This window comes from Blastococcus sp. SYSU DS0510 (genome assembly GCF_054050835.1).
In genome coordinates this window covers 1-55138 of record NZ_JBJHAC010000002.1, presented here as the reverse complement: position 1 = coordinate 55138, position 55138 = coordinate 1, and the positions used below count along the sequence as shown (strand labels likewise).

Genomic DNA, 55138 nt, shown 5'->3' with positions numbered 1-55138 from the left:
CGGCGACCTCCTCGACGGCGGCCTCCTCGACGGCGGCCTCCTCCACGGCGGTTGCCTCCACGGCGGTTGCCTCGGCCGGCACCTCGTCGGGCACGGGCTCCTCGGCGACGGTCTCCTCGAGCACGGTCTCCTCGAGCACGGTCTCCTCGAGCACGGTCTCCTCGAGCACGGTCTCCTCGAGCACGGCCTCCTCGGCCACGGGCTCCTGCACCGGCGCGGGAGCCGGGCTGAGCACGTCGGCCCAGATGGGGGCGTCGTCGGCGATCGGGGGAGCGGGCACCGGCTCGCCCCACAGCGGGATGCCGGCGGGGGAGCCGCCCCAGCCGAGGCCGGCGGAGACCGGCGCGGGGGCAGCGGGGACGTCGAAGAGCGGGAACGACGGGGCGGGGACGACCGGCTCCGGCGCGGCGGCCAGCGTGGTGGCCGGCGCGAAGAGCAGGTCGGCGACCACCGGCTCCGTCGGGCGGACCGCATCGAGGACGGGGACGTCGACGACCGGAGCGGTCGGCTCCGCCGGGAGGGCCGGCTCGTCGGCCACCGCGAGGGGGAGCCCCGGCTCGGCCAGCGCCTCGCGAGGGGAGTCGCCGGCGAGCATCTTGCGCAGGATCCCGGCGAGCGCGTCGTCGGAGTGGCCCTGGGCCAGGGCGTCGCGGAGCGCCTCCGCGATCTCCTCCTGGCGCGCGGACGCGGCCGGCGCAGCCGGCTGGTGCGGCTCGGCCGCCCAGGTGGGCAGCTCCTCGGCGCCGGACGTGGACGCGGAGGGCGGCGCGGTGGCCTGATCTCTCACCGTGGACTCCTCCTGGTGCACGGCCTGGGACCGCATCGACGGATCTGCTGAACGGATGGCCGCCGCGGCCAACGACGGCCGGGCCGCCGCCGCACCGGCCGGCGCGGCCGGGACGGGGGCGGAGGTCGGCGCGGGCTCGGTCGGCCGGGCAAGCGCCTGGTCGACGGCCTGGCGCACGTCGCGGTCCCCGGAGACCATGCGGGCCAGCGCCGCCGTGAACGGGGACGGGGCGACGGCCGCCTCGTCGCGGGCCGCGGGCGGCTGCTCCACCGGAGCGGACGGGGCCGCGGCGTGCTGCGGGCGCGAGGCAGGCGCACGCTCGCGGGTCGCCTTCGGGAAGGTGGCGCGGGTCGGGGAGGGCCGTCCGTGGGCAGGCCCGGCCGGGGCGGGAGCGCCTCCCGGGGCGCCCCCCAGCAGGCCGGCCAGCTCGTCGATCCGCTCGTCGTCCTCCGCGGGGCGGGTCGCGGGCGACCGGGAAGGGGCGGTCGGCTCGGCCGTGCCCGGGCGGGCGGCCTCGGCGGCCCAGGCGGCGGCGCCGTTGCGGGCCGGCGCCGTGCTGCGCGCACGGGCCGGAGCAGCCGCGGCCAGCGGGGAGTCGTACGCGGCGGCGGGCGTCGCCTGGGCGGGGCCCGTCGACGGCGCGGGGACGCCCGGGCGGGCGAACTGGTCCGGTGCCACCTCGGCGACGTAGCGCTCGGTGGCGAAGAAGCCGAGCACGCCGCCGGACCGGACGCGGCGCACGCCGACGACCCGGGCGTGCGGCCCGAACTGCTCGCGCGCGGCCGCGATCGCGTCGTCGCGCGTGGCGGCCTCAACGGATCGCAACGGCACCGCTCACCACTCCCAGCGACTCGATCTGGGCCGTCCGGGACACCTCCGAGTAGGAGATGACCGGCAGCCGGGGCAGGATCTGGCGCATCAGCCGCGCGAGTGCCGCGCGAACCTGAGGCGAGCAGACGAGGACGGGGGACAGGCCCTGCCGCTCGGCGTCCTCGAGCATGCCGCTGCATCCGTGGACGAGGGCGTCCACCGCGCCGGCGTCGAGGGCCAGGACGGCGCCCACCTCGGTCTGGCGGACCGACTCGAGCAGGCGCTGCTCGAACCCCGGCTCCAGCGTGAACACGTGCAGGCGCTCGTCCGGCGTGACGTAGGGCTGGCTGATCGCCGAGCCCAGGGCCGACCGGGCCGCCTCGACGAGACCGTCGAGTTCGGTCGAGTGCTTGGCACGCACAGAGAGTGCCTCGAAGATGCGGACCAGGTCCCGGATCGACACGCCCTCGGCGAGCAACGCGTGCAACACGCGCTGCACCTCTCCCAGGGTGAGCAGAGCGGGGGTCAGCTCCTCGACGACGACCGGGTGCGACCGGCGAACCATCTCCACGAGCAGGCGCACGTCCTCGCGCCCGAGCAGGTCCGCGGCGTTCTGCCGGACGACCTCGGCCAGGTGCGTGGTGATGACCGACGAGCGGTCGACGACGGTGGCCCCGGCCATCTCGGCGGCGCGCTGCAGCTCCGCGGGCACCCACTTGGCGGCGAGGCCGAACACCGGCTCGCGGGTGGGCTTGCCGGGCAGCCCGTCCAGGGCGTCGCCGATGGCGAGCACCGTGCCGGCGGGGGAGCTGCCCTTGGCGACCGGGACGCCGTTGAGCCAGATGACGTACTGCGAGGAGGGCAGGTCGAGGTTGTCGCGGGTGCGCACCAGCGGGATCACCAGGCCGGTCTCCATGGCGACCTTCCGCCGCAGCGCCTTGACCCGGTCCAGCAGGTCCCCGCCGCGGGAGGCGTCGACGAGGTCGACCAGGTCGAAGGCGACCTCCAGCTCGAGCGGGTCGACCCGCATCTTCTCCGCGATCGCCTCGGGCGAGTCCGGAGCCGGCTCCAGCTCGGCGGCGGCCGCGGCGGCCTCGGCCTCCTCGTCGACCTCCTCCGGCTCGGTCATCCGGCTGGCCATGACGAGGAAGACCACGCCGACGAGCAGGAAGGGCAGCTTGGGCAGGCCCGGGATGAGGCAGAGGGCGAGGGCGGCGCCGCCGGCGATGCGGACCGGCTGGCGGAAGCGGCCGAGCTGGGCGATCAGGTCGGTGCCCATGTCGCCCTCGGTGGCCGACCGGGTCACGATGATGCCGGTCGCGGTGGACATGAGCAGCGCCGGGATCATCGAGACGAGCCCGTCGCCGACCGTTAGCAGGGAGTAGGTGCTGACCGCCTCGGCGGGCGCCATGCCGCGCTGCATCATGCCGATCGCGAACCCGCCGATGAGGTTCACCAGGGTGACGACGATGCCCGCGATGGCGTCGCCCTTGACGAACTTCGAGGCACCGTCCATCGAGCCGTAGAAGTCGGCCTCGGCGGTGACCTCGTGCCGCCGCTTGCGGGCCTGCGCCTCGTTGATGAGGCCGGCGTTGAGGTCGGCGTCGATCGCCATCTGCTTGCCGGGCATGGCGTCGAGCGTGAAGCGGGCGCCGACCTCGGCCACGCGCCCCGCACCGTTCGTGATGACCACGAACTGCACGATCGTGAGGATCAGGAAGATGACCAGGCCGACGATGAGCGAGCCGCCGATGACGATGTGGCCGAAGGCCTCGATCACCTTGCCGGCGTAGCCGTCGGTGAGCACGAGCCGCGTCGAGGAGACGTTGAGCGCGAGGCGGAAGAGCGTCGCGATGAGCAGCAGCGACGGGAAGATCGCGAAGTCCAGCGGCCGCCTGATCTGCATCGCGACCAGCAGCACCAGGAGCGAGATGGTCAGGTTGAGCCCGATCAGCATGTCCATCAGCCCCGCGGGCAGCGGTACCACCAGCATGAGCACGATGGCGACGACGCCGATCGGGACGGCGGCCTTGCCCAGGCCTCTCACTCGCCCGCTCCGGGCTCGCACGAGGGACGCTGGCTCACCCCTCCCTCATCGGCAGGCCGGCCCGCACCCGGTACCGCGCCACCGACGCCGTCCTCCCTCGCCGAACCGCGTCCTCCCTCACCGCCCACCGTGAGGGAGGACGCGCCACGATCAGGGAACCTGATCATGGCCCACCCGGGGTCCTTCCTCAGGCGGCGACGGGGGGACGGCGGCGACCGGCCTTGGGCAGGTCCGTCACGTCGGGCGCCTCGAAGCCCGGACGGTGGAAGCCGCCGCGCACGCCCCGCGCGCCCAGGTGCATGACGAAGGCGAGCACCCGCGCGACGGCGGTGAACAGCTGCGCCGGCACCTCCTGGCCGAGCTCGCAGGAGGCGTGCAGCGCCCGGGCCAGCGGGATGTCCTGGACCATCGGCACCCGGGCCTCGGCGGCCTTCTCGCGCAGCTTCGCCGCGACCTCGCCGGCGCCCTTGGCCACCACCCGCGGTGCGCCCCTGGCGGCGTCGTACTTCAGCGCGACGGCGACGTGGGTCGGGTTGACCAGCAGGACGTCGGCCTCGGCGACCTCGCTCATCATCCGGTTGCGCGACATCGCCATCTGCACCCCGCGGCGGTGGGCCTTCATGTACGGGTCGCCCTCGGCCTGCTTGTGCTCCTGCTGGATCTCGTACTTGCTCATCTTCAGCTCCTTCATCATCTTCTTCCGCACGACGACGTAGTCGGCGACGGCGATGACGAGGCCGGTGACCGCGACGACGCGGAACATCAGCACGGCCGAGTCGGTGAAGGCGGCGGCGACGGCCGACAGGGGCAGGGCGCCTGCCGAGGAGACCAGCAGCTGGGCCCGCTCGCTGGTGATGATCACGACGGTGCCCAGGGCCGCCGTCTTGATCAGCGCCTTCGACATCTCCCACAGCCCCTGGGTGCCGAACATGCGCTTGAGCCCCGGGAGCGGGTTGAACTTCTTCAGCTTGGGCTGCATGGGCTTGCTCGTCACGTGCACCCCGCCCTGCGCCGCCGACGAGGCCACGCCCACGAGCATGAGCGCGATCGCGGTCGGCAGCAGCGTCGTCAGGAAGGCGATCAACGCCGTGCCCAGCAGCGCGGTGACCGTGCTGACCTCAGGGTTCTTCACCACCGTCCCGACGTGCAGGAACAGCTGACGCACCGCGTCGTACGCGTCTCCCACGAGCATCGGCAGCAGGAAGCTCGCCGCCGCCACCCCCAGCCAGGTCCCCAGCTCCTGGGTCCTCGGGATCTGCCCGTCCTTGCGCGCCTTCTTGAGGCGCTGGGGAGTCGGCGCCTCGGTCTTCTCACCACCCGGTCCGTCCTTGGCCATGTCCCACCCCCTCAGCCGCCGCGCAGCGAGGTCATGGCGCGGGCGCCGTGCTCGAGCAGCTGGTCGAGGGCCGGCGGCAGCAGGGGGAAGGTCAGCCCCAGCATCGCCAGGGTGAGCATGATCTTCACCGGGAAGCCCAGGGAGAAGACGTTGAGCGCGGGGGCGGCGCGGCTGAGGAGGGCCAGCGCCACGTCGGCGAGCAGGAGCACGGCGACCATCGGGCCGGCGATCTGCAGCGCGGCCAGGAACATCATGGAGAACGCGGTGATCAGCACCGCCGCGATCTGGTCGGTGGGCACGTCCCCGCCCACGGGGAGCCCCTCGTAGGAGGTGGCGAACCCCTTGACCATCAGCAGGTGCCCGCCGCTGGTGAACAGCAGGGTCGTGGCCAGCAGGTAGTGCAGCTTGCCCAGGGAGCTGTTCTGCGTCATCGCCATGGGGTCGTAACCGGGCTGCAGCGAGAAGCCGCCCGCGAGGTCGAGCACGTCGCCGGCCATCTGCACCGCGGTGAACAGCACCTGGACGACGAAGCCCAGCGCCGCGCCGATGACGACCTCGGTGACGGCGGTGACGAGCAGGAACCCCGCCGTCGGCTCGGGCAGCGTGGGCGCGATCTGGGTGGACAGCAGCACCGCCAGGGCGAGGGCGAGGGCGCCCTTGACCGGGCCGGGGATCACCCGGGAGTTGAACGGCGGCGCGAGCAGGATGAAGCCGGCGGCCCGCGCCGTGCCGAGGAGCAGGGCCGCGAGCGTGACCGCCGGGACCGAGAGGTCCATGCCGGCTACGTCCGGTCGAGCAGTGCCGGCAGCTGGTCGAAGAGCGTGTGGGTGAAGGTGACCAGCTCGGAGAGCACCCAGTTCCCGGTGACCAGCATGGCGATCGCGACCGCGATCATCTTCGGGACGAAGGAGAGCGTGGCCTCCTGGATCTGGGTCGCCGCCTGGAACAGCGAGATCAGGAAGCCGACCAGCAGGGCGGTCAGCAGGATCGGGGCGGCGACCTTGGCGGCCACCATCATGGTCTGGGCGGCGATCTCGGTGACGTCGGCGTCGCTCATCGCTACCCCGCCCCTGCGTAGGAGCCCACGAGGGCTGTGGTGATCAGCGCCCAGCCGTCGACGACGACGAAGAGCAGCAGCTTGAAGGGCAGCGACACGATGGTCGGCGGGACCATCATCATGCCGAGCGCCATGAGCGCGGCGCTGACGAGCATGTCGAGCACCAGGAACGGGATGAAGATGACCAGCCCGATGATGAAGGCGCTCTTCAGCTCCGACAGGACGAACGCCGGGATCAGCGTCGTCATGCTGACCTGCGTCGGGTCCGCCGGGGCCTCCTCGCCGGAGAGCCCGATCATCAGCTTCAGCTCGTCCTCGCGGGTGTTCGCGAGCAGGAACTCGCGCAGCGGCACGACGCCGGCGTCGTAGGCCTGGGACACCGACATCGCGCCGTCCATGTACGGCTGGACGGCGATCTCGTTGATGTCGGAGAACACCGGGCCCATGACGAAGAGCGTCAGGAACAGTGCGATGCCGGTGAGCACCTGGTTCGGCGGCGAGGTCGCCATGCCGAGCGCGTTCCGGGTCAGCCCCAGCACCACGATGATCTTGGTGAACGAGGTGGCCAGCAGCAGCACCGACGGCGCGACCGACAGCACCGTGATCGCCAGGATCAGGGTGATCGAGCTGCTGGGGGAGCCGTTGCCGATGGAGATGTCCACGGCCCCGCCGACCTCGGGCGCCGTGGGTGCCGTCGGGGCGGTGGGCGTGGTCGGTGCGGCCGTGGCCGGGCCGGCGAGGACGACCGCCCCCACCGCGGCGACCAGCAGCACCAGCAGGACGACGAGCGCGCGGCCCCGCGTCCGGTGGCCCGGCACGCGCACGGCGGCCGTCATGACCGGCGGACCGTGCGCTCGCGGAGCTCGTCGACCAGCGTGCCCCAGCCGTTCCGGTCGAGGACCGAGCCGGCGAGCACGCCGTCGGAGGAGCGTGCCGCCTGGGCCGGGATGGCCGGGGTCCCGGCGTCCGGCGCCGCTGCTGCCTTCGGCCGGGCGGGCGCACCGCGCTCGGCCAGGACGGCGTCGACGGCCTCGCCGTCGACCTCCGCGAGCAGGGTGACCTGCTCCTCGGTGGCCCCGATGACCAGGACGACGTCGGCGATGCGGACCACGTTCACCGAGCTGGCGCGGCCCAGCCGCTGGCGGGCGACGACCTGGATGAGGCCGTTCCCCTGGCCCAGGCCCTTCTTCTTCGCCAGCCGGGCGGCGAACCAGAGGACGCCGCCGATGAGGGCGAGGGAGAGGATGAGCCGGATGATCATCCAGGTCATGAGGCCGCGGCCCCCAGCTCGGCGGCGTCGGTGACGATCTCGCTGATCCGCAGCCCGAAGTCCTCGTCGACGACGACGACCTCACCGCGCGCGATGAGGGTGCCGTTGACGAGCAGGTCGGCGGGGGCGCTGGCGGCGCGGTCGAGCTCGACGACCTCGCCCGGGTGCAGGGACAGCAGCTCCTGCACCGTCATGCGGGTCCGCCCGATCTCGACGGTGACCTCCATGGCGACGTGCCGCAGGAGCTCCAGGCTGCCGCGCTGCTCGCGGGCCGCGGGCAGGGTCACCTGCAGGGCGAGCGTGGCCTGGTGCTCGCCGTCGCCCATGAGGGGGACGGCGACGAACATGCCCTTGTCGCGCAGCCCGTCCAGAGCGGCGACCGGCTCCTCGGTGCGCTCCGAGGCGACCCGCACCCGGCCGAGCGTGGCCGCGGCTGCCTCGAGGGCCGGGCGGAGCGCCGCGGAGACGTCCATCTGGCCGACCGGGGAGTTCTGCAGCGCGTCGACGACGTCGCCGGAGACGACGAGCACGACGTCGCCGGAGACCTCACCGGACAGGCCGGCGGTGACGGCGAGGGCGGCCGCCGGCGGCAGCGGCACGGTGTCCGGGTCGCTGACGGGGGCGCCCGCGGTCAGCGCCGAGGTCGAGGGGACCAGGGCGGCGGCCGCGCGGGCGGCCGCGGTGACGACCGCCGTGACGGTCTGGGAGTCCTGCGAGTCGGTGCGGGGCGCGGTCATGCGGAGTCCTTCGCGGCGTGCGGGGCGTGCGGGGTGGGGACGATCGAGGCGGCGAGTCGGCGCCGGTGGTTGCTGGCGATCGCGTAGGCGAACGTCACGTCGTTGGTCGTGACCTCCAGCGGGCTGTCCCGCGGGTGGCGGAGCAGCAGCACGTCGTCGACGGCGAGGGAGAGCAGGTCGGAGGAGGAGACGGTGAGCGGCGCGAACCGGACGCTGACGTCCACCGGCACGAGGTTCAGCCGGTCGATCAGCGCCTCGCGGGCCCGTTGCCGCTTGCGCAGCGCGGACTCCGAGAGCTGCGGGGATGCGGCGTTGTTGAGGGCCTGGGCGAAGGAGGAGAACGGCAGGACGACGGTCGCCTCGCCCTCGCGGCTGCCGACGGACATCGCGAAGCTCGCCACCATGACGGTGTCGGAGCCGGCGGCGGCCTGGGCGAGCTGCGGGTTGTACTCGCGGCCGGCGAGCACCGGCTGGATCTGGGTGACCGGCGCCAGCGAGACCGCGAACTCGTCGAGCAGCCGCTCCAGCAGGTGGTTGGTGATGGTGGTCTCCATCGCCGTCATCGGCCGGTTCGGCTGCGCGGCGGCGCCGGAGCCGCCGAGCATGTGGTCGACCATCGCCATGGCCATGTCGAGGGGGAAGGCCAGCAGGCCCTTCCCGGCGAGCGGCTCGAGGGTGAAGGTGGACATGAAGGTCGGGTTGGGCAGCGTCCCGACGTAGTCGTCGTAGGAGAACTGCTCGATCCCCCCGAGCTCCAGGCGCGCACCGGCGCGCAGGAACGTCGTCAGGATCGTCGTCGCCTGCCGGGCGAAGCCCTCCTGCGCGATCTGCATGACCCGCACGTGCTCGCGGGAGAGCTTGGTCGGGCGGCGGAAGTCGTAGGTGCGTGGCTCACCGCGGCGGCTGCGGGTGCTCGCGACGGCCGGGGCCGGCGCGGGGGCGGGGGCCGGGGCCGGCGCGGCGGCCGGGGCCGGTCCGGTCTCGGGGGTGGTCACGCATGACCTCATCGGCGGGGACCGGGAGCACCCTGACCGGGTCCCGAGGGGGCTCCGTGCCGGCCGGGGAGCGTGGGACCGCTGGTGCGGGTGGTGCGCGGCAGGGGTGCCCCCCGGACTCGGAGGACACCCCTGCGTGGTCGCGTGTGCGCTGGTCGGGCGGGCGTTACTGCGTGACGTACTCCGTGTAGTAGATGCCCATGACCATCGGGACGCCGTCCTCGGTGTAGGCCTCGATGATCTTCTTCTCCAGGGACGCCTTCAGCGCGTCCCGGGCACCGGTCACGTCGGTCGGGTTGGCCTGCGAGAAGGTGGAGATGATCGCGTCGTAGGCCTTGGCGCCGTCGACCCCGCCACCGCCGTGGCCGCCGGCGGCGGCCTCGGCCGTGTAGTCCAGCGTGATGCCGATCTTCAGGTACCCGCCGCCGGCGAGGTTGACCGCGATCGGCTCGAGCGCGGTGTAGCCACCGTGCTCCGGAGCCGCGGCCTCCGCCTCGCCCGATCCGGCGAAGAGGAAGAAGTAGGCGGCACCGGCCCCGGCGAGCAGCACGACGGCCAGCATCAGGACGAGCTTCTTCTTCCCGCCCGCGCCCGGGGTCTCCTCGCCGTCGGCGGGGGCGTTCTTGTCCTTCTTGCTCATTCGGTCACTCCCTGGTGGGCGGCGTCGAGGCCGGGCAGGAGGGCGTTGGCCTCCGCCGAGGCGGTCGACAGGACGACGACGTCGACCCGTCGGTTGACGGTGAGGGCGGTGGGGTCGGACTCGGGCACCAGCGGCCGGGTCGAGGAGTAGCCGGTGGCCGACAGGCGCGGCTGCGGGACACCGTCGGCGGCCAGGTACCGGACGACCGTGGTCGCGCGGGTGGCCGAGAGCTCCCAGTTCGACGGCCAGCGGCCGCCGGCGGTGACGGGGAGGTGGTTGGCGTGGCCCTCGACCCCGAGCTGGTGGGGCAGGCCGGAGAGGGTGGGGGCGACCGCGCTCAGGATGGCGCGGCCCTCCGGCCGGAGGACGGCCTCCTCGGCGTCGAAGAGCACCTGGTCGGCCACGATGTGCACCACCAGGCCCCGCTCGTCGATCTCGTAGCGGGCGGCCCCGGCGTAGCCGGCCGCGGCGAGCGCGGCCTCGATCCGGTCGCGCGCGGCGGCGAGCTCGCCGTAGGCGGCCTTCGCCTCGGCGGCGATGCGCTCGGCCCGGTCGATCGCGGCCTGCGCGGCCGCCTTGTCGACCTCGGCCTGCTGCACGGTCGGGTCCGACGGGATCGCCGAGGCGATGTCCACCGCCCCGGGGAGCCCGTCGAGGACCGAGCCGTCCGGTGTGGAGGCGGGCTGCACGCTGATCGGGGTGCCGAGGGTCTGCGAGAGCCCCTTGGCCAGGGCCGCGAACTTCGCCTGGTCGACCTGGCTCATGGCGAAGAGCACCACGAAGAGCACGAACAGCAGGGTCATCATGTCCGCGTAGGACACCATCCACCGCTCGTGGTTCTCGTGCTCCTCCTCCTCGTGCTTCTTGGCCCGCCGGCGACCGCCGTGGGAGGCGCTCATGCGGCCTCCTTGGTGACCTCACTGGGCGGGATGAGCGAGTTCAGCTTCAGCCGGACCGCGCGGGGGCTGGTGCCCGCCTGGATCTCGGCGATGCCCTCGACCAGCAGCTCCATCTGCGCGGCCTGCAGCTCGCTGACCCGGAGGATCTTGGCGCCCATCGGGAGGAACCAGAAGTTGGCGGCCATGACGCCCCACAGGGTGGCGATGAACGCCGCGGCGATCATCGGGCCGAGCGACTCGGGGTTGTTGAGGTTCCCCATCACGTTCATCAGGCCGACGATGCAGCCGACGATGCCGATGGTCGGGGCGTAGCCGCCCATCGTGTTCATGAACTTGGCGGCGGTCTTGTCCTCGGCCTTCTTCGCCGAGATCTCGCTCTCCAGGACGGCGCGCAGCTCCTCGGGGTCGGTGCCGTCGATGCCCATCTGCAGGCCCCGCTTGAGGAAGGGGTCCTCGATCGCCTTGACCTGCGCCTCGAGGGCCAGCAGGCCCTCCTTGCGGGCCTTCTCGGCGAGGCTGACCAGCGTCTGGATCTGCTGGGTCGGCGGCGGCACCTTGGCCGGCATCAGCGCCATCTTGAACCAGGCGGGCAGCTTCTTGAGGTCGTCCATCGTCTGCCCGGACATCGCCGCGCCGAAGGTCGCGACAATGACCAGGATGATCGCGGGGAGGAAGATCAGCGACGTCGGGTCGGCGCCCTCCATGATCATGAAGACCAGCAGGGCGACGAGCGAGACGACGAACCCGATCAGGGTGGCCGGATCCACGGGTCAGCGTTCCTCTCGGGTCGGGAAGGGCACGACCGACGAGTCGCCGACCTGCTGCTCGGGGACGTGCGGGCGGTAGACGCCCCGGTCCATCGCGTAGGAGAGGGCGAGGATCCCGGCGCGGTACTCCCGGATCTCCTCCAGCACCTCGGCCACGCTCTCGCGGACCACGTACTTCGTGCCGTCCACCAGGAAGGCGACCGTGTCGGGGTGGCCCTCGACCTTCTCGATCAGGTCGGGGTTCAGCGCGAACTCGTCGCCGTTCAGGCGCGTCACTCGGATCACGGGTCGGTCCTCTTGCTCGGTGGGGTCGGTGGGGCGTGAACACGGTCCGGGCGGGAACGGCACTCCAGTCTTCGGCCCCGGACGGGGGCTCCTTGAGCCGAAGGTGCTGGCGCGGGACCAGTGCCGGACGGCCCGGTCACCCTTTCGGGGTGACCGGGCCGCCGGGGTGAGGTGCTGCAAGGGCCTCCCTCCAGGGGCCCGCCACGAGTGCGCCAGGACATGTCCGGCCGCTCCGGGCAGGCTCGAGCCGCGTGCGCGCGCGGCTCGACCCTGCCCCGCCCGGCTCGAGCCGGGTGTCACCGACGTGTGGCGGGCCGCAGCACGGCGGCGGCCCGTGGCGATCGGGACGTCACGCCCCGGCAGTCACCACGCCGCACACCTCATCAGCGCTTCAGGTTCACCAGGTCCTGGAGGATCTCGTCGGACGCGGTGATCACGCGGCTGTTGGCCTGGAAGCCGCGCTGGGCGACGATCAGGCTGGTGAACTCCTCGGAGAGGTCGACGTTGGACATCTCCAGAGCGCCGGACACCAGTTGGCCACGCCCTCCGGCGCCGGCGACACCGATCATCGCCACACCGGAGTTGTCGCCGACGCGGAACGAGGAGTTGCCGGCCTTCTCCAGCCCGCTGGGGTTGTTGAAGGCGGCCATGGCCAGCTGCCCCAGCGGCTGGCGCAGGCCGTTGGAGTAGACGCCGGTGATCGTGCCGTCGTTGGAGAGCGCGAACGACTGCAGGGAGCCGAGGGCGTAGCCGTTCTGCTCGGGGGCGGTGACCTCGCTGGAGCCGGCGAACTGGCTGATCGCGCCGCCGCCCAGGGCCACCGACACCGGGCCCGTCCAGCTGTCGCCGCCGGGCAGGAAGGACACGTCCCCGGCCGGCGCCACCATCACGCCGTTCAGGTCGAACTCGACCGTCATCGCCTCCAGCGGTGCGCCGTCACCGTCGACCAGGGGGGTGCCGTCCGCGGCGCTGAACTGCTTCGCGTCACCCGCGGCGTCCCGCACGACGAGGCTCCACGTGTTGTCGGCCGTCTTGGCGAAGGTGTAGGTGATCGGCTGCTCGACGCCCTGGGCGTCGTACATGGTCGTGGGGGTCTGCACGAACGCGCCGAGAGGGGCGGCGGCGTTGAGGTTGCCCTCGAGCTGACCGGTGGTGGTGGCGCGCGGGTTGACGATCTGACCGTAGGGCACGGTCAGGGGCCGGATCGGGCCGTTGGGGTTGATCGTGCCGTCGGCCTCGGCCACCCAGCCCTGCAGGACGCTCCCGTCCGGGGTCACCAGCCGGCCGCTGGCGTCGAAGTCGAACGAGCCCGCCCGCGTGAACAACTGCTCACCGCCGGGCCCGGTGGTCACGAAGAAGCCGTCACCTTCGATCATGAAGTCGGTCGAGCGGCCGGTCGACTGCGCGGCGCCGTTGGTCCAGTTGGTGGTGACGGCCGCGAGCTTGACGCCGAGGCCGATCTGCGCGGGGTTCGTGCCGCCGCGGTCCTCGGCGGGCGCGCCGCCGGCCCGCACGATCTGCGAGAGCGTGTCCTGGAAGACGGTGGAGCTGCTCTTGAAGCCGACGGTGTTGACGTTCGCGATGTTGTTGCCGGTGACGTCCATCTTGGTCTGGTGGGCGCGGAGACCGGAGATGGCGGAGAACATGGAGCGGAGCATCGGGGGATTCCCTCCGGGTGGGGGCTCGGGTGGGGGAGCGCGGTTCGGCGCGGGGTCTGGGTGGGCGTCAGCGCGTGCCGACGTCGGTGATCCGGCCCACCGGCACGGCGACGCCGCCGATGGTGGCCTCGGCCTCGGACTTGTCGGTGGCGAGGCGGACCGAGCTGACGACGCCGGTCTTCGAGGCGCCGGTCGAGTCGGTGTACGTGACCGTCTGGCCGACCATCGCCCCGGCGCTGCTCGAGCGCTGCAGCGCCAGCATGGAGGCGTTCTGCTTGGCGATCTCCTCGAGCTTCTCCACTTGGCTGAACGTGGCCGTCTGGGCCATCAGCTGGTTGGTGTCGGCCGGGTTGCCCGGGTCCTGGTACTTCATCTGGGCGACCAGCAGCTTCAGGAAGGTGTCCTTCCCCATCTGGTCACCGCGGTCGACGGAGGTCGTGGCGGAGTACGTCGCCGTCGCCCCGGTGGTGGCGCTCACTGCGTCCGGCATGGTCGGCTCCTCGCTCTCAGACGCGCACGTCCACGCCGGACGACGTGGATCGGTTCTGGGGGGCGGCGCGCCCCTCTCCGCTATCGGCAGGGCGACCACCCGGTCGTGACCACTCGCCGGCCGGGTGCTGCGGCCCGCCCCGGCTCCCGGTGTCCTGCCGGGCCTGCTGCTCGGCGGCGTGCCGGGACAGCCAGGAGCCGCCCGCGTCGGCGTCCACCTCGACCCGCGACGGGTTGAGCCCGGCGGCCTCCAGGTCGCGGCGGAGCTCGGGGAGGGCGTCCAGCAGGGCCGCGCGGCCGAGCTCGTGCGCGCCGCGCAGGGTCAGGTCGAGCACGCCCTCGGCCACGGTGACCTGCAGCTGCACCGGCCCGAGGGTCTCGGGGGTGAGCACCAGCGTCATCGTGTGGGACCCGGTCCCGGCGCTGCTGAGGACGGCCACCTGCTGGGAGACCTGTCCGGAGACCGGGAGTGCCGCGCTGGCGCCGGTGGCCGGGGCGCCGGAGACCGCCGGCGCGGCCGGTGCGGTGCCGGGGGAGGCCGGGGCAGTGGTGGGCTGCACGGGGAGCGGTGCGGTGGTGTCGCCGGTTCCCCCCGGTGCCGGCTCGGAGGTGGCGGCCTGGTGGGCGCGGGAGGCGGTCCCGGGCGAGGGCTCGCTGCTGGTGCTGCTCGCGGACGGGACGGCGGTCGCCGGCGCCCCGCCAGGCACGTCACCCGCGGTGGGTGAGCCCGGACCTGCTGGCGCCGGCGAGGTCACGGTGCCGGGCAGGTCGGCGCCTGCCGCGGCGGCCGCGACCACCGGACCGGCGCCGGCCGCGGCGCTGGGCACCGCCCCGGGTGCCGGGACACCCGTCCCGGTACCGGACACGGGCGCACCGGTCGGTGCGGGCTGGGGGACGCCGGCCACCGGTGCGACACCGGCCGCAGGATCGGCACCGGGCACCGTCGCGGCCGGCTCGACGGCGGCCGCGGTACCGACGGCGGTCGCCGTGCCGACCGGGCCGCCGACGTCCCCGACCGGAGGCGTGGCCGCCCCGCCCCGGAGCAGCGCCCACAGGGCGGCCGTGACGGTCGGCGCGGTGGTGTCCACGGCCGGCGCGGCAGCCGGCACGTCCGAGCCGCCGGTCTGGTCAGCGGGCGTCTCGCCGGAGGGCTGCCCCCCGCCCTCGGCGCCGGCATCGCGCACACCGTCGGCCAGCGCGCCGTCGAGGGCGGAGGCGAACGGTGCCGCGCTCTCGCCGGCCCCACCGGTGGGGGACGCGGACGCGGCACGCGCAGCCGGAGCGGCAGTGGTCACGGGCGCGGTCATCGGTAGGCCTCCGCCTTGCTCATCACGGACCGGACGTAGTTCTGGGTCTCCGGGTAGGGCGGGATGCCGCCGTAGCGGCTCACCGTCCCCGGCCCGGCGTTGTAGGCCGCCAGCGCGAGCTCGGTGGTGCCGAACTGCCGGGTCAGCGAGCTCAGGTAGCGGGCCGCGCCGTCGATGGCCGAGGACGGGTCCAGCGCGTCGACGCCGAGCCCCTTCGCCGTCGCCGGCATGAACTGCATGAGGCCCTGGGCGCCGGCCGGGGAGACGGCCGAGGTGTCGAAGCCGGACTCCTGCTTGGCGACCGCGGCCAGCAGCGAGGCGTCGACGCCGTGCCTGCTGGCCGCCCGCTGGAACAGGTCCGCGTAGGGGACGCCGGCCAGCGCCCCTGCGGCCGCCGGGGCGGAGGAGGGGACGGCGGCCTCCGGCAGCACCCGGCGGATCACCGTCGGGTTGCCGACCGCCTGGACCTTCACCGTCTCCCCGGCCTGGGGCGCGGCGACCATCTGGCCGTTGCCGAGGTAGATGCCCACGTGGTCGATGCCCGCGCGGGAGGAGGAGTGGTCGAAGAAGACCAGGTCGCCGGGGCGCGCGGAGGCGAGCGAGGCGACGGCCTTGCCGGCGGTCGCCTGCTGGGAGGAGGTGCGCGGCAGGTCGATCCCCAGGTTGCCGAACACGAGCTTGGTGAAGCCGGAGCAGTCCAGGCCCGTGCGGGGGTCGGTGCCGCCCCAGAGGTAGGGGACGCCGAGGTACTTCTGGGCCTCGGCGACCACCGCGCTCTCCGAGGCGGTGGCGGTGGCGGAGGTCGCGGTGCCGGCCGCGGTGCTACCGGTGAGGCCGGCGGCGCCGGCGGCCGACGCCCACGCCGCGGACGACGACGTCCGCGGGACCGCCGGCTGGAAGCGGGCCTGGATCTCGGCGATCCGGGACTGCACCGCGCTCACCCCGTCCATGCCGTCCCCCTCTGCGTGTCCGTGTCGTCGGCTGCGTCCGAGACGGTGCCCGTGGCCGCGGCCCGGCCGGCGCGGCCGGTGACCAGGTCGTCCACGGCCCGCACCTCGGCGGCGTCCGCGGCCTGCTGCTCGGCCAGCCGGTGCCGCTCGGCCAGCCGCTCGAGCGCCTTCGTCCGACGCGCGGCGGCGGTCCACTCCGCGCGCACGGCCTCGGCCTGCTCGGCCTGCGCCGTGGCGAGCGAGCGGGCGTCGGCGGCGTCGGTCGCCGCCGTCCGCAGCAGGACCATGGCCGCCACGAAGGACCCGGCCGGCAGCGAGGGCGGGAGCGCGGCACCGGCCAGCGCCGTCTCCTGCTCGGTGGCCCGCCGGGCGGCCTCGCCGGCGGCGTCCGCCGCTGCCGCAGCGGCGGCCGCCGCGGCCCGCTCCTCGGTCCGGCGCAGCTCGAGGACCGGCTGCAGCCGGAACGCCGCGCGCTTCACGCGCCCCTCACGATGCGCTGCAGCCAGGCCCACGCCTCGGGCGCCGGCGTCGACTCACCGAGCGGCTGCTGCAGGAAGGCGTCGATCTGGGGCGCGAGCTGGCGGGCCCGGTCCACCATCGGGTCGCTGCCGGCCTGGTAGGCGCCGATCTCGATCAGCTCGCGCACGTCCCGCAGGGCACCCATGAGCCGGCGGACCTCGCGGGCGTCCGCCATCTGCGCGGGAGGCACCACGGCGCCGGCGACGCGGGAGATCGACTCCAGGACGTCGATGGCGGGGAAGTGCCCGGCCGTGGCCAGCGTGCGGGTGAGCACGACGTGCCCGTCGAGGATGGAGCGCGCCGTGTCGGCGATCGGCTCGTTGTGGTCGTCACCCTCGACGAGCACCGTGTACAGCCCGGTGATCGACCCGACCGCGCCGGTGCCGGCCTTCTCCAGGAGCTGCGGCATCATCGCGAAGACGCTGGGGGGGTAGCCCCGCGTGGCCGGCGGCTCGCCCGCGGAGAGGCCGACCTCGCGCTGCGCCATGGCGGTGCGGGTGATCGAGTCCATGAGCAGCAGGACGTCGCGGCCCTGGTCGCGGAAGGCCTCCGCGATGCGGGTGGCGACGAAGGCGGCCTTGAGGCGCACGAGCGGCGGCTCGTCGGAGGTGGCCACCACGACGACCGTGCGGGCCAGGCCCTCGGGGCCGAGGTTCTCCTCGATGAACTCGCGCACCTCGCGGCCGCGCTCGCCGATCAGGCCGATGACGCGCACGTCGGCGTCGGTGCCGCGGGTGATCTGGGCGAGCAGGCTGGACTTGCCGACGCCGGAGCCGGCGAAGATGCCCAGGCGCTGGCCCTTGCCGCAGGGGACGAGGGTGTCCAGCGCGCGGACGCCGAAGGTGAGCGGCTCCGCGACGCGGGCGCGGGAGAGGGCGTGCGGCGTCTCGGTCTCCAGGTCCACCCACGACACGCGGCCGTCCAGGGCGGGGCCGCCGTCCACGGGGCGGCCGAGACCGTCGAGGACGCGGCCGAGCAGGGCCTCGCCCACCGGCACCTGCAGGGGGCGGCCGGTGGCGCGCACCGCCGCGCCGGCGTGCACGCCGGACAGCCCGCCGAGCGGCATGCAGGTGAGCCGGTCGCGGCCCACCGCCACCACCTCGGCCAGCAGCGGTCGGCCGGTGGGGTCGACCTCGACCAGGTCGCCCACGGCGGCGGTGACGCCGTCGACGCTCAGGGTCAGCCCCATCGCGCCGGTCACCACCCCGGTCACCTGGGGGCGGGCCGCCGCGCGGGCGCGTTCCAGGACGCTCGACGGGACGGTCATGTCCCGAGCACCGCCTGCACCCGCTGCAGCGCCGTGCCCAGCTGCGCGTCGATCCGCCGGGGGCCGGACTCGGCGATCGCGCCGGCCCGCTCCACCGACGGGTCGGCGACCACCCGGACGCTGCCGGGCAGCCCGGCCAGCGCCTCGGCGGGCACCTCGGCGAGGTCGTCGGGGTGCAGCCGCACGACCGCCGGGGCGTCGGCGGGGCAGAAGGTCAGGGCCCGGCGCACCGCGTCCATGACCGGGTCGGTGGCCAGGGCGAGCTCCCGGCCGAGGAGGTCCTCGACGAGGGTGAGCGCGGTGCCGACGATCGAGTCGCGGATGTCGTCGGCCACCGGCTGGGCGGTCTCCTCCAGCTGCCGGACGGCGGCGTCGAGGGCGGCGGTCGCCGAGACCAGCCGGCGCTCCCAGCGGGCCCGCACCTCGGCCAGGCGCGCCTGGGCGTCCCGCTCCACCTCGGCGACGACGGCCTCCGCGGCCAGCAGGCCCTCGGCGTGACCGGCGGCGTAACCCTCGGTGCGCGCCTGCGCCCGCAGCCGCGTCAGCTCCTCGGCGTAGACGTCGCCGAGGCGGAAGGAGGGCCGGCTCCCGGCGACCTGCTGGTCCTCGGCCCGGCGCACGGTGCTCCGCCGCTCGACGCGCGAGGTCTGGACCGGGACGGCGGGGGAGGGGGCCGCCGGGGCGGCCGCGCCCGGTGCCGTGGGGAGGGGGGCGCCGCCCGTCCGCGCAGCCGGGACGGTGGTCACGCCGGCACGGTGCTCGGCCATGACCTCCCGGTAGGGGCGGGCCAGCGCGGCGGAGCCGCCGCGCAGGACCGCGCCCTCCCGGGGCGGCCGGTGACCGGCCTCGGGCGCTGCCCATCGGCGCGACCCCGCGCCGTCGTCACGCGACGAACTCATCGTCCCCGCCGCGGTTGATGGTCAGCACGCCCTGCTCCTCGAGAGTGCGGATGACCGCGACGACCTTGGCCTGGGCCTCCTCGACCGTGCGGGTGCGCACCGGCCCGAGCAGCTCGATCTCCTCGGTGAGGTTCTCGGCGGCGCGCTCGGAGAGGTTCCGCTTGATCTTGTCCTGCACGTCGGGCCGCACACCCTTGAGCGCGGTGGCCAGGTCGTTGGCCTCCACCTCGCGCAGCACGAGCTGCAGGGAGCGGTCGTCGATGGTGACGATGTCCTCGAAGACGAACATCTGCGAGCGGACCTGGTCGGCGAGCTCCGGGTCGGTGTTGTCCAGCCACTCGAGGATCGAGCGCTCGGTCGGCCGCGGGGAGCGGTTGATGATCTCCACGAGGGTCTCGACACCGCCGACGGTGGTCATGTCCTGGTGCGCCAGGATCGAGCCCATCCGGCGGCCGAGCTCCTCCTCGACCAGCCGCACCATCTCCGGCGAGGTGCGGTCCATGGTGGCGATGCGGTGGGCGACCTCGGCCTGCTGCTCCGGGGCGAACCCGGAGAGGACCTCGGCCGACTGCGCGGCCGTGAGGTGGGCCAGGACCAGGGCGATGATCTGCGCGTGCTCGTCCTTGAGGAACGTGACCAACTGCCTGACGTCGGCGTTGCGCAGCGAGGCGAAGGGCACCTCGGTGTAGACGACGTTGAGCCGCGACAGGATGCCCTCGGCCTTGTCCTGCCCGAGACCCGCGGCGAGGATCTCGCGGGCGAAGTCGACGCCGCCGCGGCCGACGAACTGCTGCGCGGTCATCAGGCCGTGGAACTCGCGCATGACGCCGTCGACGTCCTCGAGCTCCACCGAGCCGAGCTTCATGAGCTCGCGGGTGAGCGCCTCGACCTCGCGGGGGCGCAGCTGGGCGAGCAGGACGCCGGCCTCCTCCTTGCTCATCTGGGCGAGGAAGACGGCCGCCTTGCGCAGCCCGGGCAGCTCCGGCCTCGGGGGTGCGACGACGGTGCCCGGCTGGATGCTCGCGAGCGTCATGACTTGGTCTCGCTGAGCCAGCCGCGGAGCATCGCCGCGACCTCGTCGGGACGTTCGCTGACCATCGCCGAGATCTCCCCCCGCACCTTCGCCCGTTCGACCGCCTCGAGCTCCAGGGCCGCGTTGTCGAGCGTGACCTCCTCGCGGGTGCTGGCCACCCGCAGGCGGTCCAGCTCGGCGAGCATCTCCTCGTCGAGCTCCAGCGGCTCGTAGTCCTCCTCCTCGTCGGCAGCGCGGCGCGAGCGGAGCCAGACGATGAGGACGACGAGCGCGATCCCGGCCGCGATGCCGCCGGTGCGGATCATCGACCACATCTGCTCGTTCGCCTCGGCCTCGCGCGCGGCCTCCATCGCCGCGGCGGCGTTCTCGGCGGCGGTGGCGTCGAAGGGCAGCGAGGCGACGGTGATGTCGTCGCCGCGGGCCTCGTCGAGGCCGACGGCGGTGACCATCAGGTCGGTCATCTGCTGCTGGTTGAGGTTGCCGGCGACGGCCTGGTCCATCACGACGGAGACGGTGAGCCGGTTCAGCTCTCCGGGGGCGCCCTGCACGACCTCGGTGGTCTCCCCGACGGCGTTGTTCGCCGTGGTGGACTCCTTGTTGTACGTGGACTCGCCCCCGGCGTCCTCCGCGGCGTCGGGCATGTTCTCCGGGCCCAGGACGCCACCGACCGGGGCGCCGGTGCCGACGTACTCCTCGGTGGTGGTCTGCTCCGAGATCGGCGGGACGTCCTCGTCGAAGGTGTAGGTCTTCGAGGTGGTGCTGCGCTCGGAGAGGTCGACGTCGGCACGCACGGAGACCACGGAGCGGCCCGGGCCCACGACCGAGTCGAGGATCTTCTGGGCGCTCGCCGACAGGCGGTTCTCGTACTCCTCCTCCACCTGCGACCGCGCGTCGCCGGCGGCTGCCGTCACGCCGGTGCCGGCCGCGGAGAGCACCTGGCCGGTGGAGTCGGCGACGGTGACCTGGTCGGGGTTCATGCCCTGGATGCTCGAGGAGACCAGGTTGGTGACCGCCTGGATCTGCTCACCGGCGAGCGCCGTGCCGGGAGCCAGGTCGAGCAGCACCGACGCCGTCGGCGCCGCCTTGTCGGTCACGAAGACCTCGTCCTCGGGCAGCGCCACGTGCACGACGGCGGAGTTGACGCCGGCCAGCGACTCCAGCGTCTTCGCCAGCTCGCCCTCGAGGGCCCGCTGGTAGGTCACCTGCTGCTGGAACTCGCTGGTGGTGATGCCCTGCTCGTCCAGCAGCGCGTAGCCGGTGTCGTTGCCCGCCGGCAGGCCCTGCCCGCTCATGGCCAGCCGCAGGTCGTAGACGGAGTCCTTGGCGACCATGATCGTGCTGCCGCCGTCGGCCAGCTCGTAGGCCACCCCCTGGGCGTTGAGCTCCTCGACGATGGCCGAGGCGTCGCTCGCGGCGAGGTTGGAGAACAGCGGGGCTTGGGTCGGCGTGGTGATCCAGCTGTAGAAGAAGAACCCGCCGAGGGTCAACCCGGCGAGCAGCAGGCCGATGACGACCTTCTGCCCGAGGCTGATCGTGTCGAACGTGGAGCGGCCGCGCTCCAGCGTCCCGGCGAGTGCCGACTTCATCAGACCTGCATCCTCATGATCTCGTTGAAGGCCGCGACGGCCTGGTTCTTGATCGTCACGACCATCTCGGTCGCCACGCCGGATTCAGCGCTGGCGATCATGTAGTCGTGCACGTCCTTGAGGTCGCCGGTGGCGGCCTGGACGGCGAGCTCGCTGGAGGCCGACTGCTTGGCGCGCAGCTCGTCGAACGTCGCGGCCAGGACGGCGGCGAAGCCGTCGGTGCCTTCGGCCGCGGGGGTGCCGCGCGTGCTGCCGGCGACACCGGTGACGGCACCGATCCCGACCGGGGTGATGCCGCCGAGCGGGATCGTCATCAGCGCTTCCCGAGCTGCAGCGCCGCCTGGTAGGCGGTGGTGGCCCGCTCGACGACGGCCAGGTTCGCCTGGTAGCCGCGCTGGGCCATCATCATGTGGGTCATCTGGTCACCCAGGTCGATGTCGGGGTACCGCACGTAGCCCTCGGCGTCGGCCAGCGCGTGGTCCGGCTCGTACACCAGCCGGCCCTCCGGGTCGCCGAACTCGGCGCGGGCCACGCGGACCCCGCCCTCGCCACTGCCGTAGTCCACCGCCTGGGCGACGACGAGCCGCGCCTGGAAGGCGTCCTCGTCGGTGCGCCGCACCGTGTTGATGTTGGCGATGTTGTCGGCGGCGGCGTCGAGCCACTTCCGGTGGGTCATCAGCCCGGACTGGGAGATGCTCAGGGCCTGGAACATGCTCATCGTCAGGAGGTCCTCAGGGCGGTGCGGAGCGAGTTGTACCGGCCGTCCAGCGCGTTGAGCGCCAGCTGGTAGCGCAGCCCGGTCTCGGTGGCGATGACGGTCTCCGCATCCAGGTTGACGTTGTTGCCGTTGGTGTTGGTCGGCTCGAGCGAGCGGGCGGTCGTGCCGCCGGAGGTCACCGGCGTGGAACCGCTCCGGACGGCCCCGCGCAGCGACGTCTCGAAGTCGGTCCGCCCGGCGAGGAAGCCGGGCGTGTTGACGTTCGCGATGTTGTCGGCGGTGACGCGCTGCCGCTGTGCCAGCCCGGCGAGGGCCGCCTTCAGGACCGTCGAGGTGGCGTCGGGGATCATCGAGCGGATCCCCGGCGGGTGGAGCAGGACACGATCGACCTCCGGGTACGCGGAAGACACTCGCGAGCGAGTGCAGGGCCGCCGATCCGTGGCGATGGTGGTGCTCTCCGTGCACACCTCTCATCGGCACGCCCCGGTACCCGCGTGACCGCACGCCCGGCACGGGAGGGGCGGCAGGAGCCGGGTGGGGCGACGGTGACGACTGTGACCACCGCCCGGACCCGGACGCTGCCGGAGCGTGCCCGCCCGGGACGCGGCGGAGCCCCGCTCCCCGGGGCGGGGGAGCGGGGCTCCGGACGTGCGGTGCGGCGGGTCAGAGGGCGCGGTCGACGAACGAGGCGACGGGCCGGCTGGGGGCGTAGGACATGCGGGCAGCGAGATCGCGTTGTTGCTGCGACTGCGTGATGCGCTCGACCAGAGCTTCGGCGACGGCGAGCTGGTGCTGCAGGAGGCGGGCGGCGCGCTCGCGGAGGTCGGGGGGGAGCGGTCCCAGGCTGGAGGGTGGTACCCAGTCCTCCGCACGCCGGCCCCAGGCGGCGATCTCGTCGGCGCGGCCGGCGGCCATGGTCTGCTCGGCCGCCAGCACCTCGCCCTCGAGGTGGGTGAGCACGGTGGCCCAGTCGATCGAAGGCGGTGCGCCGTCCGCGGGCGCGGCCGGACTCTGGCTCACGAGACCGCGCCCGCCAGCGAGGCGGCAGCCTGGCGCCATGCGTCGCGCAGGGGCTCCACCACCTGGCGGCAGGAGGCGATGCGGTTGGTGTCCAGCTTGATGTTCGCCTGTACCAGCTCGCTGAGGAGCCAGTTGTAGAGGGAGGCCAGCCGGGGGCCGCCATCCCATGCATCGACCCTCAGGCTGGCCAGCAGCTCGTAGACGATGGCTTGTGCGTGCTGCAGTTGCTCGCCGGCGTCCTGTCGGTCGCCCGCGGCCACGGCGCGCTGAGCCCGCTCGAGGTCGAGGGCCAGCCGGTCGTAGAGCATGACCAGCACCTGCTGCGGCGACGCGGTTGCGACAGCGTCGCCGAGGTAGCGGGCGCGGAGGGATGCGGCACTCATCGAGCGGTCTCCTGGAACTGAGAAGGGTGGAGGTCGAGCGGCGGTCAGGAGTAGGAGGGCAGCGAGGCGATCTGGCCTGCCAACCACGAGGACTGCTGCTGTAGCGAGCTAAGCGCGGTCTCCATGGCGGTGAACTGGCGCGTGAGGATCTCCCTGCGCTTGACCAGGCGCAGATCCCAGGCCTCAATCTTGTCCTGGATGTCCTCGGCCTGGCTGTCGCGCCCCTTCGCGAGCAGGACGAGCGAGCCCGTGGTGGTGTCGGCAGCCGTGGTGGCGATCTCGAGGAGCCGCTGGGCGATACCCGGGACGAGATCGTCGGCGTTGCCGCCGAGGCCCTCGGCCCCAGGGCCCGCGGCGCCACCGGCACCCAACCGCTGGGCCAGCGCCGGCTGGTCGGCCAGTGCGGCGGTGAACTTCGCTGAATCGAAGGCGATGGTCCCGTCCTTGTTCAGTTGGAGCCCGATCGTGGCCGGCGAGCCGTCGGCGCCCACGGCGAAGGACACCGCGTCGAGGATCTGGCCGCTCAGGCCTCGCAGTGCGCTGTCGCCCTTGAGCGTGGAGGTGGACCCTCCCTTGGGGTCGGTGTTCGCCTTGATGCCACTGAGCGCGCGGTTCGCGGCGTCGACGAGCGACTGCATCGCCTTCGCAGCCGCTCCGGGATCGGCGGCGACGTCCACGGTCACGGCGGCCTCCGGCTTGCTCACAGTGATGGTCACGCCGCTCATCACCCCGGCGAAGGTGTTGGTTGCGGAGGTCACTTCGTAGGCGCCGGTGCCGCTGCCGATCGTGATCGTGGCGTCGACCCCCTGGGTGGCGACGCCGAAAGTCGTGGCAGTACCGAGATCGAAGGCCGCCGCCGCACCGGTTTTCTCGGCGGTGACCTGCAGCCGATACTGGCCGTCGGCCACCTTGACGGCGGTGGCGCTGAGGCCGAACTCGCTGTCGTTGATCGCGGTGACCGCGTCGGCTAGGGTGCCGGCTCCCCCAACGGTGATCGTGCCCTTCATGGTGCCATCGGCGGCTCGGACCTCGATGGGAGAGGTCATCCCGTACGGATCGCTCGTCGCGGTCCAGTTGATTTCGCTGACCCGGGAGTGGGCGGTGGCGGTGTTCTTGACGCCGAAGGTCAGGGAGCCCGTCGGGGCACCGGCGGTAGCAGTGGCGGCGACGCTCGTGGCGGTGCTGACCGCCTTCACCGCGGTCCAGGTCTCTGGCTTGAGCACGCCCTCCGCAGCGGTGCGGAGGGCGTCGAAGCGGGAGTTGACCGAGCGATAGGCGGACGCGGCGGCTTCGGTGAGGGACAGCCGGGTCTTCAGCGCCGCCTGCGGGGCGGCTTCCGCCTGGATCAGCTGGCTGATGAGGGAGGCGGTGTCCATCCCGGAGACCAGACCGCCGATGCTCATCGTCATGTTCCGTGCCTCCGGGGTCTGGATCTGGGTGGGGTGGTCGGTGTGCCAGCGAGGGGGGAGGCCTGGTGGCCTCCCCCCTCACCGGTTTCGTGCCGAGGTGCTACCTCCTCAGCTGCTCGCCGGAGATCAGCGGAGCAGGGAGAGGACGCCCTGCGAGGCCTGGTTGGCCTGCGCGAGCATCGCGGTGCCGGCCTGGGACAGGATCTGGTTGCGGGTGAACTGCACCATCTCCTGAGCCATGTCGGCGTCGCGGATGCGGCTCTCGGACGCCGACAGGTTCTCCACGGCCACCGACAGGTTGTTGATGGTGTGGTCGAACCGGTTCTGGATGGCACCCAGGTCGGCGCGCGTGGTCGAGACCGACTTGATCGCCTTGTCCAGGTCGATGACGGACTTCTCCGCACCGGTCTGGGCGGTGAAGGAGGTCTCGACGCGGCCGACCGCGGCCGCCGTGACCGTCAGCGTGGCCTCGGTACCCGTGCCGGTGGCGCCCGCGGTGAAGGTCACCTGGCCAGCGGCCAGCCCGAGGGCGTCGGCCACGTACTGCTCGACCTTCGCGTCGTCGGTCTCGGTCTGGCTGATCGAGGTCAGGTCGACGGTCTTGCCCGCCCAGGTGATCTTGCCGTTGAGCGTTCCCTGCTTGGTGATGTCGCCACCAGTGATGGTCAGCGACTCGGTGGCATCCGCCGCGTCGCCCTCGGCGATGGACGTACCCTGCGTGATGGCGGTCTGGCTGGAGCCACCGTCAGCGGCGCCGACGACCTTGGTCGTCACGTCGACGGTGTTGACGCCCAGGCCGCGGGCGCTCGTGCTGGTGCCCACGTGCACCGAGATCGACTCACCGGCGTTCGCACCGACCTGGAACGTGCCCTTGTAGGAGCCGTCCAGCAGCTTGGTGCCGTTGAACGTGGTGGTGTCGGCGATGCGGGTCAGTTCGGACTTGAGCTGGCCGATCTCCGACTGGATCTTGGCCTTGGCGTCGTCGTTAAGGCTGCCACCGCTGGAGGCCTGGACCGACAGGTCGCGCATGCGCTGGAGGATGCTGTGCGTCTCGGTGAGCGCACCCTCAGCGGTCTGCACGACCGAGATGCCGTCCTGGGTGTTGCGGACGGCGACCTTCAGGCCACCGATCTGCGAGCGCAGGCCCTCCGAGATGGCGAGCCCGGCCGCGTCGTCGGCGGCGCGGTTGATGCGGAAGCCGGAGGAGAGCTTCTCCAGCGACTTGCTCATCTGACCGTCCGTGACGGACAGGTTGCGGTGAGCGTTGAGCGCCGCGATGTTCTGGTTGATGCGCAGACCCATGGTGATCCTCCTTGGACGGGGTCGTACTGGGGTTCCCGCTGCATCCGTGCTGCGGGCCGTGCTGGTGTCGCAGAGTGGGTTTCGGCCTGGGGCGGATGGGACTTGAGGCGAACGAAACTTTTTCTCCGCCGCATCTCGCTCAGGCGGGTCGGGCCGCGGCGGGCGCTGGGGTGATCCACGTGCCTGCGCGGCCACGGGGTGCCGGCGGTGCCGGTGCCTGGGGCGGGAGTGAGCTGCCGGTACGGCCGGTGAGCCGTTCGAGGTAATTGCGCTGCTGGTTGCGGGCGCGCACCCCGCCGTCCGCGGAGACCGCCCTCCCCTCCCAGATCTCGCTCATGGCGGCGTGCAGCAGGGTCAGCGCCCGCGCACGCATCTGGGAGACGCGGGAGAGCGTCACACCCAGGTCTTCCGCGATGTCGGTCAGCGATTCATCACCGAAGAAATTGCGCTCGATGACCTCATCGAGCCGGTCGGGGAGTGCGCGGATCGCCTCGTGCAGGTGTCGTGCCCGCTCGCTGCGCACGACCGCGCGCTCGGGGGATTCCCCGGTGTCGGGCAGGTCCAGAGAACTGCCGTCGGAGCCGGACTCCGCGTCGATGCTCACCATGACCGCGCGGTGGACGTCGACCTGGAGGTGATCGAGCTCGCTGCGGGCGATCCCGAGGCTCGTGGCCAGCTCCTCGCGCGTGGGGGGCCGGCCCAGGCTGATGGTCAGCGCGTCGGCGGCGGCGTCGGTGCGCCGGGCCGCGGCCCGCACCGACCGGCTCGCCCAGTCGCCGGAGCGCAGCTCGTCGAGGACCGCGCCCTGCAACCGGGCCAGCGCGTAGGTGGCGAAGGACGCGCCGGCCGACGGGTCGAACCGGCGGGCCACCTCGACGAGGGCCACGTGGGCGCAGGAGAGCAGATCCTCCCGGCTGACGTGGCTCGGCAGCGAGATGCGCGAGGCGACGGCGTTGACCGCGAAGGCAGCGAGCGGCAGGTGCTCGGTCACCAGGGCGTCGACCTCCTGCGGGGACCGCCCCTTGACCGGGTGTGGTACACGGCCGTTCTGGGGACGTTCGCGCAACGGCCGGTCTTGCGCGGCCCGCTCACGCAGGGGTCGCTCGGTCGCGAGGGCACGGACTGGGGTCACGTCCGTATCTCTCGGCGGCCGGGCGGCGGGTCGGCACCACCCGTCGGCACAAACCCGCAGGAACTTGAGCGGTAGTTCCGCGCTTCGGCTCAACGTGCTCCGGACGGGTGCCGATGCCAGGTCCGACGGCGGTGGCCCCCGGCCTGTGGCGCGCCCACCGCGACCCAGCACGACGGAGACGACGGAAGGCGGTGGACACGTGGACTACCAGCACCTGTCGACGATGCTGTGGCGGGAGCAGGAGCTCCTGGACCTCCTGCTCTTCAAGGCCGAGGAGAAGCAGTACCTCATCCTCTGCGGGAAGACTCGCTGGCTGGCGCGCATCGCGCACGAGATCGAAGTCATCCTCGACCAGTTGCGGACCATCGAGGTCGAGCGATCGGCGGCCACCGAGGCGATCGCAGCCAGGCTCGGCCTGGCTGCCAATCCGTCCCTGCGGCAGGTCGCGGACGTGGCGCCCTCCCCGTGGAACGGCCTCCTCGCCCAGCACCACGAGGCCTTGCTGACCTTGATCACCGACCTGCGCAGCCTGTCCGACGCCAACCGCGAGCTCATCGAGGGCGGCCTCTCCGCCATCGGGGACGCGCTGCTGCAGACGCGGACGTCGTCGACGGGCACGTACGGCGCGACCGGCCGGCACTCGGACGGCGCCCACCGCGCGGTCACCCTGGACGGAGCACTCTGACGTGAGCACCTTCAGCCTCCTGAACACCGCGACCACGTCGCTGTGGGCGCAGCGCCGCGCGCTCGACGTCACCGGTCAGAACATCTCGAACGTCAACACCGACGGGTACTCCCGCCAGCGCGTCGACATGAAAGCGATCGGTGGCAGCGCTGTCCCGGCGTTCTACTCCACCGGCACGGGCATCGGTGGCGGTGTGAACGCGGACGAGGTGACGCGGATCCGTGACGCCTTCCTCGAGGGGCGGGGGCACACCGAGCACGCCAACAGCGCGCAGCTGACAGCGGAGACCGACGCGTACGGGCTGGTGGAGCAGGCGTTCCGCGAGCCCAGTACCACGGGCCTGCAGAACCTCATGGCCGACATGTGGCGCGGGTGGCAGGACGTGGCCAACAGACCCGAGGACCCGGCCGCCCGGGGCCAAGTGCTCGAGCGGCTCGAGACGCTCGTCGGCGGCCTGCACTTCAGCAGCGCGCAGTTGGACGGGCAGTGGCAGCAGACCCGCGAGAACCTCGGCGTCCTCGTGGACGACGTCAACGCGGCAGCCGAGACCATCGCCCGCCTGAACACCGCGATCCTGCGCGCCTCGCAGACCGGCCTGCCGGCCAACGACCTCACCGACCAGCGCGACCTGCTCGTCATGAAGCTGGCCGACCAGGTGGGGGTGTCGGTCCGGCCGCGCGACGGTGGTGTCGTCGACGTGGTCGTCGGTAGCGTCACGGTCGTCTCCGGTGGGACGGCCTCGAAGCTCGCCGTCCAGGGCGCCATCGACCCCACCGGCACCGCCGGCGACCCCCCGCGCGTCGTGACCGCCACCGGTGGGCTGCCGGTCACCGTCGGCGGAACAGCCGGAGGCCAGCTGCACGCGCTCAACTCGATCCTGCCGACCTACCGGGCCGAGCTCGACGGCCTCGCATCGTCGCTGGCCACCGCGCTCAACGACGCGCACGACGACGGCTTCGACCTCGACGGCGTTCGGGGGGGCGTGCTGATCGGTTCGACCGGCGGTCCGGTGACGGCGTCCTCGATCACCGTCGCGATCACCGAGCCGCGCAAGCTCGCCGCATCGTCGCTCGGCGCGGACGACGGCTCCGTCCCCCCGAACCTCGACCGCGGCAATGCCGACAAGCTGGCCCAGCTGGGTCACGGCATCGGGTCGCCGGACGCTGCCTACCGCACGATGATCGTCGAGCTGGGTGTCCAGTCGGCGGTCTCGCAGCGCAACCTCGGCATCCAGGCGGTCATCACCGGGCAGGTGGACGCCGCCCGGGAGTCCGTGGCCGGGGTCAACCTCGACGAGGAGATGACCAACATGCTGTCCTTCCAGCACGCGTACTCGGCTGCCGGCCGGCTGGTCACGGCGATCGACGAGATGCTCGACGTCCTGATCAACCGCACCGGCCGCGTGGGGCTGTGATCTGAGTGCGGATCACGCAGAAGGCCGTCGCCCTCACCAGCCTGCAGGGCCTGAACCGCAACCTCGACACCTTCGGCAAGCTGCAGGAGCAGCTCACCTCCGGCCGGCTCATCAACGCGCCGTCCGACTCGCCGACCGGCACGAACAAGGCCATGCAGACCCGGTCGGAGCAGGCCGCGGTCGAGCAGTTCGGCCGGAACATCGCCGACGCCGACAGCTGGTTGTCGATCACCGACTCCACGCTCCAGAACATGCTGGACGTCACCCGGCGGGTCCGCGACCTCACCGTCCAGGGTGCGAGCACCGGCAGCTCGTCGGAGGCCAGCCGGCGGGCGCTGGCGACGGAGGTCGGGGCGCTCCGGGAGAGCCTCCTCGGCCTGGCGAACACCACGATCCAGGGCCGCCCCATCTTCGGCGGGGTGACGACCGGGACCACTGCGTACAGCGACGTCGGCGTCTACCAGGGCATCGTCGGGGCCGACGTCCTGCGGCGCGTCTCGTTCACCGAGGAGGTCCGCGTGGACCTGACCGGTCCCGAGGCCTTCGGGCCGGCGGGTGACGACCTCTTCGCCGTGGTCGCCCGGATCGCCGACGACCTGGTCAACGACCCCGCGGCCCTGGACCAGGGGCTGACGGACCTGGACACGGCGATCAAGCGCATGCTCGGCGGGGTCGCCGACGTGGGCGCCCGCGCGGCACGCGTCGAGCGCGAGCAGCAGATCAACAGCGACCTGGCCTTGACGCTGGAGACCCAGCTCGGCGAGATCGAGAACGTGGACCTGCCCCACACGATCATGCGGCTGCAGATGCAGCAGGTCGGTTACCAGGCGGCGCTGCAGGCGACGGCGAAGGCCATCTCCCCGACGTTGATGGACTACCTGCGCTGATGACCACCCTCGCCGACCACCCCGCAGCGGCCCCGACGACGGCTCCGGCTCCGCCCCCGGTCCAGGTGCTGTCGTTCGCCGAGCCGCTGCCGGGCTTCCCTCGACACCGGGACTACGTCCTGGTCGCCGCGGACGCCGCCGGGTTGCTCTTCTGGCTCCAGGCGGTCGCCCCGGACGGGCCCCGGTTCCTCGCCGTGCCGGCGCAGGAGTTCTTCCCCGGGTACGCGCCGGTGCTGCCCGGGGCGGTGCAGGCGGAACTCGGGCTGGCCGACCCGGCGCAGGCGCGGGTCTTCTGCCTGGTCACCGTGCCCGACGGCGACGTGGCCCGGGCGACGGCGAACCTGCGGGCCCCGGTGGTCGTCGCCCCCGCGACCCACCGGGCCCGCCAGGTCGTGCTGGACGACGGCGGCCTTCCCCTTCGGCGGCGCCTGCGCCGATAACCTCAGTGGCCGCGTCCCGACGCGGCTTAACGCCTGCCCCGGCGGGCGACGCCACGGACGGCCATCACACACCCATGGAGGGGTACTCGTGCTCACACTCACCCGCAGCGTCGGCGAGACGATCCGCATCGGGGACGACATCGAGGTCCACGTCGTCGAGGTGCGGGGCGGCACCGTCCGCCTCGGCTTCAAGGCGCCGCGCGAGATCGCGATCCACCGCGAGGAGGTCTACCGGCAGATCGCCGAGGCCAACCTCCTGGCGGCCCAGGTCACCGCGGACACGCTCGGCGCCCTGGCGGCGTTCGCGCCGACTGCGGTCGCCGACGCGCCGGAGCTCGAGGCGGCCGTGCCTGCCGACGCCGGTCCCGCGGAGGCTGCACGCGGCGCTGAGTGACAGATGTTCACGGTCGCCGGGGGGGCCACCTCGGCAGACCGTGCCAATCTGACGGGGCAGCGAGCTGACCTGACCGCGACACGGGCAACTATTGCCGAAGCTTCGCTCTCACAATGCGTGGGACACAGCGAGTTGTGTGCCGTGTCCGCTGCGTGCATGCGGCAGATTCCTCCCCAAGCAAGTGACAGGGGGCGATCAAGATGGCACGCAACGCATTCACCGCTTCGGTGGCGGGGGGCCAGACCGGCGACCAGGAGTCGGTGGTGGTCCACGTGCAGCTGCGACCTCGCCGGGGCGCCACCCGCAAGTGCCTCGCGGCGCTCGCCGCGCTGGCCGCCGAGCACGAGGACGTGGCCGTCGCCGTCACCGGCCTGAGCAAGGACGACCGCGTCGTCCGGGTGACCGTCGGCGTCGACCTCGGCCCGCGAGCCGCCGTGGCGAAGTTCTCGCCGCAGGCGCAGGCGGCCTACGCCTTCGTGTCGGCGGTCTTCACCTCGCTGTACGACCACATGCCGGTCTACGCGGCCGAGCCCAGCAGCGCCGAGCGCGCCGCCGCCGCGACCCTCCTCGAGCACGCCGCCGCCGGTGCGGCCCGCGCCGACGCCCTGCCGGTGGAGGTGCTCGAGGCGCTGCCCGCCGCCCCGGTGCCCGTCCCGCTCGTCCCGTCGCCGCGCCGCCCCGGTCCGGGGGAGCGCATCCCGGCCTGACCGCCTCCCGTGCAGTGCGGGGTGCCGGCCGCCCGGCGCCCCCTTCTTCCCCGTAGTGCCAGGAGTTCCGATGCCCGACCGCATCCCCTTCCCGCCCTCCGCCGACGACGACCGGTCCCGCGCCCGGCAGCCTCTGGTGTTCGGGGGCATCCCCGAGTCCGACGGGTGGGCCCTGGCGCCGATCACGCCCCGCGACCGGGTGCACTTCCGCGTGGACCGCGAACTCCCGCTCGACGAGTTCCGCCAGGCCCTGCCCGACGGCGTGACCGTGAGCTACGACCAGGGCGACGGGCTCTACCGCGTGGACGGGGCCTGCGGCTCGGCCGCCGTGCTGGCCGACTGGGTCAAGGCCTGGTGCGCCGGTCGGGGTACCACCACGATCGGCCTCCGCGCGGAGACCGACGTCCGCCGTCGCGCGCCCCGCGACCTCCCGCCGGCGTTCCTGGACGACCTGTGCCGGCACTACGGGCCGATCAGCCTCAAGCGCCTGCAGCGCAACATGAGCACGATCCGGCTGCACCTGCCCGACCCCGACGACCTGGGGCAGCAGGTGTTCGAGTGGATCCTCAAGGCGGTCGCGCAGTACGACGAGACGAAGTCGGTTCCCTTCGGGGCATTCCTGGCGACGCAGCTGTCCAAGTGGGTGCACGACCTCGGGCGCAACGCCCACGGGCGCACCGCGGCCGACACGGAGCACAAGCAGCAGAAGGCGATCGCCGCCTTCATGGCCGAGCACCAGCGCCGGCCGAGTGAGAGGGAGCTCGCCACCTACATGGGGCAGAGCGTCGCCACGCTGCGCCGCAACTCCCAGACCGTCGCCACGCTCAACGGGCTGCGGAACCTGCAGTCGCTGGACGGCACCCCCGACGCCACCGAGATCCTGCTGCCCGACTCCTCCGAGGCGCCCGACGAGATCATGGGCGAGGCCGAGCAGACCCTGCTCTCGCACGCCCTGACCGCCGCCTGCGCGCCGGACCCGGAGGCGCGCCGCGACCAGCGCGCCGGCCAGCCCAACGTGCTCGGCTGGGCGACCTGGTACCTGACGACGTGGGGGGGACGCACCAAGACGCAGCTGTCGGCCGACCTCAACACCTCGGTACGGAACATGAACGTCTACGCCGACCGCGTCGAGAAGGCGCTCAAGGACCGGCTGGCCGAGCTCGCCGACTGAAAAAGGACCCCCTTCTGCCCACCGCTCGCACGCTCGCGGCGGGTCCCTGAAGGGGGCCGTTCCAGCCTGTCACCTGCTCGCGGCGGGTCCCTGAAGGGGGCCGTTCCGGCACGTCACGGGATCTCGTGGTCCGGGGACCGGCTGGCGCCGACCGGTGACGCCCGGACGGGCCGGACACGCCCGGAGATCCGATACGGAAAAGGCTCAGTCGCAGGGTCGAACAGGCCATGAACCTGCCGATACCCACTCCGTGACACCCCGCCCGAGGATTCGCCGCCCGGCCCGCACGCCGTGCGGGGCGACCGGGGCGTGGTACCGGGGTGGGGCCCGGTGAGCGCGCTGCCCGCGGACGACGCCGGCTCCGCCGCGCTCGTCCCGCACTGGCTGGACGCCACCGCCCGCGAGCTCCTGGCCGCCTCGGTGCGCACCGCCCTCGACGGCCCGGCGCACCCGGTGTCCGCGATCCTCCTGCAGGACGTGCTGACCGAGCTCCACGTGGCCGCCGCCCGCGAAGCGGTGTGGCCGGCCTCCACCGCGCGCGTGCGCCTGGCCACGGGGTGGGACGACGACGTCCTGCCGATCCGGCTCAGCCCGGCCGAGCTCGCCGCGGTGCTGGGGCTGCCCGCCCTGCCCGCCCGGCTGCGCGGGCTGCTCGGCGCCCGGAGCCGCTCGTGACGCCGGGCCCCTTCGGCACCAGCACCGTTCCGCGGGGGCTGCTGCAGCGGTTCCGCGCCGCGCCGGTGGACGTCGCCGACCTGCACGACGTCGCGGCGCAGCTTCTGCCGCGCCTGGCCTCGTCCCACCTGCACCTCCGGCTGGTCCGGCGTCCGGGCGCGGGGACCGTGCTGCACCTCGAGGAGGACGAGCGGGTGCAGCGCGTGCCCCTCACCGACCTGGCCGACGACATGAGCCGCGCGGGCATCCCGGGCACCACCGCAGGCATCGCCGCTGCCCTGCGCACGTGGGTCGACCGGCGGCCGGTGACCGACGCGGCCGCCGCGGCGACGGGCATCGCCGCCCTCGACTGGGCGGACCGGTCGGAGACCGCGGTGGGCTGGACCGTCGTCGTCGTGCGCGGGGAGCTCGCGGTCGCCTGGGCGCCCTCGCCCGCGGCGCGGGCGGCCGAGCTGCAGCGGGTCCGCTCCGCGGCGACCGGCCGGGCGCACGAGGTGCCCCTGCAGCTGCGGGTCGAGGGCCCGCTGGCGCTCTGGTCGCACCGGGCGGTGCCCGTGCTCGCCTCGGCGGCCCTGGTCGCCCCCGAGCTGATGATGCAGCGGATCGCGGACCGCGGCCTGACGCTGCCGGACATGCACGTGGTCGTGACGCCGCACCGGCCGGTGGCCTGCGCGGACCCCGGTGTCGCGCGGCGGCTCGCCGGTCAGGCCAGCGAGGCGAGCGTGACGCTGCCCTGGCGCTCGGTCGTCGACCTGCCCTGGATCTGACGGCCCCGTCCGGAGCTCCCCGCGAGCCTGCGAGCGGTGAGGAGGACGGGCTCCTTGCTCAGGAGATGGAGCCGAACTCCCAGTGCCAGGGCTCGGGCTTCTCGCTCCCGGGCCGGGCCCAGTCGGGCTGCACGAAGCCGAAGCGTGCGGCGTTGGCCGTCATCCAGTTCCACTCCGGCGTGCGGGCCACGTTGACGCCGCCCCCGAGGTCGATGGCCAGGGCCCAGCCGTGGTTGGAGGTCCCCGGCACGGCCGCCAGCGCCGGCTTGGCGTGGAACGCCGCCACCTGCGCGCTGAAGGACCGGTAGGAGTCGGTGATCTGCAGGGGGGTGCCGAACTCGGCCTCGTAGGCCGCGTCCAGCTGCGCGTAGGCGGCGGCCGCGTCGCAGCGCAGCGCGTGGCGGGCGACGCCGAGCCGGCACAGCGCCTCGGCGGGGATCCGGCCGTTGGACCAGCCGCCCCACTGCGGGTCGACCTTCCCCGGCGCGGGCAGAGGGGCGCCGCACGCGCCCGTGCCGACGCCGACGGGCAACGCCGGGTTCGGCTCGGCCGGGCGCGGCAGGGTCACCCGCACCGCCGACGATCCGGCCGCCATGGAGCTGACGGCGACCTGGTACGAGGCGGCGGAGGCGCCGACGACCTCGCCCTCGCCGAGGTAGATGCCGACGTCCCGCCCGCCGGGTGCGAACACGAGGTCGCCGATCTGCACGTCCCGGGGCGGGACCGACGCGCCGGAGGTCCACTGGGCGCCGGGGTCGCCGGGCAGGGCGTACCCGGCCAGCAGCCAGGACGCGGCCGTGAAGCCGCCGCAGTCGTAGGTCTCCGGGCCGGCGGTCCCCGCGAGGAAGGGCTTGCCGAGTTGGGAGAGGGCGTTGCTCACCGCGGCGACGGTCTCCGCCGCCGGCACCGCGACCGGTTCGCTGCCGATGACGGCCCAGGCCACCCCGGGGACGGGCTGCCCGTCGGCGTCCAGGGCCGGGGAGAGGCCGGGCGGGAAGGCGGCGGGATCGGTGAGCGCGGACGCCGGTGGCGGGGCGATGCCGGCCGCGGCCAGCCGACCGAGGTAGTCCTGCCAGCGCCGCGTCGCGGCCTCGTTGCGCTCCTGCTGCGCGCCGGCCGCGGGGACGGCGCCCAGACCGGCGAGCCGGCCGGTGACCTCCGCGGGGAGCCCGCCCACCTCCGCGCGCACGGCGGCGAGGACCTCGGCGGCGCGCTGCTCGGTGGCGGCCAGGGCGGTCCGTGCATCGGTCACGCGGGCGCCGGCGGCCTGCAGGCGGACGGCGGTGCGCTCGGCGCTGATCACGTCGCCGACGAGTGCGCGTTCGGCCCGGTCGGCGAGCGCCTGACGGGTCATCGAGCCGGTGGTGCTGCGCGGCTGGTCCAGGTCGAGCCCGAGCACCGGGTAGCGGCTGGTGCCGTCGGCCCGGTAGAGCCGCGCCGCCCCGGCCCCCACGGTCTGCCGCCGGGCGGCGAGCTCGGCGCGGGCGGCCTCCTCGGCGGCCAGCGCCTCCTCGAGGCGGCTGCGCCGCTGGTCCGCCTCGTCGGCGAGCTGGGAGTACAGATCGGCCTGCTCCAGCAACGAGCTGCGCGCGGTGAGCGCGAGCGTGGTGGGGTCGGGCGCGGAGCCGCCGCTGTCGGGCGACTGCGCGCCGGGCAGCAGCACCGCGAGGGCTGCGGGGACGAGCAGGGCGCTCGCCGCGACGACGCCCAGGCGCGTCGGCCAGCGGGAACCGGTCCGGGGGGCGCGACGGCGCGGAGCCTCTGCCCGGGTGCGCCGGCCGCGGGCGGGCGTGCGCCGGACGGCGGCGCGACCGCCGGCCGGGCGGCCGCGGGTGCCGGAGGACCCCCCCGGGCGCCGGGTGCCGGCCCCGCCGGAGCGGGCGGCGAGTGCCGCGCGGGCAGCGGCCAGCTGCTCGGGGGTGGTGCCGGGGCGCGCCGCGGCGGCCTGGCGCAGGGCCAGCGCCTCGCGCAGTGCACGGGCCTCCGCCGGGGTCAGGGGCGGTCGGGCCGTGGCGCGCTTCCCGCCGGCCGGGGTGCGGCCGGAGGCCGAGGACGCGGTGCGGGGAGCGGTCGCGCGGCCGGGCGTCCGCGATGCAGGCACTGCGTCCCCCGGGCGATCTCGTCGTGACGGATGCGGCTCCTGGGACCGCTGGGGTCGGGAGCTCTCCGCCATCCATCGACGCGCCGGGGGAGGTGCTTGAAAGGCGACGAGAGGAGGTCACCCGTCCGGGGTGGGGTGAACCTCGGGGGACGAGCCGGGCACCGGTGCGCCGGGCCGGTGGGTCAGGGCGCCCACCAGGCGCCGTGCCGGTGTTCCAGGGGGATCCGCAGCTCGCCGCCGTCCTCGGTGGAGACGACGAACTCCAGCTTGGTGATGCGGACGGGTGGGCCCTCGCCGTCGGGCTCCAGCAACCGGCCGGTGGCGAGCGGCATGGGCGGCAGGACGAGGAGGTCCTCGTCGTGGAGCTCGGCCATGCACGGTCCTCTCGAGATGGGGGCGCACCCACCGTAGGGAACCCGGCCGCCGATGCAACGGGCCGGGTGACCCCGGAGGGTCACCCGGCCCGGGCGGTCCCCGTCACCAGAGGGCGGGGGGCGTGGCTCAGCGCGCGTCGACGGGCAGGTAGTCCCGAGCCGTCTCGCCGGTGTAGACCTGCCGCGGGCGACCGATCTTCGTGGCAGGGTCGGCGATCATCTCGCGCCACTGCGCGATCCAGCCGGGCAGCCGGCCCAGCGCGAACAGCACGGTGAACATCCGCGTCGGGAAGCCCATCGCCTGGTAGATCAGCCCGGTGTAGAAGTCGACGTTCGGGTAGAGCTTGCGCTGGATGAAGAACTCGTCGTTGAGCGCGATCTCCTCGAGCTGGCGGGCCAGGTCGAGCAGCTCGTTGTTGCCGCCGAGCTTGTCGAGCACGGTGTCCGCGGTCGACTTCACGATGGCGGCCCGGGGGTCGTAGTTCTTGTAGACCCGGTGCCCGAAGCCCATGAGCTTGACGCCGGGCTCCTTGTTCTTCACCCGCTCGACGAAGCGCGGGATGTCACCGCCGTCGGCCCGGATGGCCTCGAGCATCTCCAGCACCGACTGGTTGGCGCCACCGTGCAGCGGGCCGAACAGCGCGTTGATGCCGGCGGAGACGGAGGCGAACAGGTTGGCGTGCGAGGAGCCCACCAGCCGGACCGTCGACGTCGAGCAGTTCTGCTCGTGGTCGGCGTGCAGGACGAAGAGCTGGTCCAGCGCCTTGACCAGCTCCGGGTCCTGCTCGTAGGGCTCGGCCGGGAAGCCGAACGTCATCCGCAGGAAGTTCTCCACCAGCCCGCAGGAGTTGTCCGGGTAGAGGAACGGCTGGCCGACCGACTTCTTGTACGCGTAGGCCGCGATCGTCGGCAGCTTCGCGAGCAGGCGGAGCGTGGTGATCTCCACCTGCTCCTCGTCGAAGGGGTCCAGCGAGTCCTGGTAGAAGGTCGACAGGGCGCTGACCGCCGAGGAGAGCACCGGCATCGGGTGGGCGTCGCGCGGGAAGCCGTTGAAGAACTGCTTGAGGTCCTCGTGCAGCAGCGTGTGCCGCCGGATCCGCTGGTCGAACCCGCCCAGCTGGTCGGCCGTGGGCAACTCGCCGTAGATCAGCAGGTAGGTGACCTCGAGGAAGCTCGACTTCTCGGCCAGCTGCTCGATCGGGTACCCGCGGTAGCGCAGGATGCCGGCGTCGCCGTCGATGTAGGTGATCGCCGACGTGCAGGAGGCGGTGTTGACGAAGCCGATGTCCAGCGCGACCTTGCCGGTCGTGGCCAGCAGCTTGCTCGTGTCGATGCCGTCGGAACCCTCGGTCCCGTGCTTGACGGCCATGGGCAGTTCGCCACCGGGGTAGCGCAGGGATACGTCAGTCTCGGTCATCGGGGACGACGCTAGCCCCTCGGAGGCCCGCTCGCGGCACGACCCGTCGCGGCGCGGGGCGGGAGCGGCACCGATGCGTGCGCTCCCGCCCCGCGCCGGTTCACGGGTGGGTCATCGAGAGGACGTCCAGGGCCTCGTCGAGCTGGGCCTCGGTGAGCTTGCCCTGTTCGACGTACCCGCGCTCCACGACGACCTGGCGGATCGTCTTCTGCTCGGCCAGCGACTGCTTGGCGACCTTGGCCGCCTCCTCGTAGCCGATGTACTTGTTCAGGGGGGTGACGATCGAGGGGGAGGACTCGGCGTAGGTGCGGCACTGCTCGACGTTGGCGACGATGCCGTCCACGCAGCGGTCGGCGAGCAGACGGCTGACGTTGGCCAGCAGCCGGATCGACTCCAGCACGTTGCGCGCCATGAGCGGCAGCGTCACGTTCAGCTCGAAGACGCCCGTGGTGCCGGCGTAGGTCACCGCGGCGTCGTTGCCGATCACCTGGGCGCCGACCTGGATGACCGCTTCGGGGATGACCGGGTTCACCTTGCCCGGCATGATGGAGCTGCCCGGCTGCAGGTCGGGCAGCTGGATCTCGCCCAGGCCGGTGCGCGGGCCCGAGCCCATCCAGCGCAGGTCGTTGGCGATCTTGATAAGGCCGACGGCGATCGTCTTCAGCTGGCCCGAGCCCTCGACCAGGGCGTCGCGGGAGCTCTGCGCCTCGAAGTGGTCGCGGGCCTCGCTCAGCGGGAGGTCGAGCTCGGCGGCGAGCTTCTCGATGATCGCGGCGGCGAACCCGGGCGGGGTGTTGATGCCGGTGCCCACGGCCGTGCCGCCGAGGGGCAACTCGCCGATGCGGGGGAGCGAGGCCTCCAGCCGCTCGACGCCGTAGCGGACGGCCGCGGCGTACCCGCCGAACTCCTGGCCCAGGGTCACCGGGGTGGCGTCCATCAGGTGGGTGCGGCCGCTCTTGACGACCTCGGCGAACTCCTCGGCCTTGCGCTGCAGCGAGGCCTCGAGGTGCCGCAGGGCCGGGATGAGGGTGACGACGATGGCGCGGGTCGCGGCGATGTGGATCGCCGACGGGAAGACGTCGTTGGACGACTGCGAGGCGTTGACGTGGTCGTTCGGGTGCACCGGGGCGCCGAGCGACTCGGTGGCCAGGGTGGCGATGACCTCGTTGGTGTTCATGTTGCTCGACGTGCCGGAGCCGGTCTGGAAGACGTCGATGGGGAAGTGGTCGTCCCAGTCACCGCGGGCCACCGTGCCGGCGGCCGCGGTAACGGCGTCGGCGATCCCGCGGTCGAGGACCCCGAGGTCGGCGTTGACCGTGGCGGCTGCGCCCTTGATGGCGGCCAGCGCGCCGATCAGCTCCCGCTCGATGGGGGTGCCGGAGATGGGGAAGTTCTCGACGGCGCGCTGGGTCTGCGCCCGCCACTTGGCCCAGGAGGGGACGCGGACCTCTCCCATGGAATCGTGCTCGATGCGGAAGTCGGCGGTGTCCTGACCGCTGCCGTCCTGCGCTGCGCCGTTCTTCTGGGCCACGCTGTGCTCCCGGGGGTGTGGATGGTGACAGGGCTCCGCACGGGACCCTAGACACCCGTGGGCGAGGGTGCCGGTCCCGCCCTCACCCGGGCAGTCGCGGAGGGGCGTGCGCCGTCGTCGCCGGTGGTCACCGTCGCTGCCGGCCTACGAGGAGTGCGCCGGCACCTGCGGGGGCCGGGTCATGGCCTGCACCGTCATGGTCGGCACCGAGCCGGCGTGACGATCGGCACCTGCGCACGGCTCCTGCTCGGCTGGCCTCCGGGTGCGTGAGCGCCTCCCAGGACCCCTCCCGCCCGCCGGCCGTGCGGGTCTCCGACGCCGAGCGGGAGTCGGTGGTGGCGCAGCTGCAGACGGCCGTCGGCGAGGGGCGGATCGACCTCGACGAGTTCGGCCAGCGCGCGGAGGCGGCCTACGCGGCGGTCACCCGAGCCGAGCTCGACGAGCTGGTGGCCGACCTGCCCCTCGACGCGGTGCCGCGCGTGCCGATCGTGGGGCAGCGCCCGGTCGAGGAGCTGTCGAGCGTCTTCGGCGACGTCACCCTGACGGTCACCACGACCCCGCCGCAGCGCGTCAGCACGGTCTTCGGCGACATCCGCATCGACCTGCGCGGCCTGCGGACCGGTGCCGACCGGATCGACCTGACGGCCACGACCGTCTTCGGCGACATCGACGTCATCCTCGCCGAGGGGGTGGACGGCGAGCTGCACGGCCGGACCGTCTTCGGCGATCGGAAGGTGCAGCTCGCCCCCGTGCCGAGGCTGGCGGGGACCCCCCTGGTCGTCGTCCACGCGAAGGCGACCTTCGGCGACCTCCGCCTGCGCAGCCTCGCGCCGGGTGACTCGCCCAGCCGCTGGAAGGCGCTGATGGACCGGCTCGCCGCCCGCCGCCTGCCGTGACACCGCGATCCGGAGGACCGCGATGGCTCAGTCCCGGTCGAAGGGGACCGCGGAGTAGGCGCGCAGCTTCTCCAGCGAGTGCAGGCTGTCGATCGAGCGGATGGTGCCCGACCGGGACCGCATGACCAGCGACTGGGTGGTGCACCCGCCGGCGCTGTAGCGGACCCCGCGCAGGAGCTCCCCGTCGGTGATCCCGGTGGCGACGAAGAAGACGTCGCCGCGCACCAGGTCGTCGATGTGGAGCACCCGGTCGAGGTCGTGGCCGGCGTCGATGGCCTTCTGCCGCTCGTCGTCGTCCTTGGGCCAGAGCCGGCCCTGCAGCGCGCCGCCCATGCACTTCAGCGCGCACGCGGTGATGATCCCCTCCGGGGTGCCGCCGATGCCCAGGAGCAGGTCGACCCCGGTGCCCTCGCGGGCCGCGGCGATCGCGCCCGCGACGTCGCCGTCGGTGATGAACTTGATCCGGGCGCCGGCCTCGCGCACCTCCTGGACCAGCTGCTCGTGGCGCGGCCGGTCGAGGATGCAGACGGTCACGTCGCCGACCGAGCTGTGCTTGGCCTTCGCGATGCGGCGGATGTTCTCGGCCACCGGGGCGGTGATGTCGACGACGTCGGCCGCCGCCGGGCCGGTGGCGAGCTTCTCCATGTAGAAGACGGCGGACGGGTCGTACATGGCGCCGCGCTCGGCGACGGCCATGACGGCGATGGCGTTGGGCATGCCCTTGGCCATCAGGGTGGTGCCGTCGACCGGGTCGACGGCGACGTCGCACTCCGGCCCCTGGCCGTCACCGACCTGCTCGCCGTTGTAGAGCATGGGCGCCTCGTCCTTCTCGCCCTCGCCGATGACCACGACGCCCTTCATGCGCACCGTGCCGATGAGCGCGCGCATCGCGTCGACCGCCGCGCCGTCGCCGCCGTTCTTGTCGCCGCGCCCCACCCAGCGGCCGGCCGCCATGGCACCGGCCTCGGTGACCCGCACCAGCTCGAGGGCCAGGTTGCGGTCGGGCGCCGGGCGGTCGGCGCTGAACGGGCGTCCGGAGGCCGGGGGCAGCGGGCCGTCGGGAAGGGGCAGCGACACAGGACCTCCAGGAGTTGGACCCTGTCCTCCCCACCCGGGACGCGGGGGCGCGCACCGGGAGGCGGCGAGGCGGGGAGAGCTCGCCTGCGATCCTAGGGGAATGACCGGATCCGGCCCGACGAGCCAGCGTCCCCCGCACCCCGACGACGCGACCGCTCCCGGGGCCGAGGCCGTGCCGCCACCGGTGTCCGCCGTCGAGCGGGCCAACCGGTTGAGCGCCGGGAACATGCTCCGCTCGCTGCTGCCCCTGGTCGTCCTCTGCCTGCTCGTCGTGGGCTGGCAGGCTTTCCGCAACAACCCCGACGACCCGATCCGCGAGGTGGACCCGACCAGCACGCTGCGGCTCGCCGAGGCGCGGGCGGCCTACCCGCTGCTGATCCCCGCGCTCGACGAGGGCTACCGGCCCACGAGCATCCGCACCGACGCCGGCACCGCCCCCGAGGGCGCCCCGGTCACCGTCCAGCTGGGCTACGTGACGCCGGGCGGCGGCTACGCCGGCTACGTGGTGACCGACGACGCCGACGCCGAGGCCGTCGACGCGGTGCTGAGCGGCGCGACGGAGGACGGCGCGGTGCAGATCGACGGCGAGGAGTGGGTCCGGTCCACGACGCAGCGGGGGGAGACGGCCCTCTCGCGGGTCGCCGACGGCGTCACCCTCGTCGTGACCGGCTCGGCCGCGGACGACGAGCTGCGCGAGGTCGCCGAGGCCGTGGAGCCCTTCTCGGGGTGAGCCGCGTCCGCCCCCGCCCAGGTCACGAGACGGGAACGCCCCGGTGCGTCCGGCCGCGGGGGGAACGCTCCGGCGGCAGTGTGGGGTCGACGCCCGTGGAACCCACCGCAGCGAGGAGAACCCGGATGCCCGAGCACGAGGACTACTGCCCCAGCGGCGACCACCGGCCTCCGGCCGAGGGCGGGTCCTGCGACTGCGGGATGGTGACCCGGATCCCGGTGGACGTCCCGCTCGCCGGGCCGGTGGACGTGCGCAGGGTGCTGGCGCGCTGCCTCGACGAGGACGCCGGCGGCGCTTCCGCTCCGGGTGCGCCCGCGGTGGAGCAGCGGGTGGGCCGGCTGCTGGCCGCGCTGGCCGACGCCGGGTTCGTGCTCACGCAGGAGCCCCGTCTCCGCCGGCCCGCCTGAGCCGCCGCCCGGCTCGATCACCGGCCCTGGCGCTCAGCCCTCGTCGGCGGGCGCGGCGGCCGCCAGGCGCTCCCGGGCCCGGTCCAGCCAGTGCTGGCAGAGCCCGGCCAGCTGCTCGCCGCGCTCCCAGAGGTTGAGCGACTCCTCGAGGGTCAGCCCGCCGGCCTCCAGCCGCCGCACGACGTCGGCCAGCTCCTCTCGCGCCTGCTCGTAGGTCGTCGTCGGCTCGGGGGTGCGCTCGTCGGCGCTCATGCGGGCTCCTCCTGGGCGGTGGTGGGGTCGGTGGCCGTGCTGCGGTCGACGCGGACGGGGAGGCGGCCACCGGCCACCCGCACCCGCAGCAGCTCGCCGTCGGCGACCTCGGCGGGGTCGCGCACCAGCGCGCCGTCCGCCCGCTGCACCACGGCGTAGCCGCGCTCCAGCGTCGCGGCGGGGGAGAGCGCCGCCACCCGTGCGCGGGCGTGCTCGAGGTCCCGCTCGGCGCCCTCGACGCGGTGGGTGAGCGTCCGGCGGGCACGGGTGCGCAGGGCGAGGACGTCGTCCTCCCGGCCGTGCAGCAGGCGGTCGGGGGAGGCGAGCACCGGCCGGGTGCGGACGGAGTCCAGCCAGCGCTCCTGCTGCTCCAGCCGGACGGCGACCAGGTGCCGGGCGCGGGCGCGCAGCGCGTCGACCAGCCGGCGCTGCTCGCCGATCTCCGGGACGATCCGGTGCGCCGCGTCGGTCGGGGTGGCGGCCCGCACGTCGGCGGCGTGGTCGACCAGCGTGGTGTCCGTCTCGTGCCCCACGGCGGTGACCACGGGGGTGCGGCAGCCGGCGATCGCCCGGACCAGCCCCTCGTCGGAGAAGGGCAGCAGGTCCTCCACCGAGCCGCCGCCGCGGGCGACGACGATGACCTCCACCGCCGGGTCGGCGTCGAGCTTCCGCAGCCCCTCGATGACGTTCGCCGCCGCCTGCGGCCCCTGCACGACGCAGTGGTGCAGCGCGAAGCGCACCGCCGGCCACCGGCGGCGCGCGGTGACCAGCACGTCGCGCTCGGCGGCGCTGTCCCGGCCGGTGATCAGGCCGACGACGCCGGGCGCGAAGGGCAGCGGCCGCTTCCGGGCCGTGTCGAACAGGCCCTCGGCGGCGAGCAGCCGGCGGATCCGCTCGATGCGCGCCAGCAGCTCGCCGAGCCCGACGGCGCGGATCTCGGTGGCCCGCAGCGAGAAGGAGCCGCGCGCGACGTAGTAGTCGGGGCGGGCCCGCACGATCACCCGGGCGCCCTCGGTGAGCTCCAGGCCGGGGCGCTCGGCGACGTCGCGGTGGCAGGTGACCGGGACCGAGAGGTCGGCCGCCGGGTCGCGCAGGGTCAGGAAGACGGTGGCCGCGCCGCCGCGCCGCGACAGCTGTGCGACCTGGCCCTCGACCCAGACCTCACCGAGCCGGCCGATCCAGTCGGCCACCTTGCGGGCCACCGTGCGGACCGGCCACGGCGACTCCGGGGACGACGGAGCCGTCATTCCGTCAGCCTGTCGTGGCCCCTCTGCAGGGGCCCGCGCCGAGCGTGCGAGGCGTGGGGGGCAGAGGGGTCCTCTTCCATGCCCCGAGGGTGTCAGACGGCACCGACACAGCCCTGGACGCCCCCGACGGCCCCCTATGCAGGGGCCCGCGCCGAGCCTGCGGGGCGTGGGGGCAGAGGGGCTCTTCTCAGGTTCCGCGCGGCGCCAGCGGGCTGGACTCGACGGCCTGCTCCTCGAGCTTCTCCAGCCGGTTGCGCAGCATCCGCAGGTACGGGTCGCGGGCCCGCGTGGCCTGCTCGTAGGCCAGCAGGTCGGAGACGGTCGACAGCTGGTAGCCGCGGAGCCGGCCGCGCAGCTGGGCGATGGAGAAGTCGTCGTAGCCGTCGACGGGCGGGTCACCGACGGGCGCACCGCCGGTGCCGGCGTCGCCTCCGTCGGTCGGCGTACCGGTGGCGGCGGCGACCGGGCTGCCGCTCTCGTCCACGGCGACCTCCGGACCGGCGTCCGTGGCGGTGGCGGCGGTGGCCGTGCCGTCGGTGGCGGCGACCGTCTCGTCGGTGCCGGTGTCCTCCTGCGGCTGCTCCACGGCGGCGATGCCCTCGTCGGTGACCGCCGCGTCGACGGTCGCCACCTCGCCGTCGGGGGTGAGCACGTCGACGGTCTCCGCGCCGTCGGCCTGCTCGTCGGTCTGCTCCTCGATCGTGGCCGCGGCCGGGGCGGGCTCGGACTCCAGGAGCGCACGTTCCAGGGCGCCGGCGTCCTCGGTGACCACCGCGTCGTCGGCGGCCGTCACATCACCGGAGGTCTCTTCGAGCGGGTCGGTCTCGGCGACCTCGGGCACGACCTCGTCGATCGCCAGCGCCTCGAGGACCTCCTCGGTGCTGATCGCATCCTCCGGCACGTCGGCCAGGACGCCCTGAGCGCGGTCGGCCCCGTCGGCCAGGGCCTCGGCGCCGTCGGCCAGGTCCTCGACCAGCTCGCGGCTGAGGTCGTCGACGGCCGCCACCACCGCGTCGGCGGCGGGGTCGTCGGGGAGGTCGGCCACCTCGTCGTCGGTGATGCCGTCGGCGCGGTCGAAGGCGGAGCCGCGGAAGCCGGTCACCGGCTCGGCGTCGTCGTCGTCGAAGGTCGCCAGCCCCGGTTCGCCCTCGCCGCGCAGTCCGACGAGGAGCTCGTCGCCGCGGGCGACCAGCCCGGCGTAGGTCTGCTGGACCTTCATGGCCTGCTGCATGGCCAGGCCGATGACGCGCACCGGCAGGCCGGGCAGCGTCTCGGGCAGCTTGCGCGCCTCGTCGAGCACGGTCGCCGCCAGACCGGCAGCGGCGCGGACAACCTCGGGGATCTCACGGGACATGCCGCACAGCGTGCCCCAGAACCTCCGGACCGACACCCGGTGTGGCCGAATCCACCCGTTCTGGCGGCCCGGTGCAGGGCCCGTCGCGAGCGTGCGAGTGACGGGGGGCACAGGGTCCTTCAACTACCATGGCTGGCATGGCTGAACAGCGCGGACGTGTCCTGCTGGCCGATCCCCGGGGGTACTGCGCCGGCGTGGACCGGGCGGTGGTCGCCGTCGAGCGGGCGCTGGAGATCCACGGCGCCCCGGTCTACGTCCGCAAGCAGATCGTCCACAACAAGCACGTCGTCGCCACCCTGGAGCGGCGCGGCGCGATCTTCGTCGACGAGACCGACGAGGTGCCGGAGGGCTCGGTCGTCGTGTTCAGCGCGCACGGGGTCAGCCCCGCGGTGCACGAGGAGGCCGCCACCCGGCAGCTGCGCACCATCGATGCCACCTGCCCCCTGGTCACGAAGGTGCACCAGGAAGCGAAGCGCTTCGCCCGCGACGACTACGACATCCTGCTGATCGGCCACCGCGGGCACGAGGAGGTCGAGGGCACCTCCGGTGAGGCCCCCGCCCACATCCAGCTCGTCGACGGGCCCGAGGACGTCGCGAACGTGCAGGTGCGCGACCCGGAGAAGGTCGTGTGGCTGTCGCAGACCACGCTCTCGGTCGACGAGACGCTGGCGACGGTGGACCAGCTCAAGACCCGCTTCCCCGGTCTGCAGTCCCCGCCGAGCGACGACATCTGCTACGCCACGCAGAACCGGCAGCAGGCGGTCAAGCAGATGGCGGGCGAGTGCGACCTGGTCCTCGTCGTGGGGTCCACCAACTCGTCGAACTCAGTGCGGCTGGTCGAGGTGGCGCTGGAGGCCGGGGCCCGCGACTCGCACCTGGTCGACTTCGCCTCCGAGATCGACGAGGCCTGGCTCGAGGGCGTGGGCACCGTCGGCGTCACCAGCGGGGCGTCGGTGCCGGAGATCCTCGTCAGCGAGGTGCTCGACTTCCTCGCCGCGCGCGGCTACCCCGACGTCGAGACGGTGAAGGCCGCCGAGGAGCGGCTGGTCTTCGCGCTCCCGCACGAACTCCGCCGGGCGGAGAAGGCCAAGCAGAACACCGGCGACTGAGCCGATCCGACGGAGAAGCCCCGGTCCGCAGCAGCGGACCGGGGCTTCGTCGTCGAAGAGGCGTCAGCGGCGGGTGACCAGCCGCACGACGCTCAGCAGGACGGCGATGGCGGTCGCGACGGCCATGGTCGGGAAGCCACGCACCAGCAGCGTGGCCAGCGTGGGCAGGTTCAGCGTCGCCGAGGGCGCCAGGGCGATGTTGACCACCGCGACCAGCGTGAAGACCAGTGGCGGGGCGACGACGACGGTGAGCAGGTCGCGGCGGCGGACCAGCAGGGTGCCCGCCGAGACGCCCAGCGAGAGGGCGATCAGGGTGACCAGCCCCAGGCCGACGCCGATGAAGGAGTCGAGCGCGCCACCGGCGAGGGTCACCAGGAAGATCCCGAGCACGGCCAGCGAGCCGCGCAGGCGGCTCTCCGGCGCCGACGACGGGGACGCGGTCCGTGCCCGGCCGCGCTCCTGCGCGGGCCGGCCGGCCGGCCGCGGCGGGACGGGTTCGCGCCGCGGCGGGACGGGCTCGCGTCGGCGGGACCGGGGCGGCTCCGGCCCGTCGAACCGGTCGTCGGAGTACCCCCGTTCGGCGGCGCGCAGGCGCTCGCCGGCGCCTCCGGGCACGGGTGCCCCGGGACGGGCCGGGCGCACGGGACGGGATGGGCGCTCGTTGCCCACGGGACGATGCGGTGCGCGCGCGGGGTACGGCCGCTCGGGCCGACCTCCGCCCTGCCATGCGCCCGCCGTGCTCGCCGTGGCCATGGCGCACCTCCGTCCCGCTCCGCTGGACGACCCGACCGGCCGCCCGACGCAGCCACGGTAGCGACCCGAGCTGGCAGTTCGTGGGAGGACGCCCTCGCGTCGTGGGCAACCGGTGGGGGCCCAGCAACGCAGGGTGATGGCTGTGACGCGCGGGGTGGAGGAGTTCGGTCGCCGGGTCGTCCCGGCGTCAGCCGGAGGTGCCGTCCCGCTCCTCTGCCGGTGCCGCATCGAGTCGCCCGAGGTCGCCCGTCGGCCGGAGCGCGCGGATGGTCGCCTCGACGGGCTCGGGCTCCGGAACGGGGGACTCCGCGACCCCCAGGTCGTCGAACCGGCGCGCGGCGGTCAGCACCGAGCGCTCGTAGGAGCCGACCGTCTCGTTGTAGCGGGTGAGCGTGGTGGAGAGCGCCGAGCCCAGACGGGTCAGGTGCCCCGACAGCGTGCTCAGGCGGGCGTGCAGCCGCCGGCCGACCTCAAGCACCTGGTCGGCGTCGCGGGCCAGCCGCTCCTGCCGCCACGAGTAGGCGACCGTGCGCAGCAGCGCCAGCAGGGTGCTCGGGGTCGCGAGCACCACATCCCGGGCGAAGCCGTACTCCAGCAGCCCGGGTTCGGCCTCCAGCGCCGTCGTCAGGAACCCGTCGGAGGGCACGAACAGCACGGTGAAGGGGGCGGCGGGCCGGAAGGCGGTGGGGTAGCGGCGGGCGGCCAGCTGGTCGACGTGGGTGCGCAGCTGCCGGGCGTGCGCCGCGATCCGTTGGGCGCGGACGTCGCGGTCCTCCGCCTGCACCGCCTCGATGTAGCCGGTGAACGGCACCTTGGCGTCGACCACCACCTGCCGGCCGTCGGCGAGGGTGACCACGAGGTCGGGGCGGACCCCGGCGCCCTCGTCGTTGGTGCCGCCCGGCTGCTCGACGAAGTCGCAGTGCTCGAGCAGGCCGGCGACCTCGACCACCCGCCGCAGCTGCACCTCGCCCCAGCGCCCGCGCACGTGCGGTGTGCGCAGCGCGGTGACCAGCGCGGCCGTCTCGTGCTTCAGCTGGGCCGAGGCGTGGCCGACGGTGCCCATCTGCTCCCGCAGCTCTCCGTGCGCGGTGGCCCGGGCCCGCTCCATGCCCGCGAGCAGCCGGTGCAGGTGGTCCAGCGACTCGTGCACCGGCTCCAGGCCCGCCTCCTCCGGGCGGCGCCGGGCGAGCAGGGCGACGACGCCCAGCGCGATGGCGGCACCGAGCAGCGCGCCGAGGAGGAGCCCGAGGAAGAGGGAAGCGGCGTCCATGGGCAGGACCCTGCCGGAGAGGTCCGACAGTTCCCGCGAGGTGGTGGAACGGCCGCCCTCCAGGGGCCCGCGCCGGGCGTGCGAGGCGGGGGAAGGGGGCCCTTCAGCCGACGGGCACCCCGGAGTGCGTCGCCTCGTGGTCGAGCAGCCAGCGCTTGACCGGCGTCCCCCAGCGGAAGCCGCCCAGGCCGCCGCCGGAGCCGAGCACCCGGTGGCAGGGCACGAACAGGGCCGCCGCGTTGCGCGCGCAGGCGTTGGCCGCCGCGCGCACCGCGGCGGGGCGGCCGCAGCGCGCGGCGAAGGCCGCGTAGGTGTCCGGTCGCCCGGGGGGCACGGTCCGCAGCACGTCCCAGGCCTCCTGCAGGAAGGGGCCGGAGCGCTGCCGGACGGCGACGCCGTCGATCGCGCCGACCCGGCCGGCGTGGAACTCCTCGACCGCGTCGAGCACCGGCAGGTGGGCGGCGGCCTCGCTGCGCACGGGGCGCAGGGAGGGGTGCACGACGGCGAGGAGGTCGGCGACCTCGGCGGTCCACCCGCTGGCGAGCACGACGTCCCGCCCGTCGGGGTCGGTCTCGACGACGACGGTGAAGGGGCCGGGCGGGGTGCTGACGGTGGCGTGGCGGGTGGGCGTGGTCATCAGGCGCTCCTCACGAGGGTGGGGGTGCGGGTGAACAGCGACGGCGCGGCGAGCGCCCAGAGGTGCATCACGGCGTAGGACCGCCACGGCCGCCAGCGGGTGGCGGCCTCGGCGTCGGAGCTGCCGAGCGAGGCCAGCGACCGGCGCAGCGCGAGGTCGCCGGGGAGCCAGACGTCGGGGTCGCCCATGCCGCGCAGCGCGACCAGCGCCGCCGTCCAGGGGCCGATGCCCGGGACGGCGAGCAGCGCCCGGCCGGCCTCCTCCCGGTCGGCGCCCGGGTCGAGGGCGATGCCGCCCCCGTCCAGCGCCGTGGCGAGGGCCGACAGCGTGCGCCGGCGCGCCCCCGTGAGCCCCACCGCGGTGAGGTCGGCGCCGGCGAGCGCGGCGGGGCGGGGGAAGGCGTGGGTCAGCGAGCCGACCGGCTCGGCCAGCGGGGTGCCGGCCGCCAGGAGCCGGCCGGTGAGCGTCCGCGCCCCGGCGATCGACACCTGCTGGCCGAGCACCGCGCGGACGGCCAGCTCCGCGGCGTCGGGCGAGGCCGGCACCCGGCGCCCGGGCGCGCCGCCGACGAGCGCGGCGAGGGCCGGGTCGGCGCCGAGGACGTCGTCGACGGCGACCGGGTCGGCGTCGAGGTCCAGCATCCGGCGGCAGCGGCTCACCGCCGCCCCGAGGTCGCGCAGCTCCGTCAGCCGCAACCGCGCCGTCACCGACGGGCCGCCGTCGGCCGCCGGGGAGAGCCGGACCACCGCCGGGCCGTGCGGGAGGTCGAGCACGCGCGAGAACGTCGTGCCGTCCCACTCCTCCAGGCCGGGCACGGCGTGGGCGCCCAGGAACAGCAGCACCTCGTCAGCGGCGTAGGGCGCCCGGGCGGCCAGCCGCAGCGTGAGCCAGCCGGGCTGCCCGGCGGGGGTGCTCCGGCGGGCGCGGCGGAGCTCGGTCGGGGTGGTGGCGAACACCTCGCGCACCGTGTCGTTGAACTGGCGCACGCTGGCGAACCCCGCGGCGAAGGCGATGTCGGCCACCGGCAGCGCGGTGGTCTCCAGCAGCACCCGGGCGGTCTGCGCGCGCCGCGCCCGGGCCAGGGCGAGCGCCCCGACGCCGAGCTCGCCCACGAGCAGCCGGTGCAGCTGGCGCTCGGAGTAGCCGAGCCGGGAGGCCAGGCCCGGGACCCCGGACCGCTCGACCTCCCCGTCGGCGATCAGCCGCATGGCGCGGGCGACGACGTCAGCGCGCACGTCCCACTCGGGCGACCCGGGGACGGCGTCCGGGCGGCAGCGCCGGCAGGCGCGGTAGCCCGCTCCCTGCGCGGCGGCGGCCGTCGAGAAGAAGGAGACGTTGCGGGCCAGTGGCGTGCGGGCCGGGCAGGAGGGGCGGCAGTAGATGCCGGTGGTGCGCACCGCGGTGACGAACCAGCCGTCGAAGCGCGCGTCCCGGCCGGCGACGGCGCGGTAGCAGCGTTCGTGGTCCAGCGACTGCGTCATGGGACGAGCATGGCAGCCCGACCGGGGTGGTCACCGGCGGTTTTCGGACGTCGCCGTGATCATCGCCGGGATCCGGTCCAGCACCCGGTCTCGGGCGGGCTCCCTGCCTCCGCTCGTCCACCGGTCGGTGGACGACCGACCAGCGCATCGGGGGTCCCGGCGGGAGGGGTGCGGCGGGAGCCTGTGTCCATGACGACGACGGAGGTGGCGCCGCTCCCGCTGGGGACCGGCGTCGTGGAGCCGGCCGTGACCGTGCGCGGTCTGGCCAAGCGGTACGACGGTCGGGCGGTGCTCGACGGGCTGGACCTCGACGTGCAGCGGGGGGAGTGCTTCGCCCTCCTGGGGCCCAACGGTGCCGGGAAGACGACGACGATCGAGATCCTCGAGGGGGTTCGCCGCCGCGACGCCGGCGACGTCCGGGTGCTGGGCGAGGACCCCGCCACCGGGCGCCGGGAGTGGCGGGCGCGCATGGGCGTCGTCAGCCAGGGGGAGCCGGCGGGCCAGGCGCTGTCGGTGCGCGAGGCGCTCGACCACTTCGCGCGCTACCACGCCCGGCCTCGCCCGACCGACGAGCTGCTCGCCGCCACCGGGCTCGACGCGAAGGCCGGCACCCGGGTCTCGGCGCTCTCCGGCGGGCAGCGGCGGCGGCTCGCGGTGGCCCTCGGGGTGCAGGGTCGGCCGGAGCTCGTCTTCCTCGACGAGCCGACGACCGGCATGGACCCGGTCGCGCGGCGCCAGTTCTGGGGGCTGGTCCGCGGCCTGCGGGCCGACGGCACCACGGTGCTGCTCACCACGCACTACCTGGACGAGGCGGCCGAGCTCGCCGACCGGGTGGGCGTGATCGCCGAGGGACGGCTCGTGGACGTCGCCCCGCCGGCCGAGCTGGGCGCCGAGCTGCGCCGGAGCGCCACCGTCAGCTGGCTCGAGGCGGGGACCCGCCGCCAGGTGGTCACCGAGCGCCCGGCCGACGTCCTGCGCGACCTGCTGGCCACCACGACCCGGGGCGAGGTCCCCGGTCTCACCGTCACCCGGCCCGGCCTGGAGGACGTCTACCTCCAGCTCGTCGGCGCCGCCCCCGCGAGCTCCGGAGGGGACCCGGCATGACCGCCGCCCTGACTCCGCCGACCACCCGCCCCGCCCCGCCGTCCGCCCTGTCGATCGCCCGGGCGCGGGTCGGGCTGGAGCTGCGGCTGTTCTTCCGCGAGCGCCAGCAGGTGGTGTTCTCGTTCGCCTACCCGGTCGTGATGATGGTGATCTTCGGGGCGGTGCTCGGCGGCGACGTCCTCCCCGGGAACGTGCCCTTCCCGCAGTACTTCCTGGCCGGCATCGCGGCCACCGGCATCATGCTGACCAGCTTCCAGGCGGTCGGCACCGGCATCGCCGCCGAGCGGGAGACCGGCCAGCTGGAGCGGCTGCAGCTGCTGGGCGCGCCCCCGGTGGCCTACTTCGCCGGCAAGGCCGGGCAGGTGCTGGTGACCACGGCCGCGCAGCTCGCGCTGCTGCTGCCGGTGGCCCGGTACGGCTACGACGTGCCGATGCCGGTCGACCTGGCCCACTGGCTGACCTTCGCCTGGGTCGCGGTGCTCGGTGCCCTGGCCGGCACGGTGCTGGGCATCGCCGTGTCGGCGATGCGGGGCAGCGCGCAGTCGGTGACCACGAGCGTCTCGGCGTTCGCGATCGTGCTGCAGTTCTTCTCCGGCGTCTTCTTCGCCTTCGGGGAGCTGCCCGGCTGGATGCAGCAGGTGGCCGCGCTCTTCCCGCTCAAGTGGATGACCCAGGGCATGCGCTCGGCGTTCCTCCCCGAGCAGGCGGCGGCCGCCGAGGCAGCCGGCAGTTGGGAGCACGGCCGGATCGCCCTGGTGCTGGTCGCGTGGGTGATCATCGGTGCCGTGGTGTGCGTGCGCACGTTCCGCTGGCGCCGGGTCGACGGGTGACCGACCGCCCGACCCGGGCCGCCGTCGTCCCTCCGGTCGAGGAGGACGACGGCGGCCCGCCGCTGTCCGAGCGCGGCTGGCGGCTCACCGTCCTCGGCCTGCACGCGGTCTTCGCGCTGCTCGTGACGATCGCCGTGGTGACGATCGCGCTCTCGCCGTTCGAGGCGCCGAAGGCGGTGCTGCTGTCCTCGCTGGGTGTGCTCGCCGTGGCCTACACCCTGCTCGGCGCCCCTGCGCTGGTCACCCGCGACCAGCGCCGCGCGAACGCCTACCTCGCGGTGCTGGTGCTCGTCTTCGGCGTCCTGGCCTGGTTCGAGCCCTCGCTGCTGTTCCTGCTCTTCCTCGGCTACGCGCAGGTGTGGTTCCTCTCCGAGACCGTCGCCCGCGGCGTGCTCTGGACCCTCGCGCTCGCCACCGCCAGCACGGTGGGGCCCTTCGTGTCGTGGACCCGCGGCGACGAGCCGCTGTCGGGCCCCGCCCAGACGCTGGTCGGCCTGACGTTCAGCCTCGCGATGGGGTTCTGGATCTTCCAGGTGCTCGAGCAGAGCCGGCAGCGCGCCCTGCTGATTCGCGCACTGGAGCGCACCCGGGCCGAGCTGGCCACCGCCGAGCGCGAACGCGGGGTGCTGGCCGAGCGGGAGCGCCTGGCCCGCGAGGTGCACGACACCCTCGCGCAGGGTTACACGAGCATCGTCGTCCTCGCGCAGACCGCCGCGGCGCAGCTGCCGGAGGGCGCCGAGGCCGTGCGGGACCGGCTGGCCCTGATCGAGGAGGTGGCGCGCGACAACCTGCAGGAGGCGCGGGCCGTGGTGGCCGCCTTCGCGCCGGTCGCGCTCGAGGGCTCCACGCTGGTCGAGGCGCTGGAGCGGCTGGCCGAGCGGTTCGGCCGGGAGACCGGGCTGGCGGTGCGGGTGGACACCGCGGCGCTCGACGGCGGCGTCGCGCTGCGCCGGGACGAGGAGGTCGTGCTGCTGCGGGGTGCGCAGGAGGCGCTGACCAACGTGCGCCGGCACGCCGACGCCACCAGCGTGGCGATCCGGATCTCCGCCGTGGGGGAGGGGGGCGCTCGCCACGTGTCGGTGCACGTGGAGGACGACGGCGTGGGCTTCGACCCCGCGCACGCCCGGGGGTCGGGGCTGGACGGGTTGCGGGGGCGGGTCGTCTCCGTCGGCGGCGAGGTGGACGTCGCGTCCTCGCCGGGTGCCGGCACCCGTGTGACCGTGCGGGTGCCGGGCTCGTGATCCGCGTCGTCGTGGTGGACGACCACCCCGTGGTCCGCGGAGGGCTGGTCGGGTGGCTGGACGCGCAGGACGACCTGTCGGTGGTCGGCGAGGCGGGCGACGGTCTCGAGGCGCTCGCGGTGGTGGCGGGGTCGACGCCGGACGTCGTCCTCATGGACCTGCGCATGCCGCGGATGGACGGCGCCACGGCGACGGAGAGGCTGGCCGCGTCGCACCCCGGCGTCCGCGTGCTCGTGCTGACCACCTACGACACCGACGCCGACATCGTGCGGGCGGTGGAGGCGGGCGCGACGGGATACCTGCTCAAGGACGTCCCGCTGCCCCAGCTCGCGGACGCCGTCCGCGCGGCCGCCCGGGGCGAGACGGTGCTGGCGCCGCCGGTCGCGGCGCGGCTGGTGTCGCGGATGCGGGCACCGGCGGCCGAGGTGCCCACGGCTCGGGAGCTCGAGGTCCTGCGCGGGGTGGCGCGCGGGCTGACCAACGCGGAGATCGGCCGGGAGCTCTTCATCGGCGAGGCGACGGTGAAGACCCACCTGCTGCGGGTGTTCGCGAAGCTCGGCGTGGACGACCGGACGAGGGCGGTGCTCGTGGCCGTCGAGCGCGGCCTGCTGCCGTCACCGGGGCGGTGAGCGGACCGGCGTCAAGGCCGTCGCGAAATCTGTGGACAAGCCGTTGACCTGCGCTTTCGGGTCGCGGACGCCAGTGATTCGCGGTAGTATTCGTACATGCGTTCGACAGGTGCGGAGGGCGCGGTGGCCCGGCTGGGCGCCGCGCTGGACGACCTGGCCGCCGAACGGCTCGACGGCGCGTTCGGCCCGCAGCTGATCGAGCAGCTGGGTGCGCTGCTCACCGCGTCCAACCGGCTGGCCGCGCAGGTGGCCCGCC

Annotated in this window: 59 protein-coding genes (1 of these 59 cut by a window edge); 17 read left to right on the top strand and 42 right to left on the bottom strand. The window is 74.0% G+C overall.

The features are described 5' to 3' along the window. The 30 genes from ACI79P_RS01850 to ACI79P_RS01705 all read right to left on the bottom strand — a co-directional run. Positions 1-1618, bottom strand: partial view of a hypothetical protein gene (locus ACI79P_RS01850; RefSeq protein ID WP_456579341.1) — the 5' portion only. It extends 1097 nt beyond the left edge of the window; only the first 1618 of its 2715 coding nucleotides appear in the window; it begins with the start codon at positions 1616-1618; its stop codon lies beyond the left edge, outside the window. After that, positions 1599-3644, bottom strand: coding sequence for a flagellar biosynthesis protein FlhA (flhA, locus tag ACI79P_RS01845; RefSeq protein ID WP_456579340.1), 2046 nt, complete (start codon positions 3642-3644; stop codon positions 1599-1601). The genes ACI79P_RS01850 and flhA overlap by 20 nt, the downstream gene beginning before the upstream one ends. A 187-nt stretch (positions 3645-3831) precedes the next feature. Beyond that, positions 3832-4980, bottom strand: a complete 1149-nt coding sequence (locus ACI79P_RS01840) for an EscU/YscU/HrcU family type III secretion system export apparatus switch protein (protein ID WP_456579339.1) — start codon at positions 4978-4980, stop codon at positions 3832-3834. 11 nt (positions 4981-4991) lie between these two features. Continuing rightward, on the bottom strand, positions 4992-5756 hold the full coding sequence (gene fliR / locus ACI79P_RS01835) for a flagellar biosynthetic protein FliR (protein WP_456579338.1): 765 nt from the start codon (positions 5754-5756) through the stop codon (positions 4992-4994). A gap of 5 nt (positions 5757-5761) precedes the next feature. Then, positions 5762-6037, bottom strand: a complete 276-nt coding sequence (gene fliQ / locus ACI79P_RS01830) for a flagellar biosynthesis protein FliQ (RefSeq protein ID WP_456579337.1) — start codon at positions 6035-6037, stop codon at positions 5762-5764. A 2-nt stretch (positions 6038-6039) separates the two neighbouring features. Beyond that, the gene (gene fliP, locus ACI79P_RS01825) at positions 6040-6873 is read right to left on the bottom strand and encodes a flagellar type III secretion system pore protein FliP (RefSeq protein ID WP_456579336.1); all 834 of its coding nucleotides are present in this window, start codon (positions 6871-6873) and stop codon (positions 6040-6042) included. Next, positions 6870-7298 (bottom strand): FliO/MopB family protein, encoded by a 429-nt coding sequence (locus ACI79P_RS01820; protein WP_456579335.1) that lies wholly within the window; start codon positions 7296-7298, stop codon positions 6870-6872. Before ACI79P_RS01820 ends, fliP begins: the two co-directional genes overlap by 4 nt. Positions 7299-7303: 5 nt before the next feature. Further along, a complete protein-coding gene (fliN, locus tag ACI79P_RS01815; protein ID WP_456579334.1) occupies positions 7304-8044 on the bottom strand; it encodes a flagellar motor switch protein FliN in 741 nt (246 codons plus the stop codon). Then, the gene (locus tag ACI79P_RS01810; RefSeq protein WP_456579333.1) at positions 8041-9039 is read right to left on the bottom strand and encodes a flagellar motor switch protein FliM; all 999 of its coding nucleotides are present in this window, start codon (positions 9037-9039) and stop codon (positions 8041-8043) included. Before ACI79P_RS01810 ends, fliN begins: the two co-directional genes overlap by 4 nt. Positions 9040-9205: 166 nt before the next feature. Beyond that, positions 9206-9679: a flagellar basal body-associated FliL family protein gene (locus tag ACI79P_RS01805; protein WP_456579332.1), complete on the bottom strand. Its 474-nt coding sequence runs from the start codon at positions 9677-9679 to the stop codon at positions 9206-9208. Continuing rightward, the gene (locus tag ACI79P_RS01800; RefSeq protein ID WP_456579331.1) at positions 9676-10578 is read right to left on the bottom strand and encodes a flagellar motor protein MotB; all 903 of its coding nucleotides are present in this window, start codon (positions 10576-10578) and stop codon (positions 9676-9678) included. The genes ACI79P_RS01805 and ACI79P_RS01800 overlap by 4 nt, the downstream gene beginning before the upstream one ends. Beyond that, positions 10575-11345: a motility protein A gene (locus ACI79P_RS01795; protein ID WP_456579330.1), complete on the bottom strand. Its 771-nt coding sequence runs from the start codon at positions 11343-11345 to the stop codon at positions 10575-10577. Before ACI79P_RS01795 ends, ACI79P_RS01800 begins: the two co-directional genes overlap by 4 nt. 3 nt (positions 11346-11348) lie before the next feature. Continuing rightward, entirely contained in the window at positions 11349-11630 is a 282-nt protein-coding gene (locus ACI79P_RS01790; protein ID WP_456579329.1) for a flagellar FlbD family protein, read from the bottom strand. Positions 11631-12013: 383 nt separating this feature from the next. After that, the gene (locus ACI79P_RS01785) at positions 12014-13276 is read right to left on the bottom strand and encodes a flagellar hook protein FlgE (RefSeq protein WP_456579328.1); all 1263 of its coding nucleotides are present in this window, start codon (positions 13274-13276) and stop codon (positions 12014-12016) included. A gap of 79 nt (positions 13277-13355) precedes the next feature. After that, a complete protein-coding gene (locus ACI79P_RS01780; protein WP_456579327.1) occupies positions 13356-13778 on the bottom strand; it encodes a flagellar hook assembly protein FlgD in 423 nt (140 codons plus the stop codon). Positions 13779-13794: 16 nt separating this feature from the next. Beyond that, entirely contained in the window at positions 13795-15084 is a 1290-nt protein-coding gene (locus ACI79P_RS01775; protein ID WP_456579326.1) for a flagellar hook-length control protein FliK, read from the bottom strand. Next, on the bottom strand, positions 15081-16034 hold the full coding sequence (locus tag ACI79P_RS01770; protein WP_456579325.1) for a transglycosylase SLT domain-containing protein: 954 nt from the start codon (positions 16032-16034) through the stop codon (positions 15081-15083). Before ACI79P_RS01770 ends, ACI79P_RS01775 begins: the two co-directional genes overlap by 4 nt. Next, positions 16022-16513, bottom strand: coding sequence for a flagellar FliJ family protein (locus ACI79P_RS01765; RefSeq protein ID WP_456579324.1), 492 nt, complete (start codon positions 16511-16513; stop codon positions 16022-16024). The genes ACI79P_RS01770 and ACI79P_RS01765 overlap by 13 nt, the downstream gene beginning before the upstream one ends. Further along, complete coding sequence (locus ACI79P_RS01760) at positions 16510-17820, bottom strand: FliI/YscN family ATPase (protein ID WP_456579323.1); 1311 nt, start codon at positions 17818-17820, stop codon at positions 16510-16512. The genes ACI79P_RS01765 and ACI79P_RS01760 overlap by 4 nt, the downstream gene beginning before the upstream one ends. Next, on the bottom strand, positions 17817-18719 hold the full coding sequence (locus ACI79P_RS01755) for a FliH/SctL family protein (RefSeq protein WP_456579322.1): 903 nt from the start codon (positions 18717-18719) through the stop codon (positions 17817-17819). Before ACI79P_RS01755 ends, ACI79P_RS01760 begins: the two co-directional genes overlap by 4 nt. Further along, positions 18703-19752: a flagellar motor switch protein FliG gene (gene fliG / locus ACI79P_RS01750; RefSeq protein ID WP_456579321.1), complete on the bottom strand. Its 1050-nt coding sequence runs from the start codon at positions 19750-19752 to the stop codon at positions 18703-18705. The genes ACI79P_RS01755 and fliG overlap by 17 nt, the downstream gene beginning before the upstream one ends. Next, positions 19749-21338: a flagellar basal-body MS-ring/collar protein FliF gene (gene fliF / locus ACI79P_RS01745; protein ID WP_456579320.1), complete on the bottom strand. Its 1590-nt coding sequence runs from the start codon at positions 21336-21338 to the stop codon at positions 19749-19751. Before fliF ends, fliG begins: the two co-directional genes overlap by 4 nt. Further along, entirely contained in the window at positions 21338-21652 is a 315-nt protein-coding gene (fliE, locus tag ACI79P_RS01740) for a flagellar hook-basal body complex protein FliE (RefSeq protein WP_456579319.1), read from the bottom strand. Before fliE ends, fliF begins: the two co-directional genes overlap by 1 nt. After that, complete coding sequence (locus ACI79P_RS01735) at positions 21652-22056, bottom strand: flagellar basal body rod protein FlgC (protein ID WP_456579318.1); 405 nt, start codon at positions 22054-22056, stop codon at positions 21652-21654. The genes fliE and ACI79P_RS01735 overlap by 1 nt, the downstream gene beginning before the upstream one ends. A gap of 2 nt (positions 22057-22058) precedes the next feature. After that, positions 22059-22406 (bottom strand): flagellar basal body rod protein FlgB, encoded by a 348-nt coding sequence (locus ACI79P_RS01730; RefSeq protein WP_456579317.1) that lies wholly within the window; start codon positions 22404-22406, stop codon positions 22059-22061. Between the two features lie 313 nt (positions 22407-22719). Beyond that, on the bottom strand, positions 22720-23076 hold the full coding sequence (locus ACI79P_RS01725; RefSeq protein ID WP_456579316.1) for a hypothetical protein: 357 nt from the start codon (positions 23074-23076) through the stop codon (positions 22720-22722). Continuing rightward, positions 23073-23459, bottom strand: a complete 387-nt coding sequence (gene fliS / locus ACI79P_RS01720) for a flagellar export chaperone FliS (RefSeq protein ID WP_456579315.1) — start codon at positions 23457-23459, stop codon at positions 23073-23075. Before fliS ends, ACI79P_RS01725 begins: the two co-directional genes overlap by 4 nt. Before the next feature lie 44 nt (positions 23460-23503). Continuing rightward, positions 23504-24868, bottom strand: coding sequence for a flagellar filament capping protein FliD (fliD, locus tag ACI79P_RS01715; protein WP_456579314.1), 1365 nt, complete (start codon positions 24866-24868; stop codon positions 23504-23506). A 126-nt stretch (positions 24869-24994) separates the two neighbouring features. Continuing rightward, positions 24995-26170, bottom strand: a complete 1176-nt coding sequence (locus ACI79P_RS01710; RefSeq protein ID WP_456579313.1) for a flagellin N-terminal helical domain-containing protein — start codon at positions 26168-26170, stop codon at positions 24995-24997. Positions 26171-26309: 139 nt separating this feature from the next. Continuing rightward, positions 26310-27161, bottom strand: coding sequence for a sigma-70 family RNA polymerase sigma factor (locus ACI79P_RS01705; RefSeq protein ID WP_456579312.1), 852 nt, complete (start codon positions 27159-27161; stop codon positions 26310-26312). 340 nt (positions 27162-27501) lie between these two features. On the opposite strand from ACI79P_RS01705, the gene ACI79P_RS01700 reads away from it, so the two are divergent. The 9 genes from ACI79P_RS01700 to ACI79P_RS01660 all read left to right on the top strand — a co-directional run bounded on the left by ACI79P_RS01700 (position 27502) and on the right by ACI79P_RS01660 (position 34442). Then, on the top strand, positions 27502-27987 hold the full coding sequence (locus ACI79P_RS01700) for a flagellar protein FlgN (RefSeq protein WP_456579311.1): 486 nt from the start codon (positions 27502-27504) through the stop codon (positions 27985-27987). Between the two features lies 1 nt (position 27988). Further along, complete coding sequence (flgK, locus tag ACI79P_RS01695) at positions 27989-29401, top strand: flagellar hook-associated protein FlgK (RefSeq protein WP_456579310.1); 1413 nt, start codon at positions 27989-27991, stop codon at positions 29399-29401. A 5-nt stretch (positions 29402-29406) separates the two neighbouring features. Next, positions 29407-30288 carry a flagellar hook-associated protein FlgL gene (flgL, locus tag ACI79P_RS01690; RefSeq protein ID WP_456579309.1) on the top strand — a complete coding sequence of 294 codons (882 nt, stop codon included), beginning with the start codon at positions 29407-29409 and terminating at the stop codon, positions 30286-30288. Beyond that, positions 30288-30728 (top strand): flagellar assembly protein FliW, encoded by a 441-nt coding sequence (fliW, locus tag ACI79P_RS01685; protein WP_456579308.1) that lies wholly within the window; start codon positions 30288-30290, stop codon positions 30726-30728. The genes flgL and fliW overlap by 1 nt, the downstream gene beginning before the upstream one ends. Before the next feature lie 88 nt (positions 30729-30816). Further along, the gene (gene csrA, locus ACI79P_RS01680; RefSeq protein WP_456579307.1) at positions 30817-31122 is read left to right on the top strand and encodes a carbon storage regulator CsrA; all 306 of its coding nucleotides are present in this window, start codon (positions 30817-30819) and stop codon (positions 31120-31122) included. A gap of 200 nt (positions 31123-31322) precedes the next feature. Further along, entirely contained in the window at positions 31323-31829 is a 507-nt protein-coding gene (locus tag ACI79P_RS01675; RefSeq protein WP_456579306.1) for a hypothetical protein, read from the top strand. A 70-nt stretch (positions 31830-31899) separates the two neighbouring features. Further along, positions 31900-33000 (top strand): flagellar biosynthesis protein FliA, encoded by a 1101-nt coding sequence (locus ACI79P_RS01670; protein WP_456579305.1) that lies wholly within the window; start codon positions 31900-31902, stop codon positions 32998-33000. A 330-nt stretch (positions 33001-33330) separates the two neighbouring features. Beyond that, positions 33331-33675 carry a hypothetical protein gene (locus ACI79P_RS01665; RefSeq protein WP_456579304.1) on the top strand — a complete coding sequence of 115 codons (345 nt, stop codon included), beginning with the start codon at positions 33331-33333 and terminating at the stop codon, positions 33673-33675. Beyond that, complete coding sequence (locus tag ACI79P_RS01660) at positions 33672-34442, top strand: hypothetical protein (protein WP_456579303.1); 771 nt, start codon at positions 33672-33674, stop codon at positions 34440-34442. The genes ACI79P_RS01665 and ACI79P_RS01660 overlap by 4 nt, the downstream gene beginning before the upstream one ends. 58 nt (positions 34443-34500) lie before the next feature. On the opposite strand, the gene ACI79P_RS01655 is transcribed toward ACI79P_RS01660, so the two are convergent. The 4 genes from ACI79P_RS01655 to ACI79P_RS01640 form a co-directional block, all read right to left on the bottom strand. Further along, positions 34501-36543 carry a D-alanyl-D-alanine carboxypeptidase family protein gene (locus ACI79P_RS01655; RefSeq protein ID WP_456579302.1) on the bottom strand — a complete coding sequence of 681 codons (2043 nt, stop codon included), beginning with the start codon at positions 36541-36543 and terminating at the stop codon, positions 34501-34503. Between the two features lie 182 nt (positions 36544-36725). Then, positions 36726-36917, bottom strand: coding sequence for a hypothetical protein (locus tag ACI79P_RS01650; RefSeq protein WP_456579301.1), 192 nt, complete (start codon positions 36915-36917; stop codon positions 36726-36728). 127 nt (positions 36918-37044) lie between these two features. Continuing rightward, positions 37045-38334, bottom strand: a complete 1290-nt coding sequence (locus ACI79P_RS01645) for a citrate synthase (protein WP_456579300.1) — start codon at positions 38332-38334, stop codon at positions 37045-37047. A 100-nt stretch (positions 38335-38434) separates the two neighbouring features. Beyond that, the gene (locus ACI79P_RS01640) at positions 38435-39865 is read right to left on the bottom strand and encodes a class II fumarate hydratase (protein WP_456579299.1); all 1431 of its coding nucleotides are present in this window, start codon (positions 39863-39865) and stop codon (positions 38435-38437) included. Between the two features lie 266 nt (positions 39866-40131). On the opposite strand from ACI79P_RS01640, the gene ACI79P_RS01635 reads away from it, so the two are divergent. Further along, a complete protein-coding gene (locus tag ACI79P_RS01635; protein WP_456579298.1) occupies positions 40132-40761 on the top strand; it encodes a DUF1707 domain-containing protein in 630 nt (209 codons plus the stop codon). Positions 40762-40788: 27 nt separating this feature from the next. Here ACI79P_RS01635 and glpX read toward each other — a convergent pair whose 3' ends face one another. Further along, the gene (gene glpX, locus ACI79P_RS01630; protein ID WP_456579297.1) at positions 40789-41838 is read right to left on the bottom strand and encodes a class II fructose-bisphosphatase; all 1050 of its coding nucleotides are present in this window, start codon (positions 41836-41838) and stop codon (positions 40789-40791) included. A 100-nt stretch (positions 41839-41938) separates the two neighbouring features. Here glpX and ACI79P_RS01625 point away from each other — a divergent pair, with 100 nt between their 5' ends. Then, the gene (locus tag ACI79P_RS01625) at positions 41939-42568 is read left to right on the top strand and encodes a DUF4245 domain-containing protein (protein ID WP_456579296.1); all 630 of its coding nucleotides are present in this window, start codon (positions 41939-41941) and stop codon (positions 42566-42568) included. A gap of 125 nt (positions 42569-42693) precedes the next feature. Then, positions 42694-42975 carry a hypothetical protein gene (locus ACI79P_RS01620; protein ID WP_456579295.1) on the top strand — a complete coding sequence of 94 codons (282 nt, stop codon included), beginning with the start codon at positions 42694-42696 and terminating at the stop codon, positions 42973-42975. A 33-nt stretch (positions 42976-43008) separates the two neighbouring features. Here the strand turns inward: ACI79P_RS01620 and ACI79P_RS01615 are convergent, their stop codons facing one another. The 3 genes from ACI79P_RS01615 to ACI79P_RS01605 all read right to left on the bottom strand — a co-directional run bounded on the left by ACI79P_RS01615 (position 43009) and on the right by ACI79P_RS01605 (position 45828). Further along, the gene (locus tag ACI79P_RS01615; RefSeq protein WP_456579294.1) at positions 43009-43227 is read right to left on the bottom strand and encodes an exodeoxyribonuclease VII small subunit; all 219 of its coding nucleotides are present in this window, start codon (positions 43225-43227) and stop codon (positions 43009-43011) included. Continuing rightward, positions 43224-44474 (bottom strand): exodeoxyribonuclease VII large subunit, encoded by a 1251-nt coding sequence (xseA, locus tag ACI79P_RS01610; RefSeq protein ID WP_456579293.1) that lies wholly within the window; start codon positions 44472-44474, stop codon positions 43224-43226. Before xseA ends, ACI79P_RS01615 begins: the two co-directional genes overlap by 4 nt. A gap of 187 nt (positions 44475-44661) precedes the next feature. Further along, positions 44662-45828 carry a hypothetical protein gene (locus ACI79P_RS01605; protein ID WP_456579292.1) on the bottom strand — a complete coding sequence of 389 codons (1167 nt, stop codon included), beginning with the start codon at positions 45826-45828 and terminating at the stop codon, positions 44662-44664. Positions 45829-45965: 137 nt separating this feature from the next. On the opposite strand from ACI79P_RS01605, the gene ACI79P_RS01600 reads away from it, so the two are divergent. Further along, positions 45966-46937: a 4-hydroxy-3-methylbut-2-enyl diphosphate reductase gene (locus tag ACI79P_RS01600; RefSeq protein ID WP_456579291.1), complete on the top strand. Its 972-nt coding sequence runs from the start codon at positions 45966-45968 to the stop codon at positions 46935-46937. Between the two features lie 63 nt (positions 46938-47000). Here ACI79P_RS01600 and ACI79P_RS01595 read toward each other — a convergent pair whose 3' ends face one another. The 4 genes from ACI79P_RS01595 to ACI79P_RS01580 form a co-directional block, all read right to left on the bottom strand. Further along, positions 47001-47552 (bottom strand): DUF6542 domain-containing protein, encoded by a 552-nt coding sequence (locus ACI79P_RS01595; protein WP_456579290.1) that lies wholly within the window; start codon positions 47550-47552, stop codon positions 47001-47003. Between the two features lie 325 nt (positions 47553-47877). After that, positions 47878-48960, bottom strand: a complete 1083-nt coding sequence (locus ACI79P_RS01590; RefSeq protein ID WP_456579289.1) for a DNA recombination protein RmuC — start codon at positions 48958-48960, stop codon at positions 47878-47880. Between the two features lie 103 nt (positions 48961-49063). Beyond that, positions 49064-49597, bottom strand: a complete 534-nt coding sequence (locus ACI79P_RS01585) for a methylated-DNA--[protein]-cysteine S-methyltransferase (protein WP_456579288.1) — start codon at positions 49595-49597, stop codon at positions 49064-49066. Next, positions 49597-51078 carry an AlkA N-terminal domain-containing protein gene (locus tag ACI79P_RS01580; RefSeq protein ID WP_456579287.1) on the bottom strand — a complete coding sequence of 494 codons (1482 nt, stop codon included), beginning with the start codon at positions 51076-51078 and terminating at the stop codon, positions 49597-49599. Before ACI79P_RS01580 ends, ACI79P_RS01585 begins: the two co-directional genes overlap by 1 nt. Positions 51079-51267: 189 nt before the next feature. On the opposite strand from ACI79P_RS01580, the gene ACI79P_RS01575 reads away from it, so the two are divergent. Genes ACI79P_RS01575 through ACI79P_RS01560 form a run of 4 tightly spaced genes read left to right on the top strand, consistent with a single transcriptional unit; the run spans position 51268 to position 54882 of the window. Further along, entirely contained in the window at positions 51268-52182 is a 915-nt protein-coding gene (locus tag ACI79P_RS01575) for an ABC transporter ATP-binding protein (RefSeq protein WP_456579286.1), read from the top strand. After that, on the top strand, positions 52179-53012 hold the full coding sequence (locus tag ACI79P_RS01570; protein ID WP_456579285.1) for an ABC transporter permease: 834 nt from the start codon (positions 52179-52181) through the stop codon (positions 53010-53012). The genes ACI79P_RS01575 and ACI79P_RS01570 overlap by 4 nt, the downstream gene beginning before the upstream one ends. After that, a complete protein-coding gene (locus ACI79P_RS01565) occupies positions 53009-54253 on the top strand; it encodes a sensor histidine kinase (protein WP_456579284.1) in 1245 nt (414 codons plus the stop codon). The genes ACI79P_RS01570 and ACI79P_RS01565 overlap by 4 nt, the downstream gene beginning before the upstream one ends. Beyond that, complete coding sequence (locus ACI79P_RS01560; RefSeq protein ID WP_456579283.1) at positions 54250-54882, top strand: response regulator; 633 nt, start codon at positions 54250-54252, stop codon at positions 54880-54882. Before ACI79P_RS01565 ends, ACI79P_RS01560 begins: the two co-directional genes overlap by 4 nt. The last annotated feature ends 256 nt before the right edge of the window (positions 54883-55138 follow it).

Excerpts from the sequence above, each read along its gene's own strand:
- ACI79P_RS01625 (WP_456579296.1), top strand. The coding sequence starts at position 41,939 with ATGACCGGATCCGGCCCGACGAGCCAGCGTCCCCCGCACCCCGACGAC.
- ACI79P_RS01820 (WP_456579335.1), bottom strand. The coding sequence starts at position 7,298 with ATGATCATCCGGCTCATCCTCTCCCTCGCCCTCATCGGCGGCGTCCTC.
- ACI79P_RS01710 (WP_456579313.1), bottom strand. The coding sequence starts at position 26,170 with ATGGGTCTGCGCATCAACCAGAACATCGCGGCGCTCAACGCTCACCGC.
- fliF (WP_456579320.1), bottom strand. The coding sequence starts at position 21,338 with ATGAAGTCGGCACTCGCCGGGACGCTGGAGCGCGGCCGCTCCACGTTC.
- ACI79P_RS01735 (WP_456579318.1), bottom strand. The coding sequence starts at position 22,056 with ATGAGCATGTTCCAGGCCCTGAGCATCTCCCAGTCCGGGCTGATGACC.
- ACI79P_RS01590 (WP_456579289.1), bottom strand. The coding sequence starts at position 48,960 with ATGGACGCCGCTTCCCTCTTCCTCGGGCTCCTCCTCGGCGCGCTGCTC.
- ACI79P_RS01780 (WP_456579327.1), bottom strand. The coding sequence starts at position 13,778 with ATGCCGGACGCAGTGAGCGCCACCACCGGGGCGACGGCGACGTACTCC.
- fliE (WP_456579319.1), bottom strand. The coding sequence starts at position 21,652 with ATGACGATCCCGCTCGGCGGCATCACCCCGGTCGGGATCGGTGCCGTC.
- fliG (WP_456579321.1), bottom strand. The coding sequence starts at position 19,752 with ATGACGCTCGCGAGCATCCAGCCGGGCACCGTCGTCGCACCCCCGAGG.
- ACI79P_RS01770 (WP_456579325.1), bottom strand. The coding sequence starts at position 16,034 with ATGGACGGGGTGAGCGCGGTGCAGTCCCGGATCGCCGAGATCCAGGCC.
- ACI79P_RS01620 (WP_456579295.1), top strand. The coding sequence starts at position 42,694 with ATGCCCGAGCACGAGGACTACTGCCCCAGCGGCGACCACCGGCCTCCG.
- ACI79P_RS01575 (WP_456579286.1), top strand. The coding sequence starts at position 51,268 with ATGACGACGACGGAGGTGGCGCCGCTCCCGCTGGGGACCGGCGTCGTG.
- fliR (WP_456579338.1), bottom strand. The coding sequence starts at position 5,756 with ATGGACCTCTCGGTCCCGGCGGTCACGCTCGCGGCCCTGCTCCTCGGC.
- ACI79P_RS01600 (WP_456579291.1), top strand. The coding sequence starts at position 45,966 with ATGGCTGAACAGCGCGGACGTGTCCTGCTGGCCGATCCCCGGGGGTAC.
- ACI79P_RS01675 (WP_456579306.1), top strand. The coding sequence starts at position 31,323 with ATGGCACGCAACGCATTCACCGCTTCGGTGGCGGGGGGCCAGACCGGC.
- ACI79P_RS01840 (WP_456579339.1), bottom strand. The coding sequence starts at position 4,980 with ATGGCCAAGGACGGACCGGGTGGTGAGAAGACCGAGGCGCCGACTCCC.
- fliN (WP_456579334.1), bottom strand. The coding sequence starts at position 8,044 with ATGACCGCGCCCCGCACCGACTCGCAGGACTCCCAGACCGTCACGGCG.
- ACI79P_RS01800 (WP_456579331.1), bottom strand. The coding sequence starts at position 10,578 with ATGAGCGCCTCCCACGGCGGTCGCCGGCGGGCCAAGAAGCACGAGGAG.
- ACI79P_RS01775 (WP_456579326.1), bottom strand. The coding sequence starts at position 15,084 with ATGACCGCGCCCGTGACCACTGCCGCTCCGGCTGCGCGTGCCGCGTCC.
- fliW (WP_456579308.1), top strand. The coding sequence starts at position 30,288 with ATGACCACCCTCGCCGACCACCCCGCAGCGGCCCCGACGACGGCTCCG.
- ACI79P_RS01570 (WP_456579285.1), top strand. The coding sequence starts at position 52,179 with ATGACCGCCGCCCTGACTCCGCCGACCACCCGCCCCGCCCCGCCGTCC.
- ACI79P_RS01805 (WP_456579332.1), bottom strand. The coding sequence starts at position 9,679 with ATGAGCAAGAAGGACAAGAACGCCCCCGCCGACGGCGAGGAGACCCCG.
- ACI79P_RS01670 (WP_456579305.1), top strand. The coding sequence starts at position 31,900 with ATGCCCGACCGCATCCCCTTCCCGCCCTCCGCCGACGACGACCGGTCC.
- fliS (WP_456579315.1), bottom strand. The coding sequence starts at position 23,459 with ATGAGTGCCGCATCCCTCCGCGCCCGCTACCTCGGCGACGCTGTCGCA.
- ACI79P_RS01645 (WP_456579300.1), bottom strand. The coding sequence starts at position 38,334 with ATGACCGAGACTGACGTATCCCTGCGCTACCCCGGTGGCGAACTGCCC.
- ACI79P_RS01605 (WP_456579292.1), bottom strand. The coding sequence starts at position 45,828 with ATGTCCCGTGAGATCCCCGAGGTTGTCCGCGCCGCTGCCGGTCTGGCG.
- ACI79P_RS01730 (WP_456579317.1), bottom strand. The coding sequence starts at position 22,406 with ATGATCCCCGACGCCACCTCGACGGTCCTGAAGGCGGCCCTCGCCGGG.
- ACI79P_RS01615 (WP_456579294.1), bottom strand. The coding sequence starts at position 43,227 with ATGAGCGCCGACGAGCGCACCCCCGAGCCGACGACGACCTACGAGCAG.
- ACI79P_RS01585 (WP_456579288.1), bottom strand. The coding sequence starts at position 49,597 with ATGACCACGCCCACCCGCCACGCCACCGTCAGCACCCCGCCCGGCCCC.
- ACI79P_RS01785 (WP_456579328.1), bottom strand. The coding sequence starts at position 13,276 with ATGTTCTCCGCCATCTCCGGTCTCCGCGCCCACCAGACCAAGATGGAC.
- fliD (WP_456579314.1), bottom strand. The coding sequence starts at position 24,868 with ATGACGATGAGCATCGGCGGTCTGGTCTCCGGGATGGACACCGCCTCC.
- ACI79P_RS01755 (WP_456579322.1), bottom strand. The coding sequence starts at position 18,719 with ATGAGTTCGTCGCGTGACGACGGCGCGGGGTCGCGCCGATGGGCAGCG.
- ACI79P_RS01580 (WP_456579287.1), bottom strand. The coding sequence starts at position 51,078 with ATGACGCAGTCGCTGGACCACGAACGCTGCTACCGCGCCGTCGCCGGC.
- ACI79P_RS01650 (WP_456579301.1), bottom strand. The coding sequence starts at position 36,917 with ATGGCCGAGCTCCACGACGAGGACCTCCTCGTCCTGCCGCCCATGCCG.
- fliP (WP_456579336.1), bottom strand. The coding sequence starts at position 6,873 with ATGACGGCCGCCGTGCGCGTGCCGGGCCACCGGACGCGGGGCCGCGCG.
- xseA (WP_456579293.1), bottom strand. The coding sequence starts at position 44,474 with ATGACGGCTCCGTCGTCCCCGGAGTCGCCGTGGCCGGTCCGCACGGTG.
- ACI79P_RS01760 (WP_456579323.1), bottom strand. The coding sequence starts at position 17,820 with ATGACCGTCCCGTCGAGCGTCCTGGAACGCGCCCGCGCGGCGGCCCGC.
- fliQ (WP_456579337.1), bottom strand. The coding sequence starts at position 6,037 with ATGAGCGACGCCGACGTCACCGAGATCGCCGCCCAGACCATGATGGTG.